This window comes from Pseudomonas sp. Larv2_ips, assembly GCF_963879675.1.
In the GTDB taxonomy this organism is placed as follows: Bacteria; Pseudomonadota; Gammaproteobacteria; order Pseudomonadales; family Pseudomonadaceae; genus Aquipseudomonas.
Map to the genome: position 1 here is coordinate 365076 of NZ_CAWOAW010000006.1, position 57671 is coordinate 422746.

The 57671-nt window shown below is 61.3% G+C and carries 50 protein-coding genes and 2 pseudogenes (2 of these 52 cut by a window edge); 27 read left to right on the forward strand and 25 right to left on the reverse strand.

Annotation, left to right across the window (positions count from 1 at the left end):
* From AACV02_RS03060 to betI, 4 genes are all read right to left on the reverse strand, one after another.
* Positions 1-593, reverse strand: partial view of a TldD/PmbA family protein gene (locus AACV02_RS03060; RefSeq protein ID WP_119737532.1) — the 5' end (the start) only. Its footprint begins 850 nt before the window's first position; 593 of the gene's 1443 nt are visible here — the first part of the coding sequence; its start codon is at positions 591-593; its stop codon lies beyond the left edge, outside the window.
* Positions 594-789: 196 nt separating this feature from the next.
* Positions 790-2493 carry a choline dehydrogenase gene (gene betA / locus AACV02_RS03065; protein WP_119737535.1) on the reverse strand — a complete coding sequence of 568 codons (1704 nt, stop codon included), beginning with the start codon at positions 2491-2493 and terminating at the stop codon, positions 790-792.
* A 135-nt stretch (positions 2494-2628) separates the two neighbouring features.
* Positions 2629-4101 carry a betaine-aldehyde dehydrogenase gene (gene betB / locus AACV02_RS03070; protein WP_106575609.1) on the reverse strand — a complete coding sequence of 491 codons (1473 nt, stop codon included), beginning with the start codon at positions 4099-4101 and terminating at the stop codon, positions 2629-2631.
* Positions 4102-4211: 110 nt separating this feature from the next.
* On the reverse strand, positions 4212-4805 hold the full coding sequence (gene betI, locus AACV02_RS03075) for a transcriptional regulator BetI (protein ID WP_106575608.1): 594 nt from the start codon (positions 4803-4805) through the stop codon (positions 4212-4214).
* A 391-nt stretch (positions 4806-5196) separates the two neighbouring features.
* Here betI and AACV02_RS03080 point away from each other — a divergent pair, with 391 nt between their 5' ends.
* Complete coding sequence (locus AACV02_RS03080) at positions 5197-7131, forward strand: BCCT family transporter (protein ID WP_237266762.1); 1935 nt, start codon at positions 5197-5199, stop codon at positions 7129-7131.
* Between the two features lie 166 nt (positions 7132-7297).
* Here the strand turns inward: AACV02_RS03080 and choV are convergent, their stop codons facing one another.
* The 3 genes from choV to AACV02_RS03095 form a co-directional block, all read right to left on the reverse strand.
* Complete coding sequence (gene choV / locus AACV02_RS03085; RefSeq protein WP_119737539.1) at positions 7298-8476, reverse strand: choline ABC transporter ATP-binding protein; 1179 nt, start codon at positions 8474-8476, stop codon at positions 7298-7300.
* The gene (choW, locus tag AACV02_RS03090; RefSeq protein ID WP_076017809.1) at positions 8473-9318 is read right to left on the reverse strand and encodes a choline ABC transporter permease subunit; all 846 of its coding nucleotides are present in this window, start codon (positions 9316-9318) and stop codon (positions 8473-8475) included. Before choW ends, choV begins: the two co-directional genes overlap by 4 nt.
* Positions 9319-9384: 66 nt before the next feature.
* Entirely contained in the window at positions 9385-10332 is a 948-nt protein-coding gene (locus AACV02_RS03095; protein WP_106575605.1) for a choline ABC transporter substrate-binding protein, read from the reverse strand.
* Positions 10333-10746: 414 nt separating this feature from the next.
* Here AACV02_RS03095 and AACV02_RS03100 point away from each other — a divergent pair, with 414 nt between their 5' ends.
* Positions 10747-12123 carry an L-serine ammonia-lyase gene (locus tag AACV02_RS03100; RefSeq protein WP_119737541.1) on the forward strand — a complete coding sequence of 459 codons (1377 nt, stop codon included), beginning with the start codon at positions 10747-10749 and terminating at the stop codon, positions 12121-12123.
* Between the two features lie 498 nt (positions 12124-12621).
* A complete protein-coding gene (locus tag AACV02_RS03105) occupies positions 12622-13725 on the forward strand; it encodes a GlxA family transcriptional regulator (protein ID WP_119737544.1) in 1104 nt (367 codons plus the stop codon).
* Positions 13726-13831: 106 nt separating this feature from the next.
* On the opposite strand, the gene AACV02_RS03110 is transcribed toward AACV02_RS03105, so the two are convergent.
* From AACV02_RS03110 to AACV02_RS03135, 6 genes are all read right to left on the reverse strand, one after another.
* A complete protein-coding gene (locus tag AACV02_RS03110; protein ID WP_106575603.1) occupies positions 13832-14095 on the reverse strand; it encodes a hypothetical protein in 264 nt (87 codons plus the stop codon).
* A gap of 367 nt (positions 14096-14462) precedes the next feature.
* A complete protein-coding gene (locus AACV02_RS03115; protein ID WP_119737546.1) occupies positions 14463-15623 on the reverse strand; it encodes a gamma-butyrobetaine dioxygenase in 1161 nt (386 codons plus the stop codon).
* A gap of 9 nt (positions 15624-15632) precedes the next feature.
* Positions 15633-16112, reverse strand: coding sequence for a thioesterase family protein (locus AACV02_RS03120; RefSeq protein WP_119737548.1), 480 nt, complete (start codon positions 16110-16112; stop codon positions 15633-15635).
* A 118-nt stretch (positions 16113-16230) separates the two neighbouring features.
* On the reverse strand, positions 16231-17196 hold the full coding sequence (locus AACV02_RS03125) for an L-carnitine dehydrogenase (protein WP_119737551.1): 966 nt from the start codon (positions 17194-17196) through the stop codon (positions 16231-16233).
* A gap of 164 nt (positions 17197-17360) precedes the next feature.
* On the reverse strand, positions 17361-18248 hold the full coding sequence (locus tag AACV02_RS03130) for a 3-keto-5-aminohexanoate cleavage protein (protein ID WP_119737554.1): 888 nt from the start codon (positions 18246-18248) through the stop codon (positions 17361-17363).
* Positions 18249-18325: 77 nt separating this feature from the next.
* Positions 18326-19270, reverse strand: coding sequence for a choline ABC transporter substrate-binding protein (locus tag AACV02_RS03135; protein ID WP_106575598.1), 945 nt, complete (start codon positions 19268-19270; stop codon positions 18326-18328).
* 194 nt (positions 19271-19464) lie between these two features.
* On the opposite strand from AACV02_RS03135, the gene AACV02_RS03140 reads away from it, so the two are divergent.
* Together AACV02_RS03140 and AACV02_RS03145 are read left to right on the forward strand one after the other, a co-directional pair.
* On the forward strand, positions 19465-20409 hold the full coding sequence (locus AACV02_RS03140; protein WP_106575597.1) for a GlxA family transcriptional regulator: 945 nt from the start codon (positions 19465-19467) through the stop codon (positions 20407-20409).
* 68 nt (positions 20410-20477) lie between these two features.
* The gene (locus tag AACV02_RS03145; RefSeq protein ID WP_106575596.1) at positions 20478-21644 is read left to right on the forward strand and encodes an AAA family ATPase; all 1167 of its coding nucleotides are present in this window, start codon (positions 20478-20480) and stop codon (positions 21642-21644) included.
* A gap of 124 nt (positions 21645-21768) precedes the next feature.
* On the opposite strand, the gene AACV02_RS03150 is transcribed toward AACV02_RS03145, so the two are convergent.
* Genes AACV02_RS03150 through AACV02_RS03160 form a run of 3 tightly spaced genes read right to left on the reverse strand, consistent with a single transcriptional unit; the run spans position 21769 to position 23146 of the window.
* Entirely contained in the window at positions 21769-22185 is a 417-nt protein-coding gene (locus AACV02_RS03150) for a DUF3010 family protein (protein ID WP_106575595.1), read from the reverse strand.
* Positions 22186-22221: 36 nt separating this feature from the next.
* Positions 22222-22704, reverse strand: a complete 483-nt coding sequence (locus tag AACV02_RS03155; RefSeq protein WP_119737556.1) for a hypothetical protein — start codon at positions 22702-22704, stop codon at positions 22222-22224.
* Positions 22705-22744: 40 nt separating this feature from the next.
* A complete protein-coding gene (locus AACV02_RS03160) occupies positions 22745-23146 on the reverse strand; it encodes a lysozyme inhibitor LprI family protein (RefSeq protein ID WP_119737558.1) in 402 nt (133 codons plus the stop codon).
* 218 nt (positions 23147-23364) lie between these two features.
* On the opposite strand from AACV02_RS03160, the gene AACV02_RS03165 reads away from it, so the two are divergent.
* The 6 genes from AACV02_RS03165 (at position 23365) to etfB (ending at position 31131) form a co-directional block, all read left to right on the forward strand.
* The gene (locus AACV02_RS03165; protein ID WP_119737560.1) at positions 23365-24342 is read left to right on the forward strand and encodes a dipeptidase; all 978 of its coding nucleotides are present in this window, start codon (positions 23365-23367) and stop codon (positions 24340-24342) included.
* A 77-nt stretch (positions 24343-24419) separates the two neighbouring features.
* Entirely contained in the window at positions 24420-24950 is a 531-nt protein-coding gene (locus AACV02_RS03170; protein ID WP_106575592.1) for a DUF5943 domain-containing protein, read from the forward strand.
* A gap of 16 nt (positions 24951-24966) precedes the next feature.
* Positions 24967-27027 carry a dimethylglycine demethylation protein DgcA gene (gene dgcA / locus AACV02_RS03175; RefSeq protein WP_119737562.1) on the forward strand — a complete coding sequence of 687 codons (2061 nt, stop codon included), beginning with the start codon at positions 24967-24969 and terminating at the stop codon, positions 27025-27027.
* 159 nt (positions 27028-27186) lie between these two features.
* Entirely contained in the window at positions 27187-29130 is a 1944-nt protein-coding gene (gene dgcB, locus AACV02_RS03180; protein ID WP_119737565.1) for a dimethylglycine demethylation protein DgcB, read from the forward strand.
* A complete protein-coding gene (etfA, locus tag AACV02_RS03185) occupies positions 29130-30350 on the forward strand; it encodes an electron transfer flavoprotein subunit alpha (protein WP_119737568.1) in 1221 nt (406 codons plus the stop codon). Before dgcB ends, etfA begins: the two co-directional genes overlap by 1 nt.
* Before the next feature lie 10 nt (positions 30351-30360).
* Positions 30361-31131: an electron transfer flavoprotein subunit beta gene (gene etfB / locus AACV02_RS03190; protein ID WP_119737570.1), complete on the forward strand. Its 771-nt coding sequence runs from the start codon at positions 30361-30363 to the stop codon at positions 31129-31131.
* An 865-nt stretch (positions 31132-31996) separates the two neighbouring features.
* On the opposite strand, the gene gbcA is transcribed toward etfB, so the two are convergent.
* Complete coding sequence (gbcA, locus tag AACV02_RS03195; RefSeq protein WP_119737575.1) at positions 31997-33292, reverse strand: glycine-betaine demethylase subunit GbcA; 1296 nt, start codon at positions 33290-33292, stop codon at positions 31997-31999.
* 283 nt (positions 33293-33575) lie between these two features.
* Between gbcA and gbcB the strand changes: the two genes are divergently transcribed.
* Positions 33576-34676, forward strand: coding sequence for a glycine-betaine demethylase subunit GbcB (gene gbcB / locus AACV02_RS03200; RefSeq protein WP_119737577.1), 1101 nt, complete (start codon positions 33576-33578; stop codon positions 34674-34676).
* Between the two features lie 137 nt (positions 34677-34813).
* On the opposite strand, the gene AACV02_RS03205 is transcribed toward gbcB, so the two are convergent.
* The gene (locus AACV02_RS03205; protein ID WP_106575584.1) at positions 34814-35854 is read right to left on the reverse strand and encodes a threonine aldolase family protein; all 1041 of its coding nucleotides are present in this window, start codon (positions 35852-35854) and stop codon (positions 34814-34816) included.
* Positions 35855-35944: 90 nt separating this feature from the next.
* On the opposite strand from AACV02_RS03205, the gene AACV02_RS03210 reads away from it, so the two are divergent.
* From AACV02_RS03210 to fdhA, 10 genes and pseudogenes are all read left to right on the forward strand, one after another.
* Positions 35945-36673, forward strand: coding sequence for a TraX family protein (locus AACV02_RS03210; RefSeq protein WP_119737580.1), 729 nt, complete (start codon positions 35945-35947; stop codon positions 36671-36673).
* A 98-nt stretch (positions 36674-36771) separates the two neighbouring features.
* Positions 36772-36888, forward strand: a pseudogene (locus tag AACV02_RS03215) (TraX family protein); the annotation flags it as partial.
* A gap of 95 nt (positions 36889-36983) precedes the next feature.
* A pseudogene (locus AACV02_RS03220) lies at positions 36984-37091 on the forward strand (TraX family protein); the annotation flags it as partial.
* Positions 37092-37528: 437 nt separating this feature from the next.
* Entirely contained in the window at positions 37529-38782 is a 1254-nt protein-coding gene (gene glyA / locus AACV02_RS03230) for a serine hydroxymethyltransferase (protein WP_106575582.1), read from the forward strand.
* A gap of 22 nt (positions 38783-38804) precedes the next feature.
* Positions 38805-40055: a sarcosine oxidase subunit beta gene (locus AACV02_RS03235; protein ID WP_119737582.1), complete on the forward strand. Its 1251-nt coding sequence runs from the start codon at positions 38805-38807 to the stop codon at positions 40053-40055.
* Between the two features lie 15 nt (positions 40056-40070).
* Positions 40071-40373, forward strand: coding sequence for a sarcosine oxidase subunit delta (locus AACV02_RS03240; RefSeq protein ID WP_074847785.1), 303 nt, complete (start codon positions 40071-40073; stop codon positions 40371-40373).
* Complete coding sequence (locus tag AACV02_RS03245) at positions 40370-43387, forward strand: sarcosine oxidase subunit alpha (protein WP_119737584.1); 3018 nt, start codon at positions 40370-40372, stop codon at positions 43385-43387. Before AACV02_RS03240 ends, AACV02_RS03245 begins: the two co-directional genes overlap by 4 nt.
* A 122-nt stretch (positions 43388-43509) precedes the next feature.
* A complete protein-coding gene (locus AACV02_RS03250) occupies positions 43510-44142 on the forward strand; it encodes a sarcosine oxidase subunit gamma (protein WP_119737587.1) in 633 nt (210 codons plus the stop codon).
* A 170-nt stretch (positions 44143-44312) separates the two neighbouring features.
* On the forward strand, positions 44313-45170 hold the full coding sequence (gene purU, locus AACV02_RS03255) for a formyltetrahydrofolate deformylase (protein ID WP_032883972.1): 858 nt from the start codon (positions 44313-44315) through the stop codon (positions 45168-45170).
* Positions 45171-45354: 184 nt separating this feature from the next.
* Positions 45355-46554, forward strand: coding sequence for a formaldehyde dehydrogenase, glutathione-independent (gene fdhA, locus AACV02_RS03260; RefSeq protein WP_034116135.1), 1200 nt, complete (start codon positions 45355-45357; stop codon positions 46552-46554).
* 206 nt (positions 46555-46760) lie between these two features.
* Here the strand turns inward: fdhA and AACV02_RS03265 are convergent, their stop codons facing one another.
* The gene (locus tag AACV02_RS03265) at positions 46761-47438 is read right to left on the reverse strand and encodes an anti-sigma factor (protein ID WP_106575578.1); all 678 of its coding nucleotides are present in this window, start codon (positions 47436-47438) and stop codon (positions 46761-46763) included.
* Complete coding sequence (locus AACV02_RS03270; RefSeq protein ID WP_106575577.1) at positions 47435-48061, reverse strand: sigma-70 family RNA polymerase sigma factor; 627 nt, start codon at positions 48059-48061, stop codon at positions 47435-47437. The genes AACV02_RS03265 and AACV02_RS03270 overlap by 4 nt, the downstream gene beginning before the upstream one ends.
* A gap of 151 nt (positions 48062-48212) precedes the next feature.
* On the opposite strand from AACV02_RS03270, the gene AACV02_RS03275 reads away from it, so the two are divergent.
* Complete coding sequence (locus AACV02_RS03275) at positions 48213-48785, forward strand: DUF2780 domain-containing protein (RefSeq protein ID WP_119737589.1); 573 nt, start codon at positions 48213-48215, stop codon at positions 48783-48785.
* On the opposite strand, the gene AACV02_RS03280 is transcribed toward AACV02_RS03275, so the two are convergent.
* Complete coding sequence (locus tag AACV02_RS03280) at positions 48782-49669, reverse strand: acyltransferase (protein ID WP_119737591.1); 888 nt, start codon at positions 49667-49669, stop codon at positions 48782-48784. The two genes, AACV02_RS03275 and AACV02_RS03280, sit on opposite strands and share 4 nt — an antisense overlap.
* Before the next feature lie 170 nt (positions 49670-49839).
* On the opposite strand from AACV02_RS03280, the gene rloA2 reads away from it, so the two are divergent.
* From rloA2 to creD, 4 genes are read left to right on the forward strand one after another with little or no spacing between them, the layout of a single operon-like run.
* Entirely contained in the window at positions 49840-50355 is a 516-nt protein-coding gene (rloA2, locus tag AACV02_RS03285; protein ID WP_106575574.1) for a retropepsin-like aspartic peptidase RloA2, read from the forward strand.
* A 9-nt stretch (positions 50356-50364) separates the two neighbouring features.
* On the forward strand, positions 50365-51033 hold the full coding sequence (creB, locus tag AACV02_RS03290) for a two-component system response regulator CreB (protein ID WP_119737593.1): 669 nt from the start codon (positions 50365-50367) through the stop codon (positions 51031-51033).
* A complete protein-coding gene (gene creC, locus AACV02_RS03295; RefSeq protein ID WP_119737595.1) occupies positions 51033-52472 on the forward strand; it encodes a two-component system sensor histidine kinase CreC in 1440 nt (479 codons plus the stop codon). The genes creB and creC overlap by 1 nt, the downstream gene beginning before the upstream one ends.
* Before the next feature lie 51 nt (positions 52473-52523).
* Entirely contained in the window at positions 52524-53885 is a 1362-nt protein-coding gene (creD, locus tag AACV02_RS03300; RefSeq protein WP_119737597.1) for a cell envelope integrity protein CreD, read from the forward strand.
* A 186-nt stretch (positions 53886-54071) separates the two neighbouring features.
* Here creD and AACV02_RS03305 read toward each other — a convergent pair whose 3' ends face one another.
* The 4 genes from AACV02_RS03305 to AACV02_RS03320 form a co-directional block, all read right to left on the reverse strand.
* Positions 54072-54701 (reverse strand): glutathione S-transferase, encoded by a 630-nt coding sequence (locus tag AACV02_RS03305; protein WP_119737600.1) that lies wholly within the window; start codon positions 54699-54701, stop codon positions 54072-54074.
* Between the two features lie 157 nt (positions 54702-54858).
* On the reverse strand, positions 54859-55041 hold the full coding sequence (locus AACV02_RS03310) for a hypothetical protein (protein WP_119737602.1): 183 nt from the start codon (positions 55039-55041) through the stop codon (positions 54859-54861).
* Entirely contained in the window at positions 55038-56141 is a 1104-nt protein-coding gene (locus AACV02_RS03315) for a PepSY-associated TM helix domain-containing protein (protein ID WP_119737604.1), read from the reverse strand. Before AACV02_RS03315 ends, AACV02_RS03310 begins: the two co-directional genes overlap by 4 nt.
* Positions 56142-56203: 62 nt before the next feature.
* Positions 56204-57671 carry the 3' portion of a TonB-dependent siderophore receptor gene (locus tag AACV02_RS03320; protein WP_119737606.1) on the reverse strand. It continues 962 nt past the right edge of the window, so only the last 1468 of its 2430 coding nucleotides appear in the window; its start codon lies beyond the right edge, outside the window; its stop codon occupies positions 56204-56206.

The window sequence follows — 57671 nt, forward strand, 5'->3', positions numbered from 1 at the left end:
TGGCCGAAGTTGGTGCCGCCCAGGGTGCGGGTCTGGCTGTCGTTGCCGTCAAACGCGGTGACGCTCAGGCCCGGGTAGACGAAACGCTGAGCCTGGCGCAGTTCGGCACCGGCGCTGTTGAGGTAGATCTGCTCCACGCGGGTGGTGCCCAGGCTGACTTCCCAACTGACCAGACGCTCGTCCTTGGGCACGCTGGCAGACTCATCGCCCAGCAATTGGTAGCAGTCGCTCAAGGATAGGAAGGGCTGGTCGAGGTCCGGTGACAGGTAGTCGGCGACGTCACTGGAGACCGGCTGCGTGTGCAGGTCGAGCAGGGCGTGGGGCAAGATCCGCCGGGCTTGCTGTTCAGCACGCTCAAGGGCGGCTTGCAGGCCGGCAAGGGAGATATCGTTGGTGGCGGCGTAGGCTTCCACGCCGTTCAGACGCACGGTGAGCATGGCGCCCTCGTCGTGGTTCAGATGGGGCGGCTCGGCGACGTTTTTGCGCACAGAGAGGTACTGGCCGGACTCGCGCACGTAGCGCAGGGAGAAGAAGTCGGCGGTGGTGCGCAGGGCACTGAAGTGCTTTTTGAGTGTGGCGTGGTGGTCAAACATGGGGCCTTCCTTGTGGGCGGCTCGGCGCGGGCAGGCAAATAGAGTAGGCCTGGGCTGGGAGCTGATCAAGGAAAGAGGTTTTGCAGCGTCTGGTCGGGCCCTATCGGGGGCAAGCCCCCTCCCACATTTTGACCCTGTGCACCCGATCAAGTGTGGGAGGGGGCTTGCCCCCGATAGGAGCGCCGCGGTGTATCAGTTACTGCGCGGTCGGGCCCACTTCACGCATCGGCTTGCCACGCACTGGCGCGTCGCCTGCCACGTAGTAATCCGCAGTGCTGCGCGGCAGCGGCTGACGGCCACGGATCTTGTCGGCGATTTTTTCGGCGATCATGATCGTCGGCGCGTTCAGGTTACCGGTGGTGATGATCGGCATGATCGACGCATCCACAACGCGCAGACCCTGCATGCCATGCACACGGCCTTCGCCATCCACTACAGCCATCTCGTCGGTGCCCATCTTGCACGAGCAGGACGGGTGGAACGCGGTTTCGGCGTGCTCGCGGATGAACTTGTCGAGTTGCTCATCGGTTTGCACTTCAATACCCGGGCTGATTTCGCGGCCACGGTATTGGTCCAGCGCCGGCTGTTGCATGATTTCACGGGTCAGGCGGATGCCGTCACGGAATTCCTGCCAGTCCTGCTCGGTGGCCATGTAGTTGAAGAGGATGCTCGGGTAATCCCGTGGGTTCTTCGACTTCAATTGCACGCGGCCACGGCTTGGCGAACGCATGGAACCCATGTGTGCTTGGAAACCGTGCTCTTTCACACCGTTGCTGCCGTTGTAGTTAATCGCCACCGGCAGGAAGTGGTACTGGATGTTCGGCCATTCGAATTCCGGACGCGAACGGATAAAACCGCCGGCCTCGAACTGGTTGCTGGCGCCGATGCCAGTGCCGTTGAACAGCCACTCGGCACCAATGGCCGGTTGGTTGTACCAGAGCAGCGACGGGTACAGCGACACTGGCTGGGTGCAGGCATATTGCAGGTACAGCTCAAGGTGGTCCTGCAGGTTTTCGCCGACGCCTGGCAGGTCGTGAACCACCGGGATGTCGAGGCTTTCGAGCAGTTTGGCCGGGCCCACACCGGAGCGTTGCAGCAGTTGCGGCGACGCGATTGCGCCGCTGCACACCAATACTTCTTTACGCGCACGGGCTTCAACGCGCTCTTCTGCGGCGCCGATCAGGTAACGCACGCCAACGGCACGCTTGCCTTCAAACAAGACTTTGTCGGTGAGGGCGTGGGTGACGATGGTCAGGGTCGAACGCTTTTTAGCCGTGTCCAGGTAACCGCGAGCGGTGCTGGCGCGACGGCCTTTAGGCGTGACGGTACGGTCCATCGGGCCGAAGCCTTCTTGCTGGTAGCCGTTCAAGTCGTCGGTGCGCGGGTAACCGGCCTGCACGCCGGCTTCAACCATGGCGTGGAACAGGGGGTTGTTGCCGGCTTTAGGCGTGGTCACGCTGACCGGGCCATCGCCACCGTGGTAGTCGTTCGGGCCGATGTCGCGGGTTTCGGCTTTGCGGAAGTACGGCAGGCAGTCGAGGTAAGTCCAGTTTTCCAGACCTGGCAGCTTCGACCAGTTGTCGTAGTCCATCGCGTTGCCACGGATGTAGCACATGCCGTTGATCAGCGAGGAGCCGCCCAGGCCCTTGCCGCGACCGCATTCCATCCGGCGACCGTCCATGTGCGGCTCTGGATCGGTTTCGTAGGCCCAGTTGTAGCGACGGCCTTGCAGCGGGAACGCCAGCGCGGCCGGCATTTGGGTACGGAAGTCAAAACGGTAATCCGGGCCGCCGGCTTCCAGCAGCAGGACGGTGACGCCTTCGTCTTCGGTCAGACGGGTCGCCAGGGTGTTACCGGCGGAGCCGGCACCCACAATGATGTAATCGTATTCTTGGGACATAAATGCACCCTCTTTGAAGTGTGGTCAGGTCGGGCCTCATCGGGGGCAAGCCCCCTCCCACAGGGGACTGCATGCCAAATGTGGGAGGGGGCTTGCCCCCGATGGCGGCCTCACAGGCAATCCAACGCTTGGGTGTTAGAACACCGAGGCGTAGTCGCCCAGCTCAACCTGTACCGATTTGATGCGGGTGAAGTTGTTCAGCGAGCTGATGCCGTTCTCACGGCCCACACCGGATTGCTTGTAGCCACCGACCGGCATCTTGGCGTCGGATTCGCCCCAGGCGTTGATCCAGCAGATACCCGCTTCCAGCTGATGAATCACGCGGTGAGCGCGGTTCAGGTCTTTGGTGACCAGGCCAGCAGCCAGGCCGAAGTCGGTGTCGTTGGCGCGGCGGATCACTTCTTCTTCGGTCTCGTAAGTGAGGATGCTCATCACTGGGCCGAAGATTTCTTCACGGACGATGGTCATCTCGTCGGTGCAGTCGGTGAACACGGTCGGGGCCACGTAGGCGCCTTTGGCGAAGTTGCCATCGGTCAAACGGTCGCCGCCGCACAGGACGCGGGCGCCTTCTTCCTTACCTTTGGCGATGTAGCCGAGCACGCTTTCCATGTGGGCGAAGCTGACCAGCGGGCCGAAGTTGGTGTTCTCGTCTTGCGGGTCGCCAATGCGGATGCGCGCAACGCGCTCAACGATCTTGGCTTCGAAGGCCGCCTGCAGGTGCTTGGGCACAAAGACACGAGTGCCGTTGGTGCAGACCTGGCCGGAGCTGTAGAAGTTGGCCATCATCGCGATGTCGGCCGCGCGATCCAGGTCGGCGTCTTCGAACACGATCAGCGGGGACTTGCCGCCCAGTTCCATGGTCACTTCTTTGAGCGAAGAGCTCGAAGCGCTGGCCATGACTTTCTTGCCGGTGTCGGTGCCGCCGGTGAACGAGACTTTCTCGATGCGCGGGTGCTCGGTCAGCCAGGTGCCGACTTCACGGCCGCTGCCGGTCAGGACGTTGAACACGCCAGCCGGCACGCCAGCTTCGGTGTAGATCTCGGCCAGTTTCAGGGTGGTCAGCGAGGTGACTTCGCTTGGCTTGAAGATCATCGCGTTACCGGCAGCCAGGGCCGGTGCGGATTTCCACAGGGCGATCTGGATCGGGTAGTTCCACGCGCCGATACCGGCGACCACGCCCAGCGGCTCGCGGCGGGTGTAGACGAACGAGGTGTCGCGCAGTGGGATCTGCTCGCCTTCGATGGCCGGCACCAGGCCTGCGTAGTATTCCAGCACGTCGGCGCCGGTGACGATGTCGACGTATTGGGTTTCGGAGAAGGCTTTACCGGTGTCCAGGGTTTCCAGCGCGGCCAGCTCATCGTTGCGCTCGCGCAGGATGTCGACGGCACGACGCAGGATGCGCGAACGCTCCATGGCGGTCATCGCGGCCCAGATTTTCTGGCCTTTTTCGGCGCTGACCACGGCGCGTTCAACGTCTTCCTTGGTAGCACGTTGCACTTGGGCGAGAACTTCACCGTTAGCCGGGTTGATGGCTTCGAAGGTGGCATCGCTGCCAGCGTCGCTGTAGCCGCCGTCAATGTAGAGTTTTTGCAGTTCGAAACGGGCCATAAAGTCCTCGCAAGTGCATAAGTGGTTGGCGTTACCCGCCGCCGGTGAGCCATGGGGTTTCTGGCAACACTGAGCGGCAGACGTTCAGGGGTTGAGCGGTTATGTGTGCTCTAACTCACCTGCTTGGCCAATTGGAAATCCATGTATTCGTAAGCGATCCGTTGCGCCTGCTCCGTGTCGAAAGCGTCTCCCGACAGGGCGCCGCGCAACCACAAACCGTCGATCAAAGCCGCCAGGCCCCGGGCTGCGCTGCGTGCATCTTCCAGCGGCAGCACTCGGCGAAACTGGCAGCACAGGTTGGAATACAGACGGTGATCGTTGATCCGCTGCAACCTGTGCAATGACGGGTGGTGCATGCTGGTTGCCCAGAAGGCCAGCCAGGTTTTCATCGCCGGGCCGTTGACTTGGCTGGCGTCGAAGTTGCCGCCGATGATCACCTGCAGGTGGGCACGGGGGCTGTCGTCTTTCAACGCTTGCCGGCGTTCGTGGACGTTCTCGATCAGCACATTCATCAAGTACCGCATCGTCGCGGCGATCAGGCCATTCTTGTCCTGAAAGTAGTGACTGATGATGCCGTTCGAGACGCCGGCCAAACGGGCGATCAGCGCAATGCTGGCATCTCCCATTCCGACCTGATCGATGGCCGTCAAGGTGGCTTCGATCAACTGCTGGCGGCGTATGGGTTGCATACCGACCTTGGGCATGTAGCACCTCTCCTTAGGCCTGCCGGTGGGCGATAAACGTCCGTCGGCTTGAAGGCCAGTCTATTTTGTTTTGATTGAACGTTCAATCAACAAAGAATAAGATCTGCGACAAATGGTCGCGACCTGCAGATATTTCCTACCTGTGAGCCACTGCCTCTGACACCTGCAAAAACCCTTGAAACAGGCCGCATCAGGGCCTGGCCACTGCTTCGGCGCGGCTCAAGAATTTTCGGGGTGTCTTTATAACACCCGTCCGTCGACTGCCGAAAAATCGATGTCCCGGGATAACCGTTGCCTTGTGTTTCTCTCTCGCACTGCCTGGAGCATCTGCGCCATGAGTTCTGCCTCTCTTATAAAGACCCCGCCGGAAAAGGTCCGGGTCAACGGTTGGGTGTTCTACACCTCCACCGCGCTCATTCTGTTGTTGACCGCCATTCTGATCATCGCCCCGCAGGAGGCCGGGCGCATGCTCGGCGTAGCACAGGCGTGGCTGTCGAAAAGCTTCGGCTGGTACTACATGGTGGTCATCGCTGCCTACCTCGTGTTTGTGGTCGGCCTGGCGTTTTCGTCCTACGGCAAGTTGAAACTGGGCAGCAAGGACGACACCCCGGACTTCAGCTACGGCGCCTGGGCCGGCATGCTGTTCTCGTCGGGCATCGGCATCTCGCTGTTGTACTTTGGTGCCTCGGAGCCTTTGGACCACTACTTCAACCCGCCCGAAGGCACGGCCGCCAGCAATGGCGCGGCACGCCAGGCGTTGCAACTGACGTTCCTGCACTGGGGCCTGCACGGCTGGGCAATCTATGCCTTGGTCGGCCTCGCCGTGGCGTACTTCGCGTATCGCCACAACCAGCCGCTGGCCTTGCGTTCGGCGCTGTACCCGCTGGTGGGCGAGCGTTGGGTGAAGGGCGCGGCCGGCCACGCGGTGGACGGTTTCGGCATGTTCGTGACCCTGCTGGGCCTGGTGACCAACCTGGGGATTGGCTCGATGCAAGTGTCGTCGGGGCTTGAAAACCTGTTCGGCATGGCGCACAGCAACACCAACCTGTTGATCGTGATCATCGTGATGAGCACCGTGGCGACCATCGCTGCCGTGTCGGGTGTGGAGAACGGCATTCGCCGCCTGTCCAACCTCAACATCGTGCTGTTCAGCGGCTTGCTGATCTTTGTGCTGCTGTTCGGCCCCACCCTGCACCTGCTCAATGGCTTGGTGCAGAACACCGGCGACTACCTCAACGGTATCGTGCTGAAAACCTTCGACCTGTATGTGTACGAAGGCGACGCCGACAAGACCGAGCGCTGGATGGGCCTGTGGACGCTGTTCTACTGGGCCTGGTGGATTTCCTGGGCGCCATTCGTGGGCATGTTCATCGCGCGCATTTCCCGTGGCCGCACCGTGCGTGAACTGGTGGCCGGCGTGCTGCTGATCCCGCTGGGCTTCACTTTGGCGTGGTTGTCGATCTTCGGTAACTCGGCGCTGGACCTGGTGCTCAACCACGGTGCCGTGGAGTTGGGCAAGACGGCGCTGGAACAACCGTCGATGGCCATCTACCAATTGCTGGAGCATTACCCTGCGTCGAAAATCGTGATCGGCGTGTCGATCTTCGTGGGCTTTGTGTTGTTCCTGACCCCGGCGGATTCCGGCGCGGTGATGATGGCCAACCTGTCGTGCAAAGGCGGCAATGTGGACGAAGATGCGCCGCACTGGCTGCGGATCTTCTGGTCGGTCGTGATCACCCTGGTGACCATCGGCCTGCTGTTTGCCGGCAACTTCGAAGCCATGCAAACCATGGTGGTGCTGGCGGGGCTGCCGTTCTCGGTGGTGCTGATTCTGTTCATGTTCGGTTTGCACAAGGCCATGCGCCAGGACGTGGCCATCGAACAGGAGCAAGCGCAATTGGCTGAGCGTGGCCGCCGTGGTTTCAGCGAGCGTTTGACTGCCCTGGACCTGCAACCGAGCCAGGCCACCGTGCAGCGCTTTATGGACAAGCACGTAACGCCGGCCTTGGAAGAGGCGGCGACGGCGCTGCGTGAGCAAGGGCTGGAAGTGCAGACCTTGTTGGGCAAATCCAAGCGTTGCATCGGTGTGCGCATCGAGATGGAAGAGGGCAACCCGTTTGTCTATGAAGTGAGCCTGGATGCGTATTCGTCGGCACCGAGCGACTTGCCCGAAGAAGAGCGCACACGTTACTACCGGGCCGAGGTCTACCTGCACAACGGACCTCAAGAGTACGACCTGATGGGCTTTACCCAGGAACAGATCACCCGGGACGTGCTCGATCAGTTTGAAAGCCATCGGCAGCTCCTTGGCCGTGTCTATAGCTGATAGTTAATCCGAGTGGCGCCTTCCCTGGCGCCGCCGTTTCAAGATTGGAATGGGGTCAAATGTGGGAGCTGGCTTGCCTGCGATAGCTATGTTGGATTCACCATTGCTATCGCAGGCAAGCCAGCTCCCAGATTGACCCAGTTCATTCAGCCGATCTGTGCACTGCTCAGCCCAGGTTCTTGCCTAGCAGGGCATGGTAAAGCTCGCTGTCCCCCAAAATTCCCACCACCTGGTTGTTGTTATGCAGCACCAGTTTGTTCCCGGTGTGATAACGAATCTGCAATGCATCGCGCATGCCGATATTGGAGTCCACCAGCGTCGGTACCCGGCCCAACCCTTCCACGGCTTGCCCCGGTGCCCAGTTCTGCAGGTCCATCACCGCTCCATTCTGGCGGGCGCCCTGAATCGTGTTGCCTTCGGCCAGGTCCAGCCAGGAATCGCCGCCCGGATCGAGGCACACCGAGCCGTTGACCCGCGTGCAGTTGTCCAGCGTGCGCATCAGGCTGCGGCCGCACAGCACGTTCAGCGGGTTGGTATGGGCGACGAAGGTGCGCACATAGTCATCCGCCGGGTTCAGCACGATCTCTTCCGGCACGCTGTATTGAATGATCTTGCCGTCTTTCATGATTGCGATGCGGCTACCCAATTTGAGCGCCTCATCGAGGTCGTGGCTCACGAACACGATGGTCTTGCTCAGCTTGCGTTGCAGCTCCAGCAGTTCATCCTGCAGGCCTTGGCGAATGAGTGGGTCGAGGGCTGAGAAAGGTTCGTCCATCAGCAGGATATCCGCGTCCATTGCCAACGCGCGGGCCAGGCCGACGCGCTGCTGCATGCCGCCGGACAGCTCGTCCGGCTTCTTGTTACGCCATTGGGCCAGGCCCACCAGCTCGAGCTTTTCATCCACCAGCGCGCGGCGTTCTTTCTCCGGACGGCCCTGCATCTCAAGGCCGAAGCTGATGTTTTCACGCACCGTCAGCCATGGCATCAATGCGAACTTCTGGAACACCATGGCGATGCGCTTGGTGCGCATCATTTTCAGCTCGGCCGGGGTGCACGAAGCGATGTCGATCTGGCGACCTTCATGCTCCACAAACAGTTGGCCACGGCTGACGGTGTTGAGGCCGTTGATGCAACGCAGCAAGCTCGATTTGCCGGAGCCCGACAAGCCCATCAGCACGCAGATCTCGCCTTTCTCGATGTCCAGGCTGGCTTTTTCAACGCCGACAATCTGCCCGGTCTTTTTCAGGATTTCGTTGCGGTGCATGCCCTGGTCAAGCAGCTTGAGGGCTTCGCGTGGGTCTTTGGAGAAGATCACATCGACATTGTCGAATCGGATAATGCTCATGCATCACCCCCTACTTTGGCGTCGGGTTGTTTGCAGATGCGGTCGAGCATGATGGCCAGCAACACGATTGCCAGGCCGGCTTCAAAGCCCAGGGCGATGTCGGCGGTGTTGAGTGCGTTGACCACCGGCTTGCCGAGGCCGTCAGCGCCCACCAGGGCCGCGATCACCACCATCGACAACGACAGCATGATGCATTGGGTAATGCCGGCGGCAATGCTCGGCATGGCGTGGGGCAGTTCAATGCGTGAGAGCAACTGACGGCGCGAGCAGCCAAAGGCCTTGCCGGCGTCCATCAATTCTTGCGGCACATCGCGGATGCCCAGGTAGGTGAGGCGGATCGGCGCGGCAATCGCGAACACCACCGTGGAAATCAGCCCGGGCACCACGCCCAGCCCGAAGAGGGTCAGGGTAGGGATGAGGTAGACGAAGGTCGGCACGGTCTGCATCAGATCGAGCACCGGCCGCATCAGGGTGTAGAACATCGGTTTGTGCGCGGCAACAATGCCCAGCGGCACGCCAATGACCACGCAGACCAGGGTGGCGAACAGCACCTGCGCGAGGGTTTCCATGGTTTCCTGCCAGTACCCCAGGTTCAGGATCAGCAGGAAGGAGGCGATGACAAATACTGTCAGGCCCCATTTGCGTTGAATGAAGTGAGCGAGTAGCGCAATCAGACCGATCAATGCCAGCGGATTGAACCAGGTCAGCGCAAACGTCACGCCGTGGATCATCGTTTCCAGGGTCGATGCGATTGCGTCGAAGTAGTTGGCACCGTGTTGGGTCAACCATTCGACGAAGGCAGCGATGTACTGGCCTAGTGGGATTTTATGTTCAGTCAGCATGGTAGTGAATGTCCACATGCGAAGGGGAAAACATCCCGGGCCAGCGCACCGGCCCGGGGTCAGCGATTACTTGTCCAGGTAAGCTTTGACGGCCTCCAAACCGGGTTTGCCATCCACGGTGGTCACACCGGCCAGCCAGGTGTCGAGCACTTGCGGGTTCTTCTTCAGCCAGGCTTTGGCTGCGGCGTCGGGCTTCATCTTGTCGTCGAGGACGTTACCCATCAGGGTGCTTTCCATGTTCAAGGTGAACGACAGGTTTTTCAGCAATTGGCCAACGTTGCTGCATTCCTGGGTGTAGCCCTTGCGAACGTTGGTGTAGATGGTGGCCTGGCCGTAGTTGGGGCCGAACGAGTCATCGCCACCGGTCAGGTACTTCATCTTGAAGCGGGTGTTCATCGGGTGCGGTTCCCAGCCCAGGAACACGATGGCCTGGTCACGCTTGGAGGCGCGTTCCACTTGCGAGAGCATCCCGGCTTCGCTGGACTCGACCACTTTGAAGCCGGCGGTTTTCAGGCCGAAGGCGTCTTTGTCGATGAGGGTCTGGATGGTGCGGTTGCCGTCGTTGCCCGGCTCGATGCCGTAGATCTTGCCGCCCAGTTCATCCTTGAATTTGACGATGTCGGCGAAGTCTTTCAGGCCCTTGTTGTACAGCGCCTCCGGGACCGCCAGGGTGTACTTGGCGTTTTCCAGGTTGGCGCGCACGGTTTCCACGGTGCCGGCATCACGGTACTGCTTGATGTCGTTTTCCATGGTTGGCATCCAGTTGCCGAGGAAGATGTCCATGTTCTTGCCGTCGGCCAGTGACTTGTAAGTCACCGGTACCGAAATCATCGTGGTGCGCGGCTTGTAGCCCAGGCCCTTGAGGACTTCGCTGGTGGTTGCGGTGGTGACGGTGATGTCGGTCCAGCCGACATCGGAGAAGTTGACGGTCTTGCACTGTTCCGGTTCTGCAGCGTGTGCCAGGACTGGCAGACTCAGCATGGCGGCCAACAACAACGAGGGTGAACCTTTCATCGGGGTAGACTCCTGTGTCTTTTCTGGCGGCATTCGCCGCGCTTTATAAGTGTTGCGGTTGGGGCGTGCATCGCGGCGACGGCACGGTGCCTTGCAAACGAGTCGAGACTGATCATGTACCAGTGAAAATCTGACGCCTACAGGGGGCGTCGTATCCAGTACAGGGATGGTCGTATCCAGTGTCGGTGACGTCGCTTACAGGTTTTTCCAATGGCAAAACCGCAGTTTTTACCAATCTGCACCGCTAAAAACGGCCAAAACGCCCGATCGCACGGGAGCGACGCTGGTGAGCATGGTTACGTCGGTGTGAGACGCCGTGAGGGCAAGCAAAAGCTTGATGATGCCGCCATCTGGGCGATCTGAGCGTAGCACCTCGTTCAAGCCTGGCCGTGCTTATCGAGGAGTTCTACCGCAATGGCTATCAGTGTTTTCGACCTGTTCAAGATCGGCATCGGGCCTTCTAGTTCTCACACCGTCGGCCCCATGCGCGCCGCGGCGTTGTTCGTCCAGGCATTACGTGAACGTGAACTGTTGGAACAGGTCAGGCGCGTTGAAGTTCAGCTGTACGGCTCATTGTCGGCCACCGGTATCGGCCACGGCAGCGACACCGCCACCATCATGGGCCTGATGGGCGAGTGGCCGGACGCAATCGACCCGGCGCACATCGGCCTGCGTATTCACACCCTGCGCGAGACCGACACGCTCTTGCTCGACGGCCACCTGCCGGTGCCCTTCGTCTGGGCGCGCGACATGCGCCTGCTCGACGAAAACCTGCCGTTTCACCCTAACGCCATGACCCTTGTGGTGTTCGGCGATGACGGCGAGCTGCACCGCGATACCTACTATTCGGTCGGCGGCGGTTTTGTGGTGGACCAGGCCCAGGCGCAAAGCGGCGTGGCTGACATGGACCGTACCGAGCTGCCGTATGATTTTTCCAGCGCTGTAGAGCTGTTGCAGCTGTGCAAAACCCATAACCTGCGCGTGGCCGAATTGATGCTGGCCAACGAAAAGACCTGGCGCAGCGAAGACGAAATCCGCAGCGGCCTGATGAAGCTCTGGCGCGCCATGCAGGATTGCGTGGAGCAGGGCCTCAAGCACGAAGGCATCTTGCCGGGCGGCTTGAACGTGCGGCGCCGCGCCGCCAAGTTGCACCGCAGCTTGCAGGAGTTGGGCAAGCCGAACGTGATTGGCTCGACCTTGAGCGCGATGGAGTGGGTCAACCTGTTCGCCCTGGCGGTGAATGAGGAAAACGCAGCGGGTGGGCGCATGGTCACCGCACCGACCAATGGCGCGGCGGGGATCATCCCGGCGGTGCTGCACTACTTCATGAAATTCAGCGACGAGGTGACCGAAGCCAACGTGGTCGACTATTTGCTCAGCGCGGCGGCCGTGGGAATTTTGTGCAAAAAGAACGCCTCGATTTCCGGCGCCGAAGTCGGCTGCCAGGGTGAAGTGGGTTCGGCGTGCGCCATGGCCGCGGCGGGGCTGGCGGAAATTCTTGGGGCCACGCCGGAACAATTGTGCAACGCCGCCGAAATCGGCCTGGAACACAACCTCGGCCTGACCTGCGACCCGGTGGGCGGGCTGGTGCAAGTGCCGTGCATCGAGCGCAATGCGATTGCGGCGGTGAAAGCGATCAACGCCGCGCAGATGGCCCTGCGTGGCGATGGCCAGCACTTCATCTCCCTGGATCGGGTGATCCGCACCATGCGCGATACCGGCGCGGACATGCACGACAAATACAAGGAAACCTCGCGGGGCGGGTTGGCGGTGAGTGCGGTTGAGTGTTGATCCAGTGATACCGCCATCGCAGGCAAGCCAGCTCCCACAAGGGAATGCATTCCAAATGTGGGAGCTGGCTTGCCTGCGATAGCGTTAGTTGCAGCAACACTGCTCATAAAGTGAACACCCGGATCCAAAAGCGCCACCTTTTAGCGCGTCGCAAACAGATAAGTAGCCCCCAAACGATTTCCCGTCCGCCCACCGGGTTCCCGTGCGTGCGGTGACAGACGTTTCCTACGCCCGCAAAGCGCCTTCCCACAAGTGCTACCGATCTGCTCACACCCTGTGAGCGGGCGCGCTCCGACGTCCTTTTCAGGGCCTATCCCGCACTTCCACGCGGGCTTATATAGACGCGTCATCAGGTCGTTTTCAGGAGTTATTGAATGGCCATTCAATTTTAGGCATGGCATTTGCTCTATCAATTCAAAGCCTCTCCTTTCCAGGGTGAGCGCAATAACAAGAGCCTCGCCTGAGGCCATCACCCGCTTTGTGTGAGGAGATACCGCGATGACGTCGTTCAACTCCGGGGCTCAACCCCAGAACCGTGCGCCTCAATCCATCGGCTTTTTGCTGCTGGACAATTTCACGCTGATTTCCCTGGCGTCCGCAGTCGAACCCCTGCGCATGGCCAACCAGCTGTCCGGCCGCGAGCTGTATCGCTGGACAACCCTGAGTGTCGACGGAAACCAGGTGTGGGCCAGCGACGGTCTGCAAATCACCCCCGATGCCTCCATGCACAAAGCCCCGGGCCTGGACACTGTGATCGTGTGCGGCGGCGTGGGAATTCAGCGTACCGTTACCCGTGAGCACGTGTCGTGGCTGCAAAGCCAGGCGCGTCAGTCGCGTCGTCTTGGCGCGGTATGCACCGGCAGTTGGGCCTTGGCCTGCGCCGGTTTGCTCGACGGTTTTGATTGCAGCGTGCACTGGGAATGCCTGGCGTCGATGCAGGAAGCCTTCCCGCGCGTGGCCATGAGCACGCGCCTGTTCACCCTCGACCGCAATCGCTTCACCAGCTCCGGCGGCACCGCGCCGCTGGACATGATGCTGCACTTGATCAGCCGCGACCACGGCCGTGAATTGTCCGCCGCCATCTCCGAAATGTTTGTGTACGAACGCATCCGCAACGAACAGGATCACCAGCGCGTGCCGCTCAAGCACATGCTTGGCACCAACCAGCCGAAGCTGCAGGAAATCGTCGCGCTGATGGAAGCCAACCTTGAAGAGCCGATCGACCTGGATGAGCTGGCGGTGTACGTCGCCGTGTCGCGTCGTCAGTTGGAGCGGCTGTTCCAGAAATACCTGCACTGCTCGCCGTCGCGTTATTACCTGAAGTTGCGCCTGATTCGTGCGCGGCAACTGCTCAAGCAAACGCCGATGTCGATCATCGAAGTGGCCTCGGTGTGCGGGTTTGTGTCCACGCCGCACTTCTCCAAGTGCTACCGCGAATACTTTGGCATTCCGCCGCGCGATGAGCGCGTGGGGTCCAACACCACCCAGCAAGTGGCGATGATGCCGATTCCACAGGCGCTGGTGTTGTCACCGTTGTCCGGGCCGATGTCGGCGTTGAGCCAGGCCAGGAATGAGTCGACGTTTGCGAGTGTGAGGCTCTAGACCGAGTCGCCTGCATTCGCGAGCAAGCCCGCTCCCACATTCGACAGCATTTCAAAGATGGAACTCGGTCAAATGTGGGAGCTGGCTTGCCTGCGAAAGCGATCTATCAGGCGCCAGAGTTCTGCTTGAACTGCACCAACGCCGGCAACAACTGCTTGTCGATCGCCTGGCGCACCGCCGGCAAAATCGTCGCACTGCCGGTGTACATCTGTTCCACCATGCCCTTGAGCGCCTTGGCCCGTGCAGCGCTCAAACCACGTACCGCGCACTCGCAAGCCTGCTCGGCGGTGGCACCGCTGGAGACTTCAAAACCCAGCGAGCGCAGTTGGCCCAGCAGGTCATCCTGGTCAATCAAATCCGCGTGCATCATGACGTTCATCCTGGTGTAGGGAGCGGGGACTGACTGGGATTCTGGTAGCCCCCCGGCCGGTCGGCAAGGGCAGAATTGACGAATGGCTCATATGGCTATGAGCAGGTCGTTTTCGGGTCATTTACCGACAGAAGTAATAGGCACACTGAATGCCAGGCACGCACCTTGAAGGTTTGGTCACCCTCGGGATGTCACGCTCACACCAAGCACTCTGCCTCGATCCAGTCACGGCTTGATCGGGGCTTTTTTTGCCTGGGGTTTGTGGTAACTGCACTGGCCTCTTCGCGAGCAAGCCCGCTCCCACATTTTGAACTGTGAACGCAGTCCAATGTGGGAGCGGGCTTGCTCGCGAAGGGCGCACCTCGGTTTACCTTTGCAACACCAATATCCTGGACAGCAGCTCATCCCGGTCAATGTAACAACCCTGAAAATGCCGCGCCCCGGAAGCCGGGTCAAACGCATTGCGCGCATGCAAGGTGCGGCGGTTATCAAAGCACCACAACTCCCCCGGATTCAGCCGTTTGACCAGCCTGAAACGGTCCTCGCGGGTCATCGCAATAAAGCGCCGATACGCGCGATACAACAACGGCATCTGCTCCACCGGCGCCTCGAACGGCCCGCGCAGAAAGTTGGCCATGCGGATCTCCGCCACGTCACCCAAGGCATCCAGCGCAATGATCGGCGCCAGGCGGCGATAGTCGCTGTGACGGTCTTTATTGCGAAACTCCACGGGGATTTCACACAACGCACGAAACGCTTCAGGGTCTTCGCTGCGCAGTGCATGGGCGATGGCGAACCCATCGACAAAAATGCTCTCGCCGCCCGTGGCCTCGTTCACCAGGCAATGCAGAAATTGCAGCCCCGGTTGCAGCTCGCGCGTTGGCAAATCGCTGTGCAACGGCAGGTTAAAGGCGGTGTACGCATTGCTGTCGGCATCGGCCTTGGACTGCACGTTGAACAGCACACCGAAGTTGCTCTCGCGGATAAACGAAATGCGCTTGGCGATCAGCGCCAGCGAGCCAGGTTCGGTGGGCACGCCACGGATTTGCGTGAGGCCCGAGTCACGCAAGGCCAGCAACCATTGCAGCAGGATGTTCGGGTCTTGCATCACGGCCGCGTAGTCGAAAACGGGCAACGCGAAGGTGCTGTCCCATCGCTGCGATGCGGGCTTGGCTGCACGGCGTTCGGCGCGTGAATCGTCGTCATAGGCATGGGCCCGCAACCAGCCCGGATCGTAGTGGCTGCGATGGCCGCCGCTCCATTGCACACTCAGGCATCCCTGATCGATATGCGCGCTGACGGCAGTCAGGTGTTCGTCGACATCGACAATCTCGAGCACCTGCTCGCGGGTCACGCTGTACACGCATTGCGCGCACGGGCAGTTGTCGCGCAGCCACTGATGATGAAACGGGCTCACCCGCCCATCGGCCCATTGCACGCGTAGCTGATCGGTCAGCACCTGCACCTCGGCGAGGTCGCTGATCGTTGGGTAGGTACGAAAATCGGCAACAGCGGCGGCGGTTTGCATGGTGGCTCCTTATTGTTTTTTGGGCGGCAATCCAATCACGCGGCCGAGGAGGGCGGGGCGCGCCAACTCGGCCTGCTGCGTGCTGATCGCGGTGAGTTTTTCCAGGGTGGCCTCGGTAAACGGCGCCGAATGCGGACCGGCGAGATCGACGTGCAGCAGCATCTGTTCGTTGCCCGCCAATTCCTTCTCGTCACCCACCAGGTGCAGGCTGTGATAGAGGTGCAGGCGCTTGGCATCGTGGGCGATCAGCTGAGTGCGCACCTCCACCTCGGCACCGAGTTTCACCTCATGCAGGTAGTTCAGGTGCAGTTCCAGGGTGAACAATGAATGGCCGCTGGCTTCACGGTTTTCACTGTCCAAACCCAGGGTGTCCATCAGTGCGTCGGTGGCGTAGCTGAAGATCAGCAGGTAGAACGCATCGCGCAGGTGGCCGTTGTAATCCACCCACTCGGGCTGGATTTTGGTGGTGTAGGTGGTCAATGCAGGCATGTCCGGGATTCCAAGTCATTACTCGGTCAACTGTGGGAGCGGGCTTGCCTGCAATGGCGGCGGTGAGTCGTACACCGCTGTCGCAGGCAAGCCAGCTCCCACAGGAAATCAACAGCCGTTACTCAGCGAAGCTCATACCGTGTTTGGCTTTGGTGGTCTTCACCGCCTCCAGCACCGCCAACAGGCAATCATCACGATAGCGTTCCAGCGCCGAAATGCTGTGTGTGCCCAACTGCTCACTGGTGCCATCGACCACATCGTCGATCAACTTGTCGGTCAGCTCCGGTGCCGGCAAATACGTCCACGGCAACTGCAGCGCCGGGCCGAACTGCGCCATGAAGTGGCGCATACCGGCATCGCCGCCCGCCAGCGTGTAGGTGAGGAAGGTGCCCATGAACGACCAGCGCAAGCCGGCGCCAAAGCGGATCGCATCGTCGATTTCACCGGTGGTCGCCACGCCGTCATTCACCAGGTGCAGCGCCTCACGCCACAGCGCTTCGAGCAAGCGGTCAGCGATGAACCCCGGCACTTCCTTACGCACGTGCAACGGGCGCATGCCAAGGGATTCATACACCTTGATCGCCGCCTGAATCGCTTCGGGCGCGGTGTTTTGGCCGCCCACCACTTCCACCAGCGGCAGCAGGTAAACCGGGTTGAACGGGTGGCCGACCACGCAGCGTTCCGGGTGGGTGGAACCTTCGTAGAACTCACTCGGCAACAGACCCGAAGTACTCGACCCAATCAGTGCATTCGGCTTGGCCGCCGCGCTGATTTTGCTGTGCAGTTCCAGTTTCAGCTCCAGGCGTTCCGGGGCGCTTTCCTGGATGAAGTCGGCGTCTTTCACGCACGCTTCAATGGTGGTAACAAAGCGCAGGCGGTCTTGAGACGCACCCGGTGCCAAACCTTGTTTCTCCAACGCGCCCCAGGCGTTGGCGACGCGCTTGCGCAGGGCCGCTTCGGCGCCGGGCGCGGGGTCCCAGGCGACCACATCCAGGCCGTGGGCGAGGGCGCGAGACACCCAGCCGCTGCCGATAACGCCGCTGCCGAGGGCAGCGAAGGTTTTGATTTCAGTGATAAAGCGCATGGCAATTTCCTAAAGTATTCGCAAATTCTGTGTGAGGAACCGGTTCAAATGTGGGAGCGGGCTTGCTCGCGAAGGCGGTGTGTCAGTTGTTGCATTCGGTGACTGATACACCGCCTTCGCGAGCAAGCCCGCTCCCACCTTTTCAATTCGGTTTCGGCAGGAAGTTAGCCGCGCTTGGTCAGGCCCATCTTGATTCGACCTTGCGCCGGGGTCATGACCCGCGCGCCGAGGCGGCTGAGGATTTCACTGGCGCGTTCCACCAGTTGGCCGTTGGTGGCGAGCACGCCCTTGTCCAGCCACAGGTTGTCTTCCAGGCCGACGCGCACGTTGCCGCCCAGCAGCACCGCTTGGGCCGCCATCGGCATTTGCATGCGGCCGATACCAAAGCCGGCCCACACCGCGTCGGCGGGCAGGTTGTCGACCATGGCTTTCATCGTGGTGGTGTCGGCCGGCGCGCCCCAGGGGATGCCCAGGCACAGTTGGAACAGCGGGTTGTCGAGCAAACCTTCCTTGATCATCTGTTTGGCGAACCACAGGTGGCCGGTGTCGAAGATTTCCAGCTCGGCCTTAACGCCCAGCTCCTGGATACGCTTGGCGCCAGCACGCAGCTGGGCCGGGGTGGAGACGTAAATGGTGTCGCCATCGCCAAAGTTCAGCGTGCCGCAGTCCAGGGTGCAGATTTCCGGCAGCAGCTCTTCCACGTGCGCCAGGCGCGTCAGCGGGCCGACCAGGTCGGTGTTGGGGCCAAACTCCATCGGGTTTTCGCCGCCGCCGATTTCCAGATCGCCGCCCATGCCGGCAGTAAGATTGACGATGATGTCGATGTCGGCCTCGCGGATGCGCTCCATCACTTCGCGGTACAGCGCGACGTCGCGGCTGAATTTGCCGGTTTGCGGGTCACGCACGTGGCAGTGCACCACGGTGGCACCCGCCTTGGCGGCTTCCACGGCGGCGGCGGCGATTTGTTTGGGCGTGACCGGCACGTGTGGGCTTCTGCCGGTCGTGTCGCCAGCACCGGTGAGTGCGCAGGTGATGATGACGTCGTGGTTCATGAGTCGGTTCCTTACAGGCGGGCGTAGTGATGCCGCTCGCAGCCAACAGCGCCTGCGACGCGGTGATTCGGATCAGGTTATTGGCTGGTCAATTGCAGGTTGGCTGCGGCCGGTTTGCCATCGAAGGTGGTCACCCCTTCAAGCCAGCGCTGCTGGTCCTGCGGATGGTCCTTGAGCCACTGCCTGGCGGATTCGAGCGCGTCTTTGTGATCCAGCAACGGCTGCATCATTCGGCTCTCGTCGGCGGCGGTGAAGGTCAGGTTGGTCAGCAGCTTGTGCACGTTCGGGCACTGTTCGGCGTAGGTCGGCGAAGTGACGCTCCACACCGTAGCCATGCCTTCGTTGGGGCCCAGGGCGTCGTCGCTGCCGGTGAGGTAGGTCATGGCAACGTTGACGTTCATCGGGTGTGGCGCCCAGCCAAAGAACACCACGGCTTCCTTGCGGCGTACCGCGCGGTCGACGGCGGCGAGCATGCCGGCTTCGCTGGACTCCACCAGCTGGAATTTGCCCAGGCCGAACTGGTTTTTGGCGATCATCGCCTTGATCTGGGTGTTGGCGCCCGAACCTGGCTCGATGCCATAGATCTTGCCGCCCAGTTCTTTCTCGAACCTGGCGATGTCGGCGAAGGTTTTCAGGCCCTTGTCCGCCAGGTAAGTCGGCACGGCGAGGGTGGCGCGCGCGTCTTCCAGGCTGGGTTTTTCGAGGACTTTGACTTGCTTGGCGTCGACAAATGGCGTGATGGTCTGGGTCATCAGCGGGTTCCAGTAACCCAGGAACAGGTCCAGGCGTTGGTCGCGAATGCCGGCGAAGATGATTTGCTGGGAGGCGCTGGTCTGTTTGGTCTTGTAGCCGAGGCCGTCGAGCAACACTTGGGTCATGGCGCTGGTGGCGATCACATCGGTCCAGTTCACCACGCCCATGCGCACGTTCCGGCAAGATTCTGCATCGGCCGCGAGTACGCTGGTGCTCAAAATGGCGCTGGCGCTGAGTGCAAGCACGCAGCGGCTGATCAGTCGGTTCATGGTGGTTCCCTCGGCAGGTCGTTATTGTGGGTTCCGGCGTCTTTGTGCGCCGTGGCATCAAGTTACGTACCTTCGGGCCCGACAAAACGCACGGCGGCGACCCGCTCTTGCACTGCAGCGACCTGTGCTCTTGAATGGCCGGTTGAACTGGCGTATCACAGTGACCACGCTGCCCGTCTTACGAGAGCGCCACCATGTCCCAGGATTTCTATTTCTTGCTGATGCCGGGTTTCTCGGCCATCGGCTTTATCTCTGCGCTGGAACCGCTGCGCGTCGCCAACCGCTTTCGCGGCGAGCTGTACCGCTGGCACGTGCTGAGCGCGGATGGCGGCGCGGTGCTGGCGAGCAATGGCATGTCGGTCAACGCCGACGCCGCATTGGAGCCGCTGAAAAAAGGCGCGACGCTGATGGTGGTCGCCGGCTTCGAACCCTTGAAGTTCACCACGCCTGCGCTGGAGCACTGGCTGCGCCGCCTCGACCACGACGGCGTCACCCTCGGCGCCATCGACACGGGCGCCTGTGTGCTCGCCGAGGCCGGCTTGCTCGATGGCCACCGCCTCACGCTGCATTGGGAAGCCATTGACGCCTTTAAGGAATCTTATCCACAGCTCACCGTGACCCAGGAGCTGTTCGAAATCGACCGTCGTCGCATCACGTGCGCGGGCGGCACGGCGTCCATCGACCTGATGCTCGACCTGATCGCCCAGGCCCACGGCCCGGACCTTGCGATCCAGGTTTCCGAGCAATTCGTACTCGGGCGCATCCGCCCACGCAAAGACCACCAGCGCATGCAGATCGCCACGCGCTACGGCATCAACAACAAAAAGCTGGTGCAAGTGATCGGTGAAATGGAACAACACACCGAACCGCCGCTGACCACCCTGGCACTGGCCGAGGCGATCAAAGTCACCCGGCGCCAGTTGGAGCGGTTGTTTCGTCTGCATTTGAACGACACGCCAAGCAACTTCTACCTCGGCCTGCGCCTGGAAAAAGCCCGGCAGCTATTGCGTCAGAGCGACATGAGTGTGCTGGAGGTGAGTATTGCGTGCGGGTTTGAGTCGCCTTCTTACTTCACGCGCAGCTATCGGGCGCGGTTTGCCAAGTGCCCAAGGGAGGATCGGCGACGAGAGGTGGTTTGACGGGCAATTATAGTCAATTATACTCTTCACTATAATTTATAGTCCTTTCCATAATTGAGTATAAAAGCATGTCGAAGAACAGCGGCTTCGTGTTTCGCCGCCCCGCCCTGGCAAGCAGTATTGCCGACGGTTTGGTGGGGGCCGGTATTCAGGATTTTACCTCTGGCCTGTTTCTGGCGGCGCCGCGCCGCACCGGCAAAAGCACCTTTTTGCGTGAAGACCTGATCCCCGAGTGTCAGCTGCGGGGTTGGCTGGCGGTGTACGTCGATCTCTGGGCCGATAAAGAGAAAGATCCGGCGGAATTGATCGCCAGCGCCATTGCCGCTGCGCTGGTTCCCTTTGAGAAGGGCATTCGCAAATTGGCCAAGAACATTGGCATCGAGAAACTAAGCTTTCTGCGCACCCTGTCCTGGGACTTCACCAAGCCACAATTGCCCGTCGGTGCCACACTGACCCAAGCCCTGGAGTTGCTGCACAGCGCGGCGGAAAAACCTGTGGTGCTGGTGATTGACGAAGCCCAGCACGCCTTGACCACCGAGTCCGGTATCAACGCGATGTTTGCGTTGAAGGCCGCCCGGGATCAGCTCAACCAAGGCCGTGACGAAGAGGGCAGCGGCTTGCGCCTGGTGTTCACCGGTTCCAACCGCGACAAGCTGGCGCATTTGGTGTTGGGCAAAAGCCAGCCGTTCTTCGGCTCCAGCATCACGCCGTTTCCCTTGCTCGGCAAAGCGTTCACCCAAGCCTACACCGCGCACCTCAACGCGCATTTGGCCAGCACCAATCAGTTCGACGCCGCCGACATTGATGAGGCGTTTGAGTTGGTTGGCCGTCGCCCCGAGATGCTGCGCACCATCATCGGTGAAGTGGCGCTGGAACTGGGTGAGGCCAGCAACCTGGGCCAATTGCTGCACAGTCGCGCCGAATTCCTGCGCGCGGGCGTGTGGACGGAGTTCGAAAGTGCCTGGAACAACCTCACCGTCCCCCAGCGCGCCGTGCTGGAAGTGATGGTGGCGCGTTCGCAGAACAACGAACCCTTTGCGCCTTTTACCGACAGCACCCTCACGGCGGTCAGCAAGGCGCTGGAAGACATGGGCAGCGATGTGGTGCCGGGCACCCAGACCATACAGGCGTGTATTGATGCGCTGCGCGACAAGGAGCTGGTGTGGAAGTCGAGCCGTGGCGGGTATGCCCTGGAAGACAAGTCATTCGGGGATTGGCTGCTGCACAAGCGCTGAAGCGCACCACAAAACCAATGTGGGAGGGGGCTTGCCCCCGATAGCGGTGGGTCAGCAGCCTATCAGTGACTGACACCCCGACATCGGGGGCAAGCCCCCTCCCACATCTGACATGCGTCGTGGTTTATTTCTTTACCAGCGCCGAGCACGCCGCTTTGTAAGCCTCGTGCTGATACTTGTTCAGCGAAGCCGGCAACTCAAAGTTGTGCTTCTTGTTCTGCGCATTGATGGTCTGCGGCGACAGCAGTGTCACCTCAACCCCCTCCAGCAACTGAAACACGCCTTCAATCTTGAACGTGGTCGGGCCACCGGCAAATTCGCCTTTCTTGCTGCGCTTCTTGATCGCGATGCGGGTGATGGCGTTTGCCTGCACAAACGCCTTCACCTGGGCGGCGAAGGCTTTGACGTTCGCCGCTTCATCGTCATCTTCAAGCGCGATTTTCTTGGTGGCCAGGGCGACGTGGGTCAGCGCCTGATTGTCCTGAGAGGCGACAGCAATGATGGCTTCGCTGCCTTTGATTTCGATGCCGCAGATAGTCATTCAATGGCCTATTAAAATGGGGCTGAGTGGCGAGTATCAGTAATGCCGGTCTTCTTCTTGATGTTGATAGATCTGATGCGCCGTCCAGAACATCAGTATCGAGAACACCACCATCAGGCCGACGCTTACGCTCATGATGTAGAAATTAGGCGAACTCGATTTAAAGTTCGCCTTGATGTTATGCACCGTCGGAAACCATTTTGAGTACACCACGGGGACCGGGCCGCCCACTTCGTAGCCAGGGTCGTCGACGTAGCTGCTGTTGTTCACCATGCCCTCCATGCGTTGGCCTTCATGCTCGAAGGCGTAATACACGTTGATGCTGGAGGCCCAGGCGCTGAGGCGTTCCAGTTGGGTGATGTGCCCGATGGTTTCGATGGGCGCCGCCTTTATCAGTGCAAACGGTGCGCCCCGGCTCACCGACAAACTCAGCATCAGCGACAGTATCAGCATGGCCAAAAACAGCAGGGCGGCGCGCGTGTAGAGGAAATCCCTCTGCGCTTCGCGTGGGTAATACATGTGAATTCCTTTTCAATAATCCTTGGCGCTTGCAACCGGCTTATTCCTGGCCGATCGACTCCAAAAACTCCGACCGCTCATCACTCATCCGCGCCAGGCAGTCATTGAGTTGAATCGCGTATTCCTTGCTGCCGTTGACTGCCGGGAAGGTGTCCACTGCGCAATCGGCGTCACGCAGTTTTTCCCACTTTTGCTGAGCATCCTTCAGACGAGCGGTAATGTCGGCCAATTGCGACTTGTTGCTGCCATAGGTCGAACCCATGCGTTCCAGCAGGCCTTGATAGTTGTCTTTGAGCAATTGTTCGGCGGTGGTTTTGTTGTAAGTGGCGCATTCCAGGGTTTGTTTGTCGTTTTCGATGCCATCGCAGGGCGTGTTGTCGGTGTCTTCGGCCGCGTGGACGCCGGTTGCGATGAGTGCCAAAGCCAGGAAAATCGATTTCATTGCGCCGTCTCATTTCAGGTGATGCGGAATTCTGGCTCAAGCGTAAGACAAAGAACAGTCGTCAGTCAGACGTGTCATGTAGGCCTTTGTCGCGGATTGACGCTTTCGGCAATTCCCCTGTCGTTTTTGCACCCGGTTCGTTCAGCCCCTGGGCATATGCTGGCCCCAAAGCGCCGGCAGACGATTCGGCGCATGAATCGCCAATAAGGGGACGCCTGATGAGCCCAGCGCAATTGCACGCCGACAGCATCGTTATCGACGGGCTGATCATTGCCAAGTGGAACCGCGACCTGTTCGAGGACATGCGCAAAGGTGGGCTGACCGCCGCCAACTGCACCGTGTCGGTGTGGGAAGGCTTCCAGGCCACGATCAACAACATCGTGGCCAGCCAGACCCTGATCCGTGAGAACAGCGACCTGGTGATCCCGGTGAAAACCACCGCCGACATCCGCAAAGCCAAGGAGCAGGGCAAAACCGGCATTATCTTCGGCTTCCAGAACGCCCATGCGTTTGAAGACCAATTGGGCTACGTCGAGATCTTCAAGCAGCTCGGGGTTGGCGTGGTGCAGATGTGCTACAACACCCAGAACCTGGTGGGCACCGGTTGCTACGAGCGCGACGGCGGCCTGTCAGGCTTTGGCCGTGAAGTCGTCGGCGAAATGAACCGCGTCGGCATCATGTGCGACCTGTCCCACGTCGGCTCCAAAACCAGCGAAGAAGTCATCCTCGAATCGAAAAAGCCGGTGTGCTACTCCCACTGCCTGCCGTCCGGGCTCAAAGAGCACCCACGCAACAAATCCGATGAAGAACTCAAGTTCATCGCCGACCACGGCGGTTTTGTCGGCGTGACCATGTTTGCGCCATTCTTGGCCAAGGGTATTGATTCGACCATCGACGACTACGCCGAAGCCATCGAATACACCATGAACATCGTCGGCGAAGACGCCATCGGCATCGGTACCGACTTCACCCAGGGCCATGGCCAGGATTTCTTCGAAATGCTGACCCATGACAAGGGCTACGCCCGCCGCCTGACCAGCTTCGGCAAGATCATCAACCCGCTGGGCATCCGCACCGTGGGCGAGTTTCCGAACCTCACCGAGACCTTGCTCAAGCGCGGTCACAGCGAGCGCGTGGTGCGCAAGATCATGGGCGAGAACTGGGTCAACGTCTTAAAGGACGTCTGGGGCGAATAAGCCACCGCCAACACTTCTTTTCCCCAGGCCATCCGGTGCCTGGGGCATTCAAACGAATTTTCTGGAGTTAAGTTTCCATGGCCAAGATCGCCCCGCAATTGCCTATCGAAGTCGACAGCGAAACCGGTGTCTGGACCTCCGACGCCCTGCCGATGCTGTACGTGCCGCGCCACTTTTTCGTCAACAACCACATGGGCATTGAAGAAGTCCTGGGCAGCGAGGCCTACGCCGAAATCCTCTACAAGGCTGGCTACAAATCCGCCTGGCACTGGTGTGAAAAAGAAGCTGAATGCCACGGCCTGGAAGGCGTCGCGGTGTTCGAACACTACATGAAACGCTTGTCGCAACGCGGCTGGGGCCTGTTCAAGATCCAGGACATCGACCTCGATAAAGGCACCGCCAGCGTCAAGCTCGAGCACTCGGCATTTGTCTACGTGTACGGCAAGGTCGGGCGCAAGGTCGACTACATGTTCACCGGCTGGTTTGCCGGCGCCATGGACCAGATTCTGCAGGCGCGCGGCAGCCAGATCCGCACCGTGGCCGAGCAAGTGTACGGAGGCTCCGAAGAGGGCCACGACGACGGCCTGTTCACCGTCAAGCCGTTGTAAGTCGAGGAACCGTGCCATGGCTTTCGAAGCAATGTTCGCGCCGATCCAGATCGGCAAACTGACCATCCGCAACCGCGTGCTCAGTACCGCCCATGCCGAGGTGTATGCCACCGACGGCGGCATGACCACCGACCGCTATGTGAAGTATTACGAAGAGAAAGCCAAGGGCGGGATCGGCCTGGCGATCTGCGGCGGTTCTTCAAGTGTGGCCATCGACAGCCCGCAAGGCTGGTGGAAGTCGGTGAACCTGGCCGACGACCGCATCATCCCGCACTTCCAGAACCTGGCCGATGCCATGCACAAGCATGGCGCCAAGATCATGATCCAGATTACCCACATGGGCCGTCGCTCACGCTGGGACGGTGAGCACTGGCCCACGCTGCTGTCGCCGTCTGGCATCCGCGAGCCGGTGCACCGCGCCACCTGCAAAACCATCGAGCCGGAAGAAATCTGGCGCGTGATCGGCAACTACGCCAGCGCGGCGGCGCGCGCCAAGGCCGGTGGCCTGGACGGCGTGGAGTTGTCGGCGGTGCACCAGCACATGATCGACCAATTCTGGAGCCCGCGCGTCAACAAGCGCACTGACGAATGGGGCGGTAGCTTCGAAAATCGCATGCGTTTCGGCCTTGAGGTATTGAAGGCTGTGCGGGCTGAGGTCGGCCCGGATTTCTGCGTCGGCATCCGCCTGTGCGGCGATGAATTTCACCCGGACGGCCTGTCCCACGAGGACATGAAACAGATCGCCAAGTATTACGACGACACCGGCATGTTGGACTTTATCGGTGTGGTCGGCTCGGGCTGTGATACCCACAACACCCTGGCCAACGTGATCCCGAACATGAGTTATCCACCGGAGCCGTTTCTGCACCTGGCCGCCGGCATCAAGGAAGTGGTGAAGGCCCCGGTGCTGCACGCGCAGAACATCAAGGACCCGAACCAGGCCACGCGCATTCTGGAAGGCGGCTACGTGGACATGGTCGGCATGACCCGTGCGCACATCGCCGATCCGCACCTGATCGCCAAGATCAAGATGGGCCAGATCGACCAGATCAAGCAGTGCGTCGGCGCCAACTATTGCATCGACCGCCAGTACCAAGGGCTGGACGTGCTGTGCATCCAGAACGCCGCGACCTCGCGTGAATACATGGGCGTGCCGCACATCATCGAGAAATCCACCGGGCCCAAACGCAAAGTCGTGGTGGTCGGTGCCGGGCCTGCCGGGATGGAAGCGGCCCGCGTCGCCGCCGAGCGTGGGCATGACGTGACGTTGTTCGAGAAGAAAGAGTTTATCGGCGGGCAAATCACCACCGCTTCCAAAGCGCCGCAGCGCGACCAGATTGCCGGGATCACGCGCTGGTTCCAGCTGGAGCTGGCGCGCCTGAACGTGGACCTGCGCCTGGGCGTGGCGGCGAACGCCGATGCGATCCTCGACTTGCGCCCGGACGTGGTGGTGCTGGCCGTCGGCGGGCACCCGTTCCTGGAACAGAACGAACACTGGGGCGCAGCAGAAGGCCTGGTGGTCAGCAGTTGGGACGTGCTCGACGGCAAGGTCGCGCCGGGCAAAAACGTGCTGGTGTACGACACCATTTGTGAATTCACCGGCATGTCGGTGGCGGACTTTTTGGCGGACAAAGGCAGCCAGGTCGAGATCGTCACCGACGACATCAAGCCGGGCGTGGCCGTGGGCGGTACGTCGTTCCCGACGTACTACCGCAGCATGTACCCCAAAGAAGTGATCATGACCGGCGACATGATGCTGGAAAAGGTCTACCGCGAAGGCGACAAGCTGGTGGCGGTGCTGGAGAACGAATATACCGGCGCCAAGGAAGAACGCGTGGTCGATCAAGTGGTGGTCGAGAACGGTGTGCGTCCGGATGAGGAAATCTACTACGCGCTCAAGCAGGGTTCGCGCAACAAAGGCCAGATGGACATCGAAGCGCTGTTCGCGATCAAGCCGCAGCCGTGCCTGAGCGAGCCGGGCGAGGGGTACTTGCTGTTCCGCATCGGTGACTGTGTGGCGCAGCGTAATACCCACGCCGCGATCTATGACGCCCTGCGCCTGTGCAAGGATTTCTGACGAGGTGAACTCGGCCAAAAAGGTGGGAGGGGGCTTGCCCCCCGATGGCGGCGGGCCAGGTGATACAGCTGTAGCTGACCCACCGCTTTCGGGGGCAAGCCCCCTCCCACATTCAGGCCAGTTTCACAGTAGATATGTGCGGTTTGTGGGAGCTTCACCATGTTGAACACCTTGCTGCCTGTTCTTTTGTTCGCGGCGCTGGGCCTGGCTTTGCTGGGCGCCCTGCGCCGGGTGAACATGTGGCGCCGCGGCCGTGCCTCCAAGGTCGACCTGCTCGGCGGTCTGCTGGCCATGCCCAAGCGCTACATGGTCGATCTGCACCACGTGGTGGCCCGCGACAAATACATCGCCAACACCCACGTCGCCACCGCCCTGGGCTTTGTGCTCTCGGCGTTGCTGGCGATTCTGGTGCACGGTTTCGGCCTGCATAACCGCATCCTCGGCTACGCCTTGCTGCTGGCGTCGGTGCTGATGTTTGTCGGCGCCACGTTTGTCTACCTGCGCCGTCGCAACCCGCCGCCGCGCCTGTCGAAAGGCCCGTGGATGCGCCTGCCGAAAAGCCTGATGGCGTTCTCGGTGAGCTTCTTCCTGGTGACTTTGCCGGTGGCCGGGATTCTGCCGGCCGACTTCGGCGGCTGGCTACTGGCGGCATTGCTCAGCCTGGGCGTGCTGTGGGGCGTGTCGGAAATGTTCTTCGGCATGACCTGGGGCGGCCCGATGAAACACGCCTTCGCCGGTGCGCTGCACCTGGCCTGGCACCGCCGCGCCGAACGCTTTGGTGGCGGCCGCTCCACCGGCCTGAAGCCGCTGGACTTGAGCGATAAAACCGCGCCGCTGGGCGTGGAAAAACCCAAGGACTTTACCTGGAACCAACTGCTCGGCTTCGACGCCTGCGTGCAGTGCGGAAAGTGCGAAGCCGCGTGCCCGGCGTTCGCCGCCGGCCAGCCGTTGAACCCGAAGAAGTTGATCCAGGACATGGTCGTCGGCCTGGCCGGTGGCACTGATGCCAAGTTCGCCGGCAGCCCGTATCCCGGCAAACCGGTGGGCGAACACGGCGGCAACCCGCACCAGCCGATCGTCAACGGGCTGGTGGATGCCGAAACCCTGTGGTCATGCACCACCTGCCGCGCCTGCGTGGAAGAGTGCCCGATGATGATCGAGCACGTGGACGCCATCGTCGACATGCGCCGCCACCTCACCCTGGAAAAAGGCGCGACGCCGAACAAGGGTGCCGAAGTCCTGGAAAACCTGATCGCCACCGACAACCCCGGCGGTTTCGCACCGGGCGGCCGCCTGAATTGGGCGGCGGATCTGAACCTGCCGCTGTTCAGTGAAAAAGGCAGCGCCGACGTGTTGTTCTGGGTCGGCGACGGTGCCTTCGACATGCGCAACCAACGCACCCTGCGCGCCTTCGTCAAAGTGCTGAAAGCGGCCAAGGTCGACTTCGCGGTGCTCGGCCTGGAAGAGCGCGACAGCGGCGACGTCGCGCGGCGCCTGGGCGATGAAGCCACGTTCCAACTGTTGGCCACGCGCAATATCCAGACCCTGGAAAAATACTGCTTCAAGCGCATCGTCACCTGTGACCCCCACAGCTTCCACGTACTGAAAAACGAGTACGGCGCCTTCAACGGTAACTATCGGGTGCAGCACCACAGCACCTTTATGGCCGAACTGATCGGCGAAGGCGCGTTGAACCTGGGTCAGCACAAAGGCAACAGCGTGACCTATCACGACCCTTGTTACCTGGGCCGTTACAACGGCGAATACGAGGCGCCGCGCCAAGTGCTGCGCGCGCTGGGCATCGAGGTCAAGGAGATGCAACGCTCGGGCTTCCGCTCACGCTGCTGCGGTGGCGGTGGCGGTGCACCGATCACCGACATTCCCGGCAAGCAACGCATTCCCGATATGCGCATGGACGACATCCGCGAAACCGGCGCCGAGCTGGTGGCCGTGGGTTGCCCGCAGTGCACGGCGATGCTGGAAGGCGTGGTTGAACCACGCCCGCTGATCAAGGACATCGCCGAACTGGTGGCTGACGCTTTGCTTGAAGACGCAGCACCGGCCAAGTCTGCAACCCAACGTGAACCTGCGGAGGTGCATTGATGAGCGACATTATCCGCCGCGACCCACGGGCCGAATGGATCGCCCGCAACCGCCTGCACCCACTGCATGCGGCGATGCAGCCGCAGCAACACAGCTGGATGGGACCCAACGGCGTCATCCGCAAGAACGTACATGGGGTCGGTTTTATCGGCCCTAACGGTATCAAGCGTATCGACCGCAGCGGTGCCCAGCAGGGCGGCGCGGCCAAGCGCAAAGCGGCGGTGGAGGTGCTGTTGCCATTGCATCAGGTGCCAGCGCCGGCGTTTTACATCAGCGTGGTGCCGGACATGGTCGGCGGCCGCCTGAGCAGCCACGACCGCGACGTGCTCGGCTTGGCGCGGCAACTCGCCGGCAGCGACGGCGCCGTGCTGGCGGTGGTGTTTGGCGAGCACAAGGAAAGTGCCTTTGCCACGGCGGGCGTTGATCGCCTGCTGGTGTTGGAAGGTCACGCATTCGACGGTTATTCACCGGAGCAACGCGTGCAAGGCCTGCGGGCTGTGGATAACCAGTTCAACCCGCGCCACTGGCTGCTGCCGGACAGCCGCAGCGGCGGTGGTGAGTTGGGCCGGCGCTTTGCCGCGAGCCTCAAGGAACGCCCGGCCACGCGGGTCTGGCAGATCAAGGGCGAGGAGTGCATTGGCCGCGCGGGTGCGGGCCAGGAAGACCTGGCCCGGCCATTGCCGCGCCTGATCCTGGCGGCCGTGGAGTGCGCCGAACCGGTCAGCGAAACACGTCACGAAGCGTTGCCCGTGGAGTTATCCACACCCTTGGCGCGCAGCTTGCCGCGTATCGAAGACCTCGGCGCGGTGGCGGTGGACCCCGGCGCGATTCCCATGGCCGAAGCGGAGTTTATTTTCTCCGGCGGCAATGGCGTGAAGGACTGGGCACTGTTCCACCGGACCGCCGCGGCGCTGGGCGCCACCGAAGGCGCCTCGCGGGTGGCGGTGGACGATGGCTTTATGGCGCGTGATCGCCAGGTCGGCGCCAGTGGCACCTGGGTCACCGCGAGGGTTTACGTGGCCGTGGGCATTTCCGGGGCGATCCAGCACCTGCAAGGCATTGGCGCCTGCGACAAGGTGGTGGCAATCAACCTCGACCCCGGCTGCGACATGATCAAGCGTGCCGACCTGTCGGTGATCGGCGAGAGCGCCGCGATTCTGCAAGCCTTGATCGCTGCGGTCGAGGCCTACCGTAACGGCGCCAAGCGCGATGCAGCTTAAGGACATGACCATGACAACGCCTGTAATCAGCTTGGTATCCATCGGCGCCCACCCCACTTCCGGCCGGCCACGCCGCGCGGAGCAGGATGCCCGCGCCGTCGAGTTGGGCCTGCAAATGGCGGGGGATAAGTTGCAGGTGCTGCACGCCGGCAACATTCACGAGCCGACGTTGCGCAGTTACCTGGGCATGGGTTTGGCGCAATTGCACGTGCTTGAGCAGCCGGCCGGCGCTGACGCCTTGCCGGCCCTCAGCGATTACCTGCGCGATGCCGGTGCCCAGGTGGTGCTCACCGGCAGCCAGGCGGAAACCGGCGAGGGCTCGGGCATGTTGCCGTTTCTGCTGGCCGAGCAACTGGGCTGGCCGCTGATTGTCGGGCTGGCGCAGGTGGAGTCCATCGACGGCGGCATCGCCCACGTGCTGCAAGCCTTGCCGCGTGGGCAGCGGCGGCGCTTGAAGGTGCGCCTGCCGTTTCTGGCCACGGTGGACAACGCCGCGCCCAAGCCACGGCAAAGCGCCTACGGCCCTGGGCAGCGCGGCGCATTGGCCGCCCATGACGTCGAGATTGAGCAGGACGAGTTATTCACAGGTGCGGTGCTGCAGCCGGCGAAGCCTCGGCCCAAGCGCCTCAAGGTGATTAAGGCCAAGAGCGGCGCCGACCGTATGAAGGCTGCCACGGCCAAGGCCAGCGGCGGCGGTGGGCAAGTGCTCAAGGGTCTGAGCCCCGAGGCGGGTGCCGAGGCCATTCTCAAGCTGCTCATTGAAGAAGGCGTGGTGCGGTGATTTTCTGTCGGAGATGGTTTGTGTGGGAGCTGGCTTGCCTGCGATAGCCTCACGTCGGTCTAACTGATTAACCGAGTTGCCTGCATCGCGGGCAAGCCCGGCTCCCACATTTGATTAGTGGGCTTACCCACAATCCCTGTTGATCCACCTGTGGATAACCTGTTCGCGGCTGTCCACACCCCCTGTATATCAAGCCCTGCAGCCCACTGTACGAAAAATAACCAGCCTAACCGACGGTTTTTGCTTGGGTTTTTCCACAAGCGTGGGCATCGCCCGAGACAGACTTGCCCCCAAAGTCTGTTGGCGCTTCTGTGGATAAGATGTTCGCTATCGGCTACAGGCCTTATAAACAGAGGCTTTCAATGGTTTGTTCAAAATATGATCAATTCGTCTGGTTTGCCGACGGAAACCCCTGAATCGCCTGAATTGTGAAGCTTTGACGCGGTTTTCCACAGCACTGACAAAGTTGCCCCCAAAGTCTGTTGGTGCTTCTGTGGATAAGGTGTTTGCGTACTTCTACAGGCCACGTAATTAGAGGCTTTCAGAGGTTTGGTTAATAAATGATCAGGTAATGTGAAAACTGCGAGACTTGAATAAGTCACGGATTTTCTTCATTTAATTCAAAGGGGAAGGAGCACTTGCCCACAATTGCTGTGGGTGGCTTTGTGGATAAGTTGTTGGGCGAAGGCTGGAGGGCAGAGCTGTAAAGGGTTGCAAGGCAGTTGATCAACTTTTGAACAGTGCGCAAACCTAATGTGGGAGCGGGCGTGCTCGCGAAAGCGGTGTGTCAGTCGCCAGATGGGCTGGCTGATCCGCCGCATTCGCGGGCAAGCCCGCTCCCACATTTTGATCGGTCGTGTGTCAGTTACTTGTGTACGGCCACGCCCTTGAGATACGGCGCCGGTGCCGCCCCCAGGTTGCTCAGCAAACGCTCGCTGTACCAATCCACAAAATTCACCACACCAAACTCATACGTCTTGGAGTAAGGCCCTGGCTGATAGGCGGTGGAGTTGATACCGCGCTGGTTTTCTTCGGCCAGGCGACGGTCCTGGTCGTTGGTGGCGTCCCACACTTTGCGCATGCGCTCCACGTCGTAGTCCACGCCTTCGACGGCGTCCTTGTGCACGATCCACTTGGTGGTAACCATGGTTTCCTGGGCGCTGATCGGCCACACGGTGAACACGATGATGTGATCGCCCATGCAGTGGTTCCACGAGTGCGGCAGGTGCAGGATGCGCATCGAGCCCAGGTCCGGGTTCTTGATGCGGCCCATCAGCTTGTTGCAGCCTTGTTTGCCGTCCAGGGTCATCGACACCGTGCCTTTGAGCAGTGGCATGCGCACGATGCGGTTACGCAGGCCGAAGCTGGCGTGGGCGTAAGGGATCTTCTCGGCATCCCACGCGGCGGCGGAAGCGGCGACGTGGTCCTTGAAGGCCTGGTCGGCGCGCGGGTCGGTGACGTCGTCCCACTCCAGCAGGGTTTTCAACAGTTCCGGGTGCGAGGCGTTGCAGTGGTAGCACTCGCGGTTGTTTTCCAGCACCAGCTTCCAGTTGGCTTTTTCGAACAAGGTGGTCTGGATCGCCACCTTGGTGTTTTCCATGTCGTAGGGTTCCATGTAGTGGTTCAGCGTCGACAGGAAGTCGTCGATGGCCGGCGGGTTCTCGGCCAGGCTGATGAAGATGTAGCCGCCGGCGGTCTTCACGTTCACGGGTTTCAAGCCGTACTGCTTCATGTCGAAGTCGGCGCCCATCTCGGTGCCGGCGAACAGCAGGCGGCCGTCCAGCTCGTAGGTCCACTGGTGGTAGTGGCAGACGAGTTTGGCGACCTTGCCCTTGTCGCTGGTGCACAGGCGTGAGCCACGGTGACGGCACACGTTGTGAAAGGCATGCACCACGCCCTCGGCGCCACGGATCACGATGATCGGGTTCTTGCCCACTTGCAGGGTCAGGTAGTTGCCCTTGGTGGGAATCTCGCAGGTCATGCCGGCGATCAACCACTCTTTCTGGAAGATCTCCTGCATGTCGATATCAAACAGCCGCTCGTCAGAGTAAAACGGCTGCGGCAGCGAAAAAGTGCGCTCGCGCTCTTGCAGCATTTGCGCGGTGGCCTTGCGTGCGGGTTCCAGCGGATCGCCCAAGCTTAAGGTTGCGGTGACGTCCATCGTGTGTGTCCTCAGGGCCATTCTGTGTGGCCGGCGAAAAGTGGCTAATCAGGTTTTGCAGCAAGGCGTAAAGAAAGCGTCTGTGTTGGGAGCGAGTGTGGGCCCGGCAAAGGCCAGAACCTTGTCCATTAGCGACATGGCCCACTCTGATCCCGACGCGCAACCCCCGTGGTATGGGGGCTGGTCGCGATAAGTATGTGAATGTCGCAGATAGGTAAATGGACGCTTCTCGCGTTACGCAGAATCGCCACCATCAGGCCGATATACGGCTGCGGAGAACAGCATGTCCAACAGCTTCCTGAATCCGGTCACCACCCAGACCTGGGCCAATGGTCGGCACATCGTCCGTTGCGTCAAAGTCATCCAGGAAACCTGGGACGTGCGCACCTTCTGCTTTATGGCCGACCAGCCGATCCTGTTCTTTTTCAAGCCGGGGCAGTTCGTCACCCTGGAGCTGGAAATCGACGGCCAGCCGATCATGCGCTCCTACACCATCTCCAGTTCACCGTCGGTGCCGTACAGCTTTTCGGTGACGATCAAGCGCGTGCCGGGCGGCAAAGTCTCCAACTGGCTGCACGACACGCTGCACGAAGGCCAGGAGCTGGCGGTGCACGGGCCGGTGGGGCTGTTCAATGCCATCGATTTCAGCAACCCGAAAGTGCTGTATCTGAGCGGCGGCGTCGGCATCACGCCGGTGATGTCCATGGCGCGTTGGTATTACGACACCAACGCCAATGTCGACATGACGTTTATCCACAGCGCGCGCTCGCCCAAAGACATCATTTACCACCGCGAGCTGGAACACATGGCATCGCGGATCGACAACTTCAGCCTGCACCTGATCTGTGAAAAACACGGCCTCGGCGAGCCCTGGGCCGGTTATCGCGGCTACCTGAACCACAAGATGCTCGAACTGATGGTGCCGGACTTCCTCGAGCGCGAAGTGTTCTGCTGCGGCCCTACGCCGTACATGAACGCGGTGAAGCGTCTGCTGGAAGTGGCGGGCTTTGACATGACGCGCTACCACGAAGAGTCCTTCGGCGCGACGCCGCCGGAAGCGCGGGCCGACGCGGTGGAGCAAGCCGAACAGGCCGCCGACGCCCCCGAAATCGACTTGGCCGACCTGCATCAGGTGGAGTTCATTGCGTCGGGCAAGAGCATTCGCGTGGCGCCGGGCGAAACCGTCCACGCCGCTGCGGCCAAGCTTGGTTTGCTGATTCCCAAAGCCTGCGGCATGGGCATCTGCGGCACCTGCAAGGTGATGAAGCTGGGCGGGGAGGTCGAGATGGAGCACAACGGCGGGATTACCGAGGAAGACGAGGCCGAAGGCTACATCCTGTCGTGCTGCAGTGTGCCGAAGGGTGATGTGCGAATCGAGTTCTGATAGGCCAAACCCTCAAGCGGGCAGGGGCAAATGTGGGAGGGGGCTTGCCCCCGATGGCAGTGGAACAGTCACTGATGCATTGACTGAAAGACTGCTATCGGGGGCAGGCCCCTCTCACATTTTGTTCAGTGGTGAATTCAGGCGCCCATCACTTCGCGTATATCGGCTGCCAATTCGCGCACGCGCTCTTCCTCGGTATCCCAGGCACACATGAACCGCGCGCCACCTTTGCCGATGAAGGTGTAGAAGCGCCAGCCCTTGGCCGTCAGCGCCTCGATGGCCGCTTCCGAGAGCTGCAGGAACACGCCGTTGGCTTGAACCGGGAACATCAACTCCACACCAGGAATGTCCGCCACCAGGCTGCTCAGCAATTGCGCGCAGTGGTTGGCGTGGCGTGCGTGTTTGAGCCAGGCGTCGTTTTCCAGCAGGCCCACCCACGGCGCCGAGAGGAAGCGCATTTTCGACGCCAACTGACCGGCCTGTTTGCAGCGGTAATCGAAGTCTTCAGCCAATTTGTGGTTGAAGAACAGGATGGCTTCACCCACCGCCATGCCGTTTTTCGTGCCGCCGAAGCACAATACGTCCACGCCGGCTTTCCACGTCAGGTCGGCCGGGGAGCAGCCGAGGAACGCGCAGGCGTTGGAAAAGCGTGCGCCGTCCATGTGCAGGTTCAGGCCCAGTTCCTTGCAGGTGGCACTGATCGCGCGGATTTCTTGCGGGGTGTACACGCTGCCGACTTCGGTGGCTTGGGTCAGGGTGACCACGCGTGGTTTGGGGTAGTGAATGTCCTGGCGCTTGAGCGCGATCTCGCGGATCGACTCGGGGGTCAGCTTGCCGTTTTCGGTGCGGGCGGTGAGCAGCTTGGAGCCGTTGGAGAAAAACTCCGGCGCGCCGCATTCGTCGGTTTCGACGTGGGCGGTTTCCGAGCAAATCACGCTATGGTAGCTCTGGCACAGCGAGGACAACGCCAGGGAGTTGGCGGCGGTGCCGTTGAAGGCGAAGAATACTTCGCAGTCGGTTTCGAACAGATTGCGGAAACCGTCGGCGGCGCGGTGGGTCCATTCATCATCGCCGTAGGCGCGCTGATGGCCCTGGTTGGCGAGTTCCATGGCGGCCCAGGCTTCCGGGCAAATGCCGGAATAGTTGTCGCTGGCGAATTGTTGGCTCTTGTCGGTCATGGCCCATTCCTGTGGTCGATGTTGGTGCGCACTGTAACCAAGAATGTTGGGCGGGCGCACGCACTGTAAATGCAAAGTCACTGGGGAATTATGCACGGTACTGAAACGATTCCTGCCAAGCGCGCGCGCGATGGCGCCCTGGACCTGCTCAAGTGGCTGGCGCTGCTGAGCATGGTTTTGGATCACCTGCGCTATGTCGGTTTGAGCCTGGATGGCCTGTACGTGCCGGGGCGCCTGGCATTCCCCTGGTTTTGCCTGGCGATTGCGGCGAACCTGCACCGGGTCAAAGATGCGCCGGTAACGGGCCAATGGCGTTACCTGGGCTGGCTGCTGCTGTTCAGTGTGATCAGTGAAGTGCCGTACCGACTGTTTATCGACGATGCCGATACCTTGAACGTATTGCCGACCCTGGCGCTGGGCCTGCTGGTTGCCAGAGGATGGCAGCAGAAGGCGCTTGTTGATCGAGGATTGGCGCTGATCGCCCTCACTTTAGGCGCGGTGTTTTCCACGCATTTGATGTTCGGTTTTTTCGGTGTATTGCTGCCGCTGGCGATGCTGCTGGTGTTCAGTCGGCCATGGTATTTCGGTGTGTTGCCGGGGTTGGTCTGCGTGGCGGCGAATCAATGGCAGATTTTGCTCAACAGCGGCTCAACCGTGGCGCTGACCGGGTTGGCCGCCTGCCTGATCGCGCCTTTGGCTGGCTTGGTCTTATTGCGACATGCCCAAAACGTCTCGCCGCCCGCCATGCGGCGCTGGGCGTATGCACTCTATCCCGTGCATTTCCTTCTGCTGCTACTCGTGCGCCAGATCATCGCGTAACCCCTGTGGGAGGGGGCTTGCCCCCGATTGCGGTGTGTCAGCCAGCCTAGGTGTAAGCTGATCCGCCGCTATCGGGGGCAAGCCCCCTCCCACATTTGATCCTCTTATTGCGACACGCCAACCCTGTGACGCCGCCCGCCATGCGGCGCTGGGCGTATGCACTCTATCCCGCGCATTTCCTGCTGCTGCTACTCGTGCGCCACATCATCGCCTAACCCCTGTGGGAGGGGGCTTGCCCCCGATTGCGGTGTGTCAGCCAGCCTGGGTGCAAGCTGATCCGCCGCTATCGGGGGCAAGCCCCCTCCCACATTTGCGACACGCCAACCCTGTGACGCCACCGCCCATGCGGCGCTGGGCGTATGCCCTCTATCCCGTGCATTTTCTGCTGCTGCTACTCGTGCGCCAGATCATCGTCTAACCCCTGTGGGAGGGGGCTTGCCCCCGATTGCGGTGTGTCAGCCAGCCTAGGTGCAAGCTGATCCACCGCTATCGGGGGCAAGCCCCCTCCCACATTTGCGACACGCCAACCCTGTGACGCCACCGCCATGCGGCGCTGGGCGTATGCACTCTATCCCGTGCATTTCCTGCTGCTGCTACTCGTGCGCCAGATCATCGTCTAACCCCTGTGGGAGGGGGCTTGCCCCCGATTGCGGTGTGTCAGCCAGCCTAGGTGCAAGCTGATCCGCCGCTATCGGGGGCAAGCCCCTTCCCACATTTGATCGGTGTTGTTGCCGCTATGTCGTAAACGCACCTTTGCGTGGCGTCCGTAGGCATTTGACCTGTCTGCGCCAGCCCTACCATCGCATCAAAGGCCCTGCACGGGCCTCAACAATACGAAAGGCTGGGAGAGACGCGATGTTCAGCAAAAAAGACCAGATCCAGGGATATGACGACGCCTTGCTGGCGGCGATGAATGCCGAGGAGCAGCGTCAGGAAGATCATATCGAGCTGATCGCGTCAGAGAACTACACCAGCAAACGCGTGATGGAAGCTCAGGGCAGCGGCCTCACCAACAAATACGCCGAAGGCTACCCCGGCAAGCGCTACTACGGCGGCTGCGAGCATGTGGACAAGGTTGAAGCCCTGGCCATCGAGCGCGCCAAGCAGCTGTTCGGCGCCGATTACGCCAACGTGCAGCCGCACTCCGGCTCGTCCGCCAACAGCGCGGTGTACCTGGCGCTGCTGAACGCCGGCGACACCATCCTCGGTATGAGCCTGGCCCATGGCGGTCACTTGACCCACGGCGCCAAAGTGTCGTCCTCGGGCAAGCTGTACAACGCGGTGCAATACGGCATCAACACTGACACCGGCCTGATCGACTACGACGAAGTCGAGCGCCTGGCGGTGGAGCACAAGCCGAAGATGGTGGTGGCCGGTTTCTCCGCTTACTCCAAAACCCTGGATTTCCCGCGTTTCCGCGCGATCGCCGACAAGGTTGGCGCGCTGCTGTTCGTCGACATGGCCCACGTCGCCGGCCTGGTGGCCGCCGGTTTGTACCCGAACCCGCTGCCGTATGCCGATGTGGTCACCACCACCACCCACAAAACCCTGCGCGGTCCGCGTGGCGGCTTGATCCTGGCGAAGGCCAACGAAGAAATTGAGAAAAAACTCAACGCCGCCGTATTCCCCGGCGCCCAGGGCGGCCCGCTGATGCATGTGATCGCCGGCAAGGCGGTGTGCTTCAAGGAAGCGGCGGAGCCTGGCTTCAAGGTCTACCAGCAACAAGTGATCGAAAACGCCCAGGCCATGGCCAGTGTGTTTATCAAACGTGGCTACGACGTGGTGTCCGGCGGCACCGACAACCACCTGTTCCTGGTCAGCCTGATCCGTCAGGGCCTCACCGGCAAAGAGGCGGACGCCGCCCTTGGTCGCGCCCACATCACCGTCAACAAGAACGCCGTGCCGAATGACCCGCAGTCGCCGTTCGTGACCTCGGGCCTGCGCATCGGCACCCCAGCGGTGACCACACGTGGCTTCAAAGTGCCGCAGTGCATTGAGCTGGCCGGCTGGATCTGCGACATCCTCGACAACCTCGGCGACGCCGATGTCGAGGCCAACGTGGCCAAGCACGTGTCTGCCCTGTGCGCTGATTTCCCGGTTTATCGCTGAGCGCGGTTTTGGAGTAATGACTATGCAACGCTACTCGGGCTTCGGCCTCTTCAAGCACTCACTCAGCCACCACGAAAACTGGCAGAAGATGTGGCGCACGCCCACACCGAAAAAGGTCTACGACGTGGTCATCGTCGGCGGCGGCGGGCATGGTCTGGCGACCGCCTACTACCTGGCCAAAGAACACGGCATCACCAATGTGGCCGTGGTCGAGAAAGGCTGGCTGGGCGGCGGTAACACCGCGCGCAACACCACCATCGTGCGTTCCAACTACCTGTGGGACGAGTCGGCGCACCTGTACGAACACGCGATGAAACTGTGGGAAGGCCTGTCCCAGGACCTGAACTACAACGTGATGTTCTCCCAGCGTGGCGTCTACAACCTGTGCCACACCCTGCAAGACGTCCGTGACTCCGAGCGCCGCGTCAGCGCCAACCGCCTCAACGGCGTGGACGGCGAACTGCTCAACGCCAAACAAGTGGCCGACGAGATCCCGTACCTCGACTGCTCGAAAAACACCCGCTACCCGGTACTCGGCGCCACCGTGCAACGGCGCGGCGGCGTGGCCCGTCACGATGCCGTGGCCTGGGGTTTTGCGCGAGCTGCCGACGCCCTCGGCGTGGACTTGATCCAGCAGACCGAAGTGATCGGCTTTCGCAAGGAAAACGGCGTGTGCATCGGTGTGGAAACCAACAAGGGCTTTATCGGCGCCAAGCGTGTCGGCGTAGTGACGGCCGGTAACTCCGGGCACATGGCTTCGCTCGCGGGCTTCCGCCTGCCGATCGAATCCCACCCGCTGCAAGCGCTCGTTTCCGAGCCGATCAAGCCGATTATCGACAGCGTGATCATGTCCAACGCCGTGCATGGTTACATCAGCCAGTCCGACAAGGGCGACCTGGTGATCGGCGCCGGCATCGACGGCTACAACGGCTACGGCCAGCGCGGCTCGTACCCGGTGATCGAACACACCATTCAGGCCATCGTCGAGATGTTCCCGGTGCTGTCGCGCGTGCGCATGAACCGTCAGTGGGGCGGCATCGTCGACACCACGCCGGACGCCTGCCCGATCATCTCCAAGACGCCAGTGCCGAACATGTTCTTCAACTGCGGTTGGGGCACCGGTGGCTTCAAGGCCACGCCGGGCTCAGGCAACGTGTTTGCCGCCAGCCTCGCCAAGGGTGAAATGCACCCACTGGCCGCGCCTTTCTCCATCGACCGTTTCCACAACGGTGCGTTGATCGACGAACACGGCGCTGCGGCCGTCGCCCACTAACAGGAGAAATTTCCTATGTTGCATATCTTCTGTCCTCACTGTGGCGAACTGCGCTCCGAAGAGGAATTCCACGCGTCCGGCCAAGCGCACATCCCGCGCCCGCTGGACCCGAATGCCTGCACCGATGAGCAGTGGGGCGACTACATGTTCTTCCGCGATAACCCCCGTGGCCTGCATCACGAGCTGTGGATTCACGCCGCCGGTTGCCGCCAGTATTTCAACGCCACGCGCGACACCGTGACCTACGAAATTCTTGAAACCTACAAGATAGGCACTCAGCCGCAATTCACCGCCAAGGCTTCTGGAGAGAAGGTATGAGCCAGATCAATCGCCTGTCCAACGGTGGTCGCATCGACCGTAACAAAGTCCTGACCTTCAGCTTCAACGGCCAGAGCTACAAAGGCTTTGAGGGCGACACGCTGGCCGCCGCCTTGCTGGCCAATGGCGTCGACATCATCGGCCGCAGCTTCAAGTACTCGCGCCCGCGCGGCATCTTTGCCGCCGGTGCCGAAGAGCCGAACGCGGTGCTGCAGATCGGCGCCACCGAAGCCACGCAAATCCCCAACGTGCGTGCCACGCAACAGGCGCTTTACCAGGGTTTGGTCGCCACCAGCACCAACGGCTGGCCGAGCGTGAACAACGACATGATGGGCATTCTCGGCAAGGTCGGCGGCAAGCTGATGCCGCCGGGTTTCTACTACAAAACCTTCATGTACCCGCAATCGTTCTGGATGACGTACGAGAAGTACATTCGCAAGGCAGCAGGTCTGGGGCGCTCGCCCACCGAGAACGACCCGGACACCTACGACAACATGAACCGTCATTGCGACGTGCTGATTGTGGGCGCAGGCCCTGCCGGTTTATCGGCTGCCCTGGCAGCTGCGCGCAGCGGGGCACGAGTAATCATCGCCGACGAGCAGGAAGAGTTCGGCGGCTCGCTGCTGGATTCGCGCGAAAGCCTCGACGGCAAGCCAGCCACCGAATGGGTTGCCAGTGTGATCGCTGAGCTCAAGGCTCTGCCGGACGTGGTGCTGCTGCCTCGCGCCACCGTCAACGGTTACCACGACCACAACTTTCTGACCATTCACGAACGCCTCACCGACCACCTCGGTGACCGCGCGCCGATTGGCGTGGTGCGTCAGCGCATCCACCGTGTGCGGGCCAAGCGTGTGGTGCTGGCGACCGGTGCGTGCGAGCGCCCGCTGGTGTACGGCAACAACGACGTGCCGGGCAACATGCTCGCCGGCGCGGTCTCGACTTACGTGCGTCGTTACGGTGTGGCACCCGGTAAAAAACTGGTGCTCTCGACCAACAATGACCACGCCTACCGCGTGGCGCTGGACTGGTTCGACGCGGGCCTTACCGTCGTCGCCGTGGCCGATGCGCGCCACAACCCTCGCGGTGCGCTGGTGGAAGAAGCCCGCGCCAAAGGCATTCGCATCCTCACCGGCAGCGCCGTGATCGAAGCGCGTGGCAGCAAGCACGTGACCGCTGCTCGCGTCGCCGCCATTGACGTTAAAGCGCACAAAGTCACCAGCCCCGGTGAGTGGCTGGACTGCGACCTGGTGGCCAGCTCCGGCGGCTACAGCCCTGTCGTTCACTTGGCTTCGCACCTCGGCGGCAAGCCGACCTGGCGTGAAGACATCCTCGGTTTCGTACCGGGCGAAGCACCGCAAAAACGCGTGTGCGTGGGTGGGATCAATGGCGTCTACGGCCTCGGCGATTCCCTGGCCGATGGCTTTGAAGGCGGCGTGCGCGCGGCCAGCGAAGCCGGTTTTGCGCCGGTGGAAGGCACGCTGCCCAAAGCCTTGAGCCGTCTGGAAGAGCCGACCCTGGCGCTGTTCCAGGTGCCGCACGAGAAAGCCACTGCACGGGCGCCGAAGCAATTTGTCGACCTGCAGAACGACGTCACCGCCGCCGCCATCGAACTCGCCACTCGCGAAGGTTTCGAGTCGGTCGAGCACGTCAAACGCTACACCGCGCTGGGCTTCGGCACTGACCAGGGCAAGCTCGGCAACGTCAACGGCCTGGCCATCGCGGCCCGTTCGCTGAATGTGACCATCCCGCAGATGGGCACCACGATGTTCCGCCCCAACTACACGCCGGTGACCTTCGGCGCCGTAGCGGGCCGCCACTGTGGGCACATCTTCGAACCGGTGCGCTACACCGCGCTGCACGCCTGGCACGTGAAAAACGGCGCCGAGTTTGAAGACGTCGGCCAGTGGAAACGCCCATGGTATTTCCCGCGCAACGGTGAAGACCTGCACGCCGCAGTGAAGCGCGAATGCCTGGCCGTGCGTGACAGCGTCGGCCTGCTGGACGCGTCCACCCTCGGCAAGATCGACATTCAAGGCCCGGATGCCCGCGAGTTCCTCAACCGCATCTACAGCAACGCCTGGACCAAGCTCGACGTGGGCAAGGCGCGCTACGGCCTGATGTGCAAGGAAGACGGCATGGTCTTCGACGACGGCGTGACCGCCTGCCTCGCTGACAACCACTTCCTGATGACCACCACCACCGGCGGCGCCGCGCGCGTGCTGCAGTGGCTGGAGATCTACCAACAGACCGAATGGCCGGACCTCAAGGTGTACTTCACCTCGGTCACCGACCATTGGGCAACCATGACCCTGTCCGGCCCCAACAGCCGCAAGCTGCTGGCCGAAGTGACTGATATCGACCTGGACAAGGACGGCTTCCCGTTCATGACCTGGAAAGAAGGCCTGGTCGGCGGCGTGCCGGCGCGGGTGTTCCGTATTTCGTTTACCGGCGAGCTGTCGTACGAAGTCAACGTGCAGGCCGACTACGCCATGGGCGTGCTCGAGCAGATCGTCGAGGCCGGCAAAAAGTACAACCTGACCCCGTACGGCACCGAGACCATGCACGTGCTGCGGGCCGAGAAGGGTTTCATCATCGTCGGCCAGGACACCGACGGCTCGATGACCCCGGACGACCTGAACATGGGCTGGTGTGTAGGCCGCACCAAACCGTTCTCGTGGATCGGCTGGCGCGGGATGAACCGTGAAGACTGCGTGCGTGAAGAGCGCAAGCAACTGGTGGGCTTGAAGCCGATTGATCCGACGGTGTGGCTGCCGGAAGGCGCGCAGCTGGTGTTCGATCCGAAGCAGACGATCCCGATGAAGATGGTCGGCCACGTGACCTCAAGCTATGCGCATAACTCGCTGGGTTACTCGTTTGCGATGGCGGTGGTGAAGGGCGGTTTGAAGCGCATCGGCGAGCGGGTGTTCTCACCGCAGGCCGATGGCAGCGTGATCGAGGCGGAGATTGTGTCCTCGGTGTTCTTTGACCCGAAAGGTGAGCGGCAGAACATCTGATAGACCGAGGTGCCTGCATCGGGGGCAAGCCCCTCCCACATTGTGAAATGCATTCCCCTGTGGGAGGGGGCTTGCCCCCGATGAGGCCAGTAGCCCCACAACAGAATTCAGATAGGTGCTTTATGACAGCAGCCAATGTTTACCAACAACGCCCCACCGCCGGCGCCAAGGCCGAGTCGTCGCTGCACCATGCCGACCTCGCCAGCCTGGTGGGCAAGGGCCGCAAGAACGCCGGCGTGACCGTGCGTGAAAAGAAACTGCTCGGCCACCTGACCCTCCGTGGCGATGGCCACGATGCGGCCTTCGCTGCCGGCGTGCACAAAGCCCTCGGCATCGAACTGCCTGGCGCCCTGCAAGTCATCATCAACGGCGAAACCAGCCTGCAATGGCTCGGCCCGGATGAGTGGCTGCTGGTGGTGCCAAGCGGTGAAGAATTTGCCGCCGAGCAAAACCTGCGGGCTGCCTTGGGCGACCTGCATATCCAGATCGTCAACGTCAGCGGCGGCCAGGAGATCCTCGAGCTTAGCGGCCCGAACGTGCGCGACGTGTTGATGAAGTCCACCAGCTACGACGTGCACCCCAACAACTTCCCGGTGGGCAAGGCGGTGGGCACGGTGTTCGCCAAGTCCCAACTGGTGATCCGCCACACGGCTGAAGACACTTGGGAACTGGTGATTCGTCGCAGCTTCTCGGACTACTGGTGGTTGTGGCTGCAGGATGCCTCGGCCGAATTCGGCCTGAGTGTTCAAGCCTGATCGAATGAACACCAGAGGGCTGTTGTGGCTAGGGGGCTTGCCCCCCGTTGGAGCGCGCAGCGGTCCCAGGATTCGCGTATTTTTCTGAAACAGCCGAGTGGCAGGTTTTGGGGCTGCTTCGCCGCCCAACGGGGGCAAGCCCCCTCGCCACAAGGGCCTGAGGATTCACTATGAGCCGCGCACCTGATACATGGATTTTGACCGCCGACTGCCCCAGCGTGCTCGGCACGGTGGACGCGGTCACCCGCTATCTGTTCGAACAGGGCTGCTACGTCACCGAGCACCATTCGTTCGATGACCGACTCTCGGGCCGGTTTTTTATTCGCGTGGAATTCCGCCAGCCCGACGGGTTTGACGAGCAGGCGTTTCGCGACGGCCTGGCCACGCGCGGTGAAGCGTTTGGCATGATCTTCGAACTGACGGCGCCGAATTACCGGCCAAAAGTGGTGATCATGGTCTCCAAGGCCGATCACTGCCTCAACGACCTGCTGTACCGCCAGCGCATCGGCCAACTGTCGATGGACGTGGTCGCCGTGGTGTCCAATCACCCTGACCTCAAGCCATTGGCCGACTGGCACCAGATTCCCTACTACCATTTTCCCCTCGACCCCAACGACAAGCCGTCCCAGGAGCGTCAGGTGTGGCAAGTGATTGAAGAGACCGGCGCCGAACTGGTGATTCTTGCGCGCTACATGCAAGTGCTGTCGCCGGAGCTGTGCCGCAAGCTGGATGGCAAAGCCATCAATATCCATCACTCGTTGCTGCCGGGGTTCAAAGGTGCCAAGCCGTATCACCAGGCCTACAACAAGGGCGTGAAACTGGTTGGCGCCACCGCGCATTACATCAATAACGATCTGGATGAAGGTCCGATCATCGCCCAGGGCGTGGAGGTGGTGGACCACAGCCATTATCCCGAGGATTTGATTGCCAAGGGGCGGGATATCGAAGGGCTGACGCTGGCCCGGGCGGTGGGGTATCACATTGAGCGGCGGGTGTTTTTGAACGCCAATAGAACGGTGGTGCTTTGACTGACTCCATCGGGGGCAAGGCCCCTCCTACCTTTGATAGGTGAATGCAGTCAAATGTGGGAGGGGGCTTGCCCCCGATGAGGCCCTGACAAACAACGCAAACACAGCATCTGTAACCCGAGCACTTAAACGCGCTGCCTGCCTGGGCAACGCGGTTCCATAAAAACAACAGCGAGGTGAAAGCATGTCTGGTAATCGTGGTGTCGTGTATCTCGGCAACGGCAAGGTCGAAGTACAGAAAATCGACTATCCCAAAATGCAGGACCCCCGTGGCAGGAAGATTGAGCACGGCGTCATCCTGCGCGTGGTCTCCACCAACATCTGCGGCTCCGACCAACACATGGTGCGCGGCCGTACCACTGCCCAGACCGGCCTGGTCCTGGGGCACGAAATCACCGGCGAAGTGATCGAGAAGGGCAGCGACGTCGAAAACCTGAAAATCGGCGACCTGGTCTCGGTGCCGTTCAACGTCGCATGCGGCCGCTGCCGCTCGTGCAAGGAACAACACACCGGCGTGTGCCTGACCGTCAACCCGGCCCGTGCCGGTGGTGCATACGGTTATGTCGACATGGGCGACTGGACCGGCGGCCAGGCCGAATACGTGCTGGTGCCGTACGCCGACTTCAACCTGCTGAAACTGCCGGACCGCGACAAGGCCATGGAGAAAATTCGCGACCTGACCTGCCTCTCCGACATCCTGCCAACCGGCTATCACGGCGCCGTCACCGCTGGCGTTGGTCCGGGCAGCACGGTGTATATCGCCGGCGCCGGCCCGGTTGGCCTGGCCGCGGCCGCTTCGGCGCGGTTGCTGGGCGCCGCTGTGGTGATCATCGGCGACGTCAACCCGATTCGCCTGGCACACGCCAAGGCGCAGGGCTTTGAAATTGCCGACCTGTCCAAAGACACGCCGCTGCACGAACAGATCGCCGCACTGCTGGGCGAGCCCGAAGTTGACTGCGCCGTCGATGCGGTGGGCTTCGAAGCCCGTGGCCACGGCCATGAAGGCGCCAAGGCAGAAGCACCGGCCACCGTGCTCAACTCACTGATGGGCGTGGTCCGCGTGGCGGGCAAAATCGGTATCCCTGGCCTGTACGTCACCGAAGACCCAGGCGCCGTCGATGCCGCCGCGAAAATGGGCAGCCTGAGCATTCGCTTCGGTCTGGGCTGGGCTAAATCCCACAGCTTCCACACTGGCCAAACCCCAGTGATGAAGTACAACCGCCAGCTGATGCAGGCAATCATGTGGGACCGCATCAACATTGCTGAAATTGTTGGTGTGCAGGTCATCAGCCTGGATGACGCACCGCGTGGGTACGGCGAGTTCGATGCCGGTGTGCCGAAGAAGTTTGTGATTGATCCGCATAAGCTGTTCAGTGCGGCGTAAAACTTAGGCCAAACAAAAGGGCGACCCATGGGTCGCCCTTTTTGCATCGAGTGCTTAAGTCTGCAAGCGCCGTGAGCAAGTCGTTTGGCCGACGACGATCAAAATGTGGGAGCTGGCTTGCCTGCGATGGCGGCGGGCCTGTTGACCTATCCTTGGCCGACCACCGCTATCGCAGGCAAGCCAGCTCCCACAGGTATCGAATGGTGTCAGCGAGAGGCCAGTGCGCCTTGGTACAGGACCGGTCCGGTTGGCTGCCCGGTCGGCGAGCCGCCTTGCGGCTCCAGGCTGACGGCGAGGGTCACGGGTGCAGCCAGCAGCGCTTGCTGTTCCTTGCTCAGCTGGATTCGGCCTTTACCCGAGCTGGGCACCAACCCCAGAGAAACCGGTTTGCCACCGGGCGCAATGACCCACAGTTCCAGCGCGCGCGTCGGCTCTACCGCCGCCAACGTCAGCGGCTCCACTTGCAGGTGATCGCCAAACGCCTGGATTTGCATTGCCGGTTGCTGGTTAGCCGCGACCAGCGTGGCGTTGTACTCGGCGCCGATATCACGCTGATAAAGCACTCCGACCAACACGGCGACCACGACTGCGCAGGCAGCCGCCAGCAGACGCACGTTCATCCAGAACGGTTTCTTCGCCGGCACATGCAGCACTTGCGGCTCGATCCGTGCCTTGATGCCTGCCCACACATGATCGGGCACCGGCCGTTCGGGCAGCGCGCCGGTCAGGCTGGCGAGGGCATCCTGCCAATGGCCGAGTTCGACGCGCAGCGCAGCGTCTTCCAATAACAGGGCGTCGAAGCGCCGACGGGCGGTAGCCGGCATCAGGCCGATCGCGTAGTCGGCGGCGAGGGCGCGGCGCAGGGCGGTGGTTTGGTAGTTCATGATTCAAGGCACCTGCGCAGGCGCTCCATGCCGCGGCGAATCCAGGATTTGACCGAGCCCAGGGGCGCCGCCAAGTGGTCGGCCAATTCCGAGCACGACAGGCCCTGGAAGTAAGCCACGGTGATCGATTGGCGCTGCATGCCATCAAGCGTGTCGAGGCAGCGGTTCAGGGCGCGGGCCTCGCGCTCGCTGTCGAGTTGCTCGTGGGCGCTGGGGCTGTCGTCAAGCATTGCGTCCTGCTGGCCATCGGCCAAGGGCTGTTCACGGTGCTTGCGCAACTGGTCGATGGCCAGGTTACGGGTGATATTCACCATCCAGGTCATCGGCGCCGCCAGGTGCGCCTCGTAGCGCGAAGCGTTGTACCAGATGCGCACAAAGGCTTCCTGCAGGACTTCTTCAGCCAGGTCCTTGCGGCCCATGAACCGGAACGCAACACCGTGCAGGCGTGGCGAAACACTGCGGTAGAGGGTCTCGAACGCTTGGCGGTTGCCCAGGGCGCACTGCGCCAGCAGGGGCTGCAACGGGTCAGCATCGTTGATCGAAATAGGGCTTCTCCAGGCTCTCGAACGAGGGCGACGGGACTGCGCACGGTAGGCAGAGGGTAGTCCAGCTTGAGCATTCATTCCATCCGACTCCGAGCGGTGCATGCTGGGTATACGCGCGGGCGGGTAATTTGGATGCAGCTTTTTCTGAACTAATCTTCAGGTGGGAACAATCCTTCGGGACTGTCAGTCCAACGCCTGCTTTTAGCTCCTACATTCAGAGGTTGTCTTGATGAAGATTTCACGCGGTTTTGCCCTGTCCTGCCTGATGACCGTGGCCGCCAGCCCGGTGTTTGCCGCAGGTTTCAGCCTCGGTGACGTGGCCAACGCCGTTTCCGGCGCCCAGGGCAGCAACAACAAGGCGGCTGCTGCAGCGCCAAGTTCCCAGACCGCAGGCCTGCTGAGCGCCCTGACTTCGCAACTGAACGTCACCCCTGAACAAGCCATCGGCGGCACTGGCGCCATGTTGGGCCTGGCCAAGAACCAATTGAGCAGCACCGACTATTCGCAATTGGGCAAAAGCGTGCCCGGCCTGGACAAACTCTCGGGGAGCAACTCTCTGGGCAGCCTCGGCGCCTTGAGCGGGATGCTCGGCCAGAGCGGCGGCAGCAAAACCAGCGGCCTGGACAGCGTGCTGGGTAACGTGAAGAACACCAACGACCTGAACACCGCCTTCAGCGCGCTGGGCATGGATAACAGCATGATCGGCAAGTTTGCGCCGGTGATCCTGCAATACCTGGGTGGCCAGGGCGCCAACGAGTCGGTGCTGGGCAAACTCGCCTCGGCCTGGGGCACTGGCAGCTAAATAGGCTCCGCGCGCAGGTGTGTGATGCGCGCGTCCTTCTCCCTCCAGAGCTGGTTCACCCAGTTCTGGACGGTCTGGCGAAACGCCGGATCATTCTCGTAATCGCCCTGCCATAGCGCCGGGTCGAGTTCACGGGTGCGAATGTCGATGATCACTTTGGGCACCGCGCCGCTGATCAAATCCCAAAACCCCGGAATTTTTTGCTGCGGATAGACCACGGTCACGTCGAGCACCGCATCCAGCTGTTCACCCAGCGCTGCCAGCACAAACGCCACACCGCCCGCCTTGGGTTTGAGCAACCGGGCATACGGTGAGTCCTGCTGCTTGTGTTTGGCCGCGTTGAACCGCGTGCCTTCCAGGTAATTCACCACGGTCACCGGCTGGCGCTTGAACAGCTCGCAGGCTTGTTTGGTGATTTTCAGGTCCTGGCCTGCTAGCTCCGGGTGCTTGGCCAGGAATGCCTTGGTGTAGCGCTTCATGAATGGGTAATCCAGCGCCCACCAGGCCAGGCCGAGGAAGGGCACCCAGATCAGCTCTTTTTTCAGGAAGAATTTGAAGAACGGCGTGCGCCGGTTGAGCGCCTGGATCAGCGCCGGAATGTCGACCCACGACTGATGGTTGCTGATCACCAGGTAAGAGGTGTCGCCACGTAGCTGCGCGCCACCGCGGATGTCCCATTGGGTGGGGATGCACAGCGAAAAAATCAGCTTGTCGATTTCAGCCCAGGTCTCGGCGATCCACATCACCGCCCACGAGGCATAGTCGCGATAGCGCCCGGGCGCCACCAGCTTGAGCAGGGCAAACAGCATCAACGGCCCGAACAGCACCAGGGTGTTGAGCAATAGCAGCAGTGTGACGAAACAGCCGGTGAGCAGGCGGCGCATAAGTAACTCTTGCAATCCTGTGGGCGGGCCATGATAAGCAAGCTGAGTCTAGAGGCCAAATCGCAAATCGCTGGACGAATGTTTCACAATATTCCGGGTATGGTTGAGACCTAACTAAGTGCTGCCTTTGCGGTCTAGAATCCGCCTACTTCTTTCGAGGAAATCACTTCGTGAAACTGCTCCTTGCCGCGTTCGCCCTCGTTCTTCCTGTTGTGGCTGCCCAGCCTGTCCTGGCCGCCGAACCGACCCTTTACGGTCGCTACGAATACATCCAGTTGCCGGAGATCGGCGAAACCTTCAAGGCCAAGATGGACACCGGTGCGCTGACCGCCTCGCTGTCGGCCCGAGACATCGAGACCTTCACCCGTGATGGCGACGATTGGGTGCGCTTCCGCCTTGGCGGCAAGGACGCGACCAACAAGGTCTACGAACACAAAGTCTCGCGCATCAGCAAAATCAAAAGCCGCGCCGACGAAGACGATGACAAGGACGAAGCCACCGTGGCCAAGCGCCCCGTGATCGATCTGGAAATGTGCCTGGGCAACGTCAAGCGCACCGTTGAGGTCAACCTCACCGACCGCAGCAGCTTCAACTACCCGCTGCTGATCGGCGCCAAGGCGCTGCGTGAATTCGGCGCAGCGGTGAACCCGGCGCGTCGTTACACTGCAGACAAACCGGACTGCTGACGGACCCACATGCCGCATATCCTGATTGTCGAAGACGAAGCGGCGATAGCCGATACGCTGATTTTCGCCCTGCAAGGCGAGGGCTTCACCACCACCTGGCTGAGCCTTGGCCAGGAGGCGCTGGCCCATCAGCGCCAGTCGCCCGCTGACTTGATCATCCTCGACATCGGCCTGCCGGACATCAGCGGCTTTGAAACCTGCAAGCAATTGCGCCGTTTCAGTGAAGTGCCAGTGATGTTCCTCAGCGCGCGGGATGCCGAGATTGATCGGGTGGTGGGCCTGGAGATCGGTGCCGACGATTATGTGGTCAAGCCGTTCAGCCCGAGGGAAGTGGCGGCGCGGGTGCGCGCCATCCTCAAGCGTGTCAGTCCAGGCGCCGCGCCTGCCGTGTTCCAGGTTGATCTGGAACGCATGCAAATCCATTACCGTGGTCAGGCTCTGAGCCTGACGCGTCATGAGTTCCGCTTGCTGCAAAGCCTGCTCGAGCAACCCGAACGCGTGTTCAGCCGCGAGCAATTGCTCGACGCGGTGGGCGTGCCTGCCGACGCTGGCTACGAACGCAATATCGACAGCCATATCAAAAGCCTGCGCAGCAAACTGCGAAGCGTGGCCGCCGACGCCGAGCCGATCCAGACCCACCGTGGCCTGGGTTACAGCTACAGCCCGAGCCATAGCTGATGCGCCTGGGGCTGCGGATTTTTCTGGTGTACGCGCTGTTTATCGGCCTGACCGGCTATTTCGTGCTTAACACCGTGATGAAAGAGATCCGCCCCGGCGTGCGCCAGTCCACCGAAGAAACCCTGGTGGACACGGCCAACCTGCTGGCCGAAATCCTGCGGCTGGACGTGAAGAACGGCACCCTCGGCCAAAGCCACTGGCCGGAGCTGCTCAAGGCCTACGGCAGCCGCCAGCCGGGCGCGACCATTTGGGGCCTGCCGAAAAACCAGGTCAACCACCGTATCTACGTGACGGACGCCAAGGGCATTGTGTTGCTCGATTCCACGGGCGAGGCGGTCGGCCAGGACTATTCCAAATGGAACGATGTGTACCTGACCTTGCGCGGCGAATATGGCGCGCGGTCGACCAAAAGCGAACTGGATGACCCCAACTCGTCGGTGATGCATGTGGGCGCGCCGATCCGCGATAACGGCCAGATCATCGGCGTGGTCACCGTGGCCAAGCCCAACAGCTCGTTGCAGCCCTATGTCGACCGTACCGAGCACCGGCTGCTGTGGTACGGCGCCGGGTTGGTGATCCTCGGCCTGCTGCTCGGCGCAGTATTGTCGTGGTGGCTGAGCGTGGCGCTGCATCGGCTGACGGCGTATGCCCAGGCTGTGAGCGAAGGCCGGCGCGCCGAGTTGCCGCATTACCGTGGCGGCGAGCTCAAGCAGCTGTCCACCGCCGTCGAGCACATGCGCACGCAGCTGGAGGGCAAGGCCTACGTCGAGCGTTACGTGCACACATTGACCCACGAGCTGAAAAGCCCGCTGGCGGCAATTCGTGGCGCGGCGGAGCTGTTGCAGGGCGACATGACCCGTGAGCAACAGCAGCGTTTCGTCGGCAATATCGACAATGAAAGCGCGCGCTTGCAACAGTTGATCGAGCGCCTGCTGAACCTCGCCCAAGTGGAGCAGCGCCAAGGTCTGGAAGAGCAAGTCAGCATGCCGTTGGCGGCCTTGGTCGACGAGGTACTCAAGGCCCAGTGCGCGCGCATTGAAGGCGCCGGCTTGCACGTCGAACAGGCGATTGCCGCGGATGTGAAGGTATTTGGCGAGCCGTTCCTGCTGCGCCAGGCCTTGGGTAATCTGCTCGATAACGCTCTGGACTTCACGCCGCCCGGTGGCACCTTGAGGTTCAGCGCACACACGCAGCACAACGACGTGCAGGTCAGTCTGTTCAACCAGGCCGCCGCCATTCCCGACTATGCCTTGCCGCGCCTGAGTGAGCGTTTCTACTCGCTGCCACGCCCGGCCAGCGGGCGCAAAAGCACCGGCCTTGGCCTTAATTTCGTGGAAGAAGTGGTGAAGTTGCACGGCGGCGCGTTGCAGATCGGCAATGTGCAAGGCGGCGTGCAAGTGGTGCTGCATCTCCACACAGTCTCCACATTGCCCACATAAATCTCCCATCTGCGCGGTTCACGCTCTGCCCATCAAAACAGGGAGAGACCTATGAACCGCAGCCTGCTTTTCAAACTTGGCGCGATTGCGCTACTGATTCTGCTGTTGCTGATTCCGTTGCTGATGATCAACGGCATTATCAGCGACCGCCAGCAACTGCGCGATGGCGTACTGATGGACATCGCCCGCAGCTCCAGTTACAGCCAGCGCCTCACCGGCCCGGTGATGGTGGTGCCGTATCGCAAGACGGTCCGGGAGTGGAAGCTCAATGAAAAACTCAACGAGCGCTACGAGCAAGTCAGCGAGGTGCGTGGTCGTCTGTATTTCCTGCCGGAGCAGTTTGAACTCGACGGCAAGGTGCAAACCGAGCTGCGCTCGCGGGGCATTTACCAGGCGCGGCTGTTCCATGCCGACAACCGCATCAACGGGCGGTTTGTGCTACCGGAGCAACTGGGTATCAAGGAAAACTTCGCCGATTACCGCTTTGACCCGGCGTATCTGGCGGTGGGTATCAGTGACATTCGGGGCATCGAGAATGCGCTGAAACTGGAGCTGGGCAGCCAACGCCTGGAGTTCTCGCCAGGCACTCAAGTGGCGTGGCTGGGCGAGGGCGTGCACGTGATGCTGCCCGAGCAAGACAGCAAAAAGCCGGCGCCGTTTGACTTCGCTTTTGACCTGCGCCTGCAAGGCACCGAGCAGCTGCAAGTGGTGCCGGTGGGCAAGATCAGCCAGGTCAAACTGGCATCGAATTGGCCGCACCCCAGCTTCATTGGCAACTTCCTGCCGGCCCGGCGTGAGGTCAGCGCGCAGGGCTTCAGCGCCAATTGGCAGACCACGTTTTTCTCCACCAACCTGGAAGAAACCCTGCGCGGCTGTGAGTGGGACAAAGTGTGTGACGACTTCAATAGCCGCAGCTTCGGCGTGAACTTCATCGACCCGGTGGACCAGTACCTCAAGAGCGACCGTGCGATCAAATACGCGCTGCTGTTTATCGCCCTGACGTTTGCCGGCTTCTTCCTGTTCGAAGTGCTCAAGAACCTGGCGGTGCACCCGATTCAATACGCGTTGGTGGGCGTTGCCCTGGCGTTCTTTTACCTGCTGTTGTTGTCGTTGTCCGAGCACATGGGCTTTGGCCCGGCGTACCTGTTGTCGGCGAGCGCCTGTGTGTTGTTGATCGGCTTCTACGTGTGCCACGTGCTGCGCAGTATTGCCCATGGGCTGGGCTTTTCGGCGGGGCTGGCGGCGTTGTATGGCCTGTTGTATGGGCTGCTCAGTGCCGAGGATTACGCGCTGCTGATGGGCTCGCTGTTGCTGTTCGGGCTATTGGGCACGGTGATGGTGCTGACGCGCAAACTGGATTGGTATGGCGTGGGCAAGCGCAAGGTGCAGTTTGACTTGGAGGCGGTGCAATGATTGGGTTACGGGAAGATCAGCAGTTGGGTGAGCAGTTGGCCGCCAGCATTGTCATTTTCCTCAACTCCACCACCTTCCAATGTGGGAGCGGGCTGGCCCGCGAAGGCGGTGGGTCAGAAACAGATGCGCTGAATGACCCGCCGCAATCGCGGGCAAGCCCGCTCCCACAGTAGGTTGGGGTGAGTATCAGGCCGGCGGCTGGGTCTGCAGCATCGACGGCCGCTGGCTGACCTTGGCGTACCAATCGGCAAGCTGGGGGTTCGCGGCGCGCCATTGCAGGTCAGGGTGGCGGAAGTCGAGGTAGCCCAAGGCGCAGGCCACGCTGATCGACGCAATGTCGAAGTGGCTGGCCAGCTCGGCAATCGCATTGGCTTCCAACTCCGCCAGGGTGCGACGGATCTTGTTGCGCTGCTCATTCAGCCATTGGTCCCAGTGCTTTTCTGCCGGGCGCATGGCGGTTTCGTAGCGCACCAGCACGGCGGCGTCCATGATGCCGTCGGCCATTGAGGCCAGGGTCAGGCGGCGCCAGCGTGCCGAGCCGTCACGAGGAATAAGGGGGGTGCCGACATGCTGGTGGTCGAGGTAATCGAGGATCACCCGGCTGTCGTGCAGGGCGCTGCCGTCGGCCAGGCGCAGGGCCGGGATCTTGCCCACGGGGTTTTCGTGCACCAGCTGCGCGTCCGGGTTGACCGGTGTCGGCATGCAGCCTTGCAGGGTCACGCGATCCTGCTGGCCGGTTTCGATCAGCAGCACGCGGACTTTACGAACAAAGGGTGAGGCTGGGTTGTGAAACAAGGTCATGCTGGGCGCGGACATGGGCATTCCTCGAAATGGGCAGTGGCTAGCCTAGAGGGTTGCGCTGTGGCTGGCGAGGGGGTCTTTGGGTGTTTTTGAGGGCCTCATCGCAGGCAAGCCAGCTCCCACGGGGGCAATGTATTTCAAGGTGGGAGCTGGCTTGCCTGCGATAGCGCCCTCAGCCGCGCCGCTTGAATAATGCCCAAACACCAATGACCGCAGGAATCCCCAAACCGACCCAGCTCAATGAATCCCACAGCCCATCCCCGAGCAACGCGGCAAACAACCCGGCCGCGCTGAGCACGCCAATCCCCAGCGGAATGCCAAACACCTTCCAGAAGTTCGACTGACGCGGCTTCATACCTTGGCCGCCTTGCGCCGCACGATCCACAGGTAAACGCCGCTGCCCAGCACGATGATGGTCAGCACATCGAGCACCGCCCAGAGAATCTTCATCGGCATGCCGCCGTAGTCACCAAAGTGCAATGGCTGGGACATGCCCATGGCGTCCATGTACCAGGGCCGCTCAGCGATGGCGGTGATGGCCAGGGTGCTGGCGTCGATCAGCACCGGCGTGAGCAGGTGCGAGGTCAGGTGCGTGCTGCCCTTCATGAACACCGCGTAATGGTGCTCACTGGAAAAACGCGTGCCGGGGAAGGCGATAAAGTCCGGCTCCATGCCGGGCGCGGCCTTGGCGGCAATGCTCAGCAGCTCGGTGGCCGGCGCGCGTTGGGTCAGTGGCGGCGCGTTTTTGTACGGCTCGATCATGGCGCTGAGGCTGTCCTGGCGCCAGGCGGCGATGATCAGGTCGGCGCAGGCACTGATCACGCCGGTCACGCCCACCACCAGCGCCCACGTCAGCGTGACGACGCCGATCAGGTTATGCAGGTCGAGCCAGCGCAAGCGCGTGGACTTGTCCTGGCGCACGGTGGCGAACTTCAAGCGGCGCATGAACGGCAGGTACAGCACCGTGCCCGAGACAATTGCCAGCACAAACAAAAGGCCCATGAAGGCCAGCAGCAACTTGCCCGGCAGGCCGGCGAACATGTCCACATGCAGGCGCAGCAGGAAGAGTGTCAGGCCGCCATTGGCCGCTGGGGTTTCGACGGCTTCACCGGTGCGCGCATCGAGCATGAAGGTGTGCGACGAGTTGGGTTCGGTGCCGGCCGTAGCGGCCATGATTGCGATCACGCCGTTCTTGTCGTCTTCGTCCCACGCCAGGTATTGCATCGCCTCACCCGGGCGATGCGCCTGGGCTTTGGCCACCAGTTGCTCAAGGTTCAACTGCGGGGTGTCGGCGGGCATCTGCGCCAGTTCAGGCTCATTGCCCAGCAGGTGATCGATCTCATGGTGAAACACCAGCGGCAGGCCGGTAAGGGCGAGCAACAGGAGGAAGACTGTGCAGATCAGGCTGGTCCAGGTGTGGATGAAGGACCAGCGGCGGATGGTTTTGCTTTTCATTTTCTAGCCTTCAGACACACCGAAGCCGCCCCGGGGGACGGCCTGGTTATTAACTCAGCCAATTACCACTGGTAGGTAGCGCTGGCGACTACGCTGCGCTGGTCACCGAAGTAGCAGTAGGAGGCATCACAGGTGGAAATGTAGTCTTTGTTGAACAGGTTAGTGGCGTTGAGTTTCAACGAGGCACCTTTGAGGCTGCTGTCGAGGCGGCCCAGGTCGTAATGCACCGCGCCGTCGAACACCGTGTAGGCATTTGCTTTACCCAGCCACGTGTTGGCTTGGTCGCCATAGGTGTTGCCGGTGTAGCGGGCACCAAAACCGATGCCGAAACCATCGAGTACACCGTTGTGCCAGGTGTAGTCGGTCCACAGGGAGGCTTGCTGGTTTGGCATCAGCTGCAGGCGGTTGCCCTTGAAGCTGCCTTTTTGCACTTCGGATTTTGCCAGGGTGTACGCAGCGATCACTTTGAGGTTTTCGGTGACGTCGGATACGGCTTCCAGTTCCAAGCCTTTGACTTTCACTTCGCCGGTTTGGTCGGTGACAGACTGGCCGCCTGCGCCGGTGCTAGAGACAAGCACGTTTTTCTGGGTCAGGTCATACACTGCCGCACTCAGCAAAGTGTTTGAGCCGGGAGGCTGGTATTTGATCCCCAGTTCCCATTGCTTGCCTTCGGTGGGCTTGTACGACTTGAGCGGGTCAACGCTGGCATTGCTCGCGGGCTGGAAAGATTCGGCGTAGGACAGGTACGGCACAAAACCCGAGTCGAACACGTAGCTCAATGCCGCGTTGCCACTGAAGTTTTTGCTGCGGTCGGTATTAGTCGCGTCGCTCTTGTTGAAGTAGGTCGTGCCTTGATGCACCCAGTCTTCACGCCCGCCGAGGGTCAGGCGCCATTTGTCCAAAGCCATCTGGTCTTGCGCATAGAGGCCGGTCTGTACTGTCTTCTGGTTATAGTCGTAATAAGCATCGGCGCGTGCCGGACGCACTACCGGTGCTGTGTTGACGGGGTTGAAGATGTTGACGCTCCCTGCGCCGCCGTAGATCGACAGGTAAGAAGTGTCGGTGCGCTGGTGGTCCAGGCCCAATAGCAGGGTATGGGTGACATCGCCGGTCGAGAAGTCGGCTTGGAAGTTGTTGTCGACCGCGAATTGGCCGATGTTCTCGTCCACGTTGGTCGAGGTACGGTCGATATTGCCCGCTGGATCAACTGGATAATAGCCGAAGGCGCCCACGGTCAGTTGCTGGAATGACAGCTCGGACTTGGTATAGCGCAGGTTCTGCTTGAACTGCCACGTATCGTTGAAACGATGCTCGAATGCATAGCCCAGCGCGTAGTAGGTGCGGTCGTAGAACTCGTAATCCGGATCGCCCAGGTTCTTGTGGTGGGAGACTTGACCCAGCGGAGAGTCGATTTTGGTACCCACAATAGGCAAGAACTGACTGGTAGCACCCGTATCGTCGCGGGTGAACTGCGAGAGCAGGGTCAGCTTGGTGTCGGTATCAATATTCCAGGTCAGGCTCGGCGCGATG

Excerpts from the sequence above, each read along its gene's own strand:
- AACV02_RS03130 (WP_119737554.1), bottom strand. The coding sequence starts at position 18,248 with ATGAACCACGACGTCATCATCACCTGCGCACTCACCGGTGCTGGCGAC.
- creC (WP_119737595.1), top strand. The coding sequence starts at position 51,033 with ATGCGCCTGGGGCTGCGGATTTTTCTGGTGTACGCGCTGTTTATCGGC.
- AACV02_RS03125 (WP_119737551.1), bottom strand. The coding sequence starts at position 17,196 with ATGCGCTTTATCACTGAAATCAAAACCTTCGCTGCCCTCGGCAGCGGC.
- dgcA (WP_119737562.1), top strand. The coding sequence starts at position 24,967 with ATGGCTTTCGAAGCAATGTTCGCGCCGATCCAGATCGGCAAACTGACC.
- AACV02_RS03110 (WP_106575603.1), bottom strand. The coding sequence starts at position 14,095 with ATGATGCACGCGGATTTGATTGACCAGGATGACCTGCTGGGCCAACTG.
- AACV02_RS03115 (WP_119737546.1), bottom strand. The coding sequence starts at position 15,623 with ATGCAAACCGCCGCCGCTGTTGCCGATTTTCGTACCTACCCAACGATC.
- purU (WP_032883972.1), top strand. The coding sequence starts at position 44,313 with ATGAGCCGCGCACCTGATACATGGATTTTGACCGCCGACTGCCCCAGC.
- AACV02_RS03135 (WP_106575598.1), bottom strand. The coding sequence starts at position 19,270 with ATGAACCGACTGATCAGCCGCTGCGTGCTTGCACTCAGCGCCAGCGCC.
- betI (WP_106575608.1), bottom strand. The coding sequence starts at position 4,805 with ATGCCCAAGGTCGGTATGCAACCCATACGCCGCCAGCAGTTGATCGAA.
- AACV02_RS03270 (WP_106575577.1), bottom strand. The coding sequence starts at position 48,061 with ATGAATGCTCAAGCTGGACTACCCTCTGCCTACCGTGCGCAGTCCCGT.
- glyA (WP_106575582.1), top strand. The coding sequence starts at position 37,529 with ATGTTCAGCAAAAAAGACCAGATCCAGGGATATGACGACGCCTTGCTG.
- AACV02_RS03145 (WP_106575596.1), top strand. The coding sequence starts at position 20,478 with ATGTCGAAGAACAGCGGCTTCGTGTTTCGCCGCCCCGCCCTGGCAAGC.
- betA (WP_119737535.1), bottom strand. The coding sequence starts at position 2,493 with ATGTCCCAAGAATACGATTACATCATTGTGGGTGCCGGCTCCGCCGGT.
- AACV02_RS03265 (WP_106575578.1), bottom strand. The coding sequence starts at position 47,438 with ATGAACTACCAAACCACCGCCCTGCGCCGCGCCCTCGCCGCCGACTAC.
- gbcB (WP_119737577.1), top strand. The coding sequence starts at position 33,576 with ATGTCCAACAGCTTCCTGAATCCGGTCACCACCCAGACCTGGGCCAAT.
- etfA (WP_119737568.1), top strand. The coding sequence starts at position 29,130 with ATGAGCGACATTATCCGCCGCGACCCACGGGCCGAATGGATCGCCCGC.
- choW (WP_076017809.1), bottom strand. The coding sequence starts at position 9,318 with ATGCTGACTGAACATAAAATCCCACTAGGCCAGTACATCGCTGCCTTC.
- AACV02_RS03100 (WP_119737541.1), top strand. The coding sequence starts at position 10,747 with ATGGCTATCAGTGTTTTCGACCTGTTCAAGATCGGCATCGGGCCTTCT.
- gbcA (WP_119737575.1), bottom strand. The coding sequence starts at position 33,292 with ATGGACGTCACCGCAACCTTAAGCTTGGGCGATCCGCTGGAACCCGCA.
- creB (WP_119737593.1), top strand. The coding sequence starts at position 50,365 with ATGCCGCATATCCTGATTGTCGAAGACGAAGCGGCGATAGCCGATACG.
- fdhA (WP_034116135.1), top strand. The coding sequence starts at position 45,355 with ATGTCTGGTAATCGTGGTGTCGTGTATCTCGGCAACGGCAAGGTCGAA.
- AACV02_RS03150 (WP_106575595.1), bottom strand. The coding sequence starts at position 22,185 with ATGACTATCTGCGGCATCGAAATCAAAGGCAGCGAAGCCATCATTGCT.
- betB (WP_106575609.1), bottom strand. The coding sequence starts at position 4,101 with ATGGCCCGTTTCGAACTGCAAAAACTCTACATTGACGGCGGCTACAGC.
- creD (WP_119737597.1), top strand. The coding sequence starts at position 52,524 with ATGAACCGCAGCCTGCTTTTCAAACTTGGCGCGATTGCGCTACTGATT.
- AACV02_RS03095 (WP_106575605.1), bottom strand. The coding sequence starts at position 10,332 with ATGAAAGGTTCACCCTCGTTGTTGTTGGCCGCCATGCTGAGTCTGCCA.
- AACV02_RS03120 (WP_119737548.1), bottom strand. The coding sequence starts at position 16,112 with ATGCCTGCATTGACCACCTACACCACCAAAATCCAGCCCGAGTGGGTG.
- AACV02_RS03170 (WP_106575592.1), top strand. The coding sequence starts at position 24,420 with ATGGCCAAGATCGCCCCGCAATTGCCTATCGAAGTCGACAGCGAAACC.
- AACV02_RS03165 (WP_119737560.1), top strand. The coding sequence starts at position 23,365 with ATGAGCCCAGCGCAATTGCACGCCGACAGCATCGTTATCGACGGGCTG.
- AACV02_RS03240 (WP_074847785.1), top strand. The coding sequence starts at position 40,071 with ATGTTGCATATCTTCTGTCCTCACTGTGGCGAACTGCGCTCCGAAGAG.
- AACV02_RS03105 (WP_119737544.1), top strand. The coding sequence starts at position 12,622 with ATGACGTCGTTCAACTCCGGGGCTCAACCCCAGAACCGTGCGCCTCAA.
- AACV02_RS03250 (WP_119737587.1), top strand. The coding sequence starts at position 43,510 with ATGACAGCAGCCAATGTTTACCAACAACGCCCCACCGCCGGCGCCAAG.
- etfB (WP_119737570.1), top strand. The coding sequence starts at position 30,361 with ATGACAACGCCTGTAATCAGCTTGGTATCCATCGGCGCCCACCCCACT.
- AACV02_RS03310 (WP_119737602.1), bottom strand. The coding sequence starts at position 55,041 with ATGAAGCCGCGTCAGTCGAACTTCTGGAAGGTGTTTGGCATTCCGCTG.
- AACV02_RS03315 (WP_119737604.1), bottom strand. The coding sequence starts at position 56,141 with ATGAAAAGCAAAACCATCCGCCGCTGGTCCTTCATCCACACCTGGACC.
- AACV02_RS03210 (WP_119737580.1), top strand. The coding sequence starts at position 35,945 with ATGCACGGTACTGAAACGATTCCTGCCAAGCGCGCGCGCGATGGCGCC.
- AACV02_RS03140 (WP_106575597.1), top strand. The coding sequence starts at position 19,465 with ATGTCCCAGGATTTCTATTTCTTGCTGATGCCGGGTTTCTCGGCCATC.
- choV (WP_119737539.1), bottom strand. The coding sequence starts at position 8,476 with ATGAGCATTATCCGATTCGACAATGTCGATGTGATCTTCTCCAAAGAC.
- AACV02_RS03280 (WP_119737591.1), bottom strand. The coding sequence starts at position 49,669 with ATGCGCCGCCTGCTCACCGGCTGTTTCGTCACACTGCTGCTATTGCTC.
- AACV02_RS03235 (WP_119737582.1), top strand. The coding sequence starts at position 38,805 with ATGCAACGCTACTCGGGCTTCGGCCTCTTCAAGCACTCACTCAGCCAC.
- AACV02_RS03155 (WP_119737556.1), bottom strand. The coding sequence starts at position 22,704 with ATGTATTACCCACGCGAAGCGCAGAGGGATTTCCTCTACACGCGCGCC.
- dgcB (WP_119737565.1), top strand. The coding sequence starts at position 27,187 with ATGTTGAACACCTTGCTGCCTGTTCTTTTGTTCGCGGCGCTGGGCCTG.
- AACV02_RS03160 (WP_119737558.1), bottom strand. The coding sequence starts at position 23,146 with ATGAAATCGATTTTCCTGGCTTTGGCACTCATCGCAACCGGCGTCCAC.
- AACV02_RS03275 (WP_119737589.1), top strand. The coding sequence starts at position 48,213 with ATGAAGATTTCACGCGGTTTTGCCCTGTCCTGCCTGATGACCGTGGCC.
- AACV02_RS03305 (WP_119737600.1), bottom strand. The coding sequence starts at position 54,701 with ATGTCCGCGCCCAGCATGACCTTGTTTCACAACCCAGCCTCACCCTTT.
- AACV02_RS03205 (WP_106575584.1), bottom strand. The coding sequence starts at position 35,854 with ATGACCGACAAGAGCCAACAATTCGCCAGCGACAACTATTCCGGCATT.
- AACV02_RS03245 (WP_119737584.1), top strand. The coding sequence starts at position 40,370 with ATGAGCCAGATCAATCGCCTGTCCAACGGTGGTCGCATCGACCGTAAC.